The 54,326-nt window shown below is 65.3% G+C and carries 59 protein-coding genes, 1 tRNA gene and 1 pseudogene (2 of these 61 running past the window's edge); 28 read left to right on the top strand and 33 right to left on the bottom strand.

What is annotated here, in order from left to right:
- Both AC1DWU_RS17580 and AC1DWU_RS17585 read right to left on the bottom strand, forming a co-directional pair.
- On the bottom strand, positions 1 to 227 hold the 5' portion of the coding sequence (locus AC1DWU_RS17580; RefSeq protein WP_477151302.1) for a hypothetical protein. Its footprint begins 40 nt before the window's first position; only the first 227 of its 267 coding nucleotides appear in the window; it begins with the start codon at positions 225 to 227; the stop codon falls past the left edge of the window.
- Positions 228 to 356: 129 nt separating this feature from the next.
- Positions 357 to 447: transfer RNA gene (locus AC1DWU_RS17585), tRNA-Ser, on the bottom strand.
- 234 nt (positions 448 to 681) lie between these two features.
- Here AC1DWU_RS17585 and AC1DWU_RS17590 point away from each other — a divergent pair.
- A complete protein-coding gene (locus AC1DWU_RS17590; RefSeq protein ID WP_477151303.1) occupies positions 682 to 1,185 on the top strand; it encodes a DUF2147 domain-containing protein in 504 nt (167 codons plus the stop codon).
- 4 nt (positions 1,186 to 1,189) lie between these two features.
- Here AC1DWU_RS17590 and AC1DWU_RS17595 read toward each other — a convergent pair whose 3' ends face one another.
- Together AC1DWU_RS17595 and AC1DWU_RS17600 are read right to left on the bottom strand one after the other, a co-directional pair.
- On the bottom strand, positions 1,190 to 1,906 hold the full coding sequence (locus AC1DWU_RS17595; protein WP_477151304.1) for a glutathione S-transferase N-terminal domain-containing protein: 717 nt from the start codon (positions 1,904 to 1,906) through the stop codon (positions 1,190 to 1,192).
- Between the two features lie 142 nt (positions 1,907 to 2,048).
- Positions 2,049 to 2,492, bottom strand: a complete 444-nt coding sequence (locus AC1DWU_RS17600) for a glyoxalase superfamily protein (RefSeq protein ID WP_477151305.1) — start codon at positions 2,490 to 2,492, stop codon at positions 2,049 to 2,051.
- 270 nt (positions 2,493 to 2,762) lie between these two features.
- On the opposite strand from AC1DWU_RS17600, the gene AC1DWU_RS17605 reads away from it, so the two are divergent.
- The gene (locus AC1DWU_RS17605; protein ID WP_477151306.1) at positions 2,763 to 3,530 is read left to right on the top strand and encodes a sulfite exporter TauE/SafE family protein; all 768 of its coding nucleotides are present in this window, start codon (positions 2,763 to 2,765) and stop codon (positions 3,528 to 3,530) included.
- A gap of 4 nt (positions 3,531 to 3,534) precedes the next feature.
- Here the strand turns inward: AC1DWU_RS17605 and AC1DWU_RS17610 are convergent, their stop codons facing one another.
- Positions 3,535 to 5,622, bottom strand: a complete 2,088-nt coding sequence (locus AC1DWU_RS17610; RefSeq protein ID WP_477151307.1) for a molybdopterin-containing oxidoreductase family protein — start codon at positions 5,620 to 5,622, stop codon at positions 3,535 to 3,537.
- A gap of 246 nt (positions 5,623 to 5,868) precedes the next feature.
- On the opposite strand from AC1DWU_RS17610, the gene AC1DWU_RS17615 reads away from it, so the two are divergent.
- Together AC1DWU_RS17615 and AC1DWU_RS17620 are read left to right on the top strand one after the other, a co-directional pair.
- A complete protein-coding gene (locus AC1DWU_RS17615) occupies positions 5,869 to 8,004 on the top strand; it encodes a hypothetical protein (RefSeq protein WP_477151308.1) in 2,136 nt (711 codons plus the stop codon).
- An 11-nt stretch (positions 8,005 to 8,015) separates the two neighbouring features.
- Positions 8,016 to 8,810 (top strand): calcium-binding protein, encoded by a 795-nt coding sequence (locus tag AC1DWU_RS17620; protein ID WP_477151309.1) that lies wholly within the window; start codon positions 8,016 to 8,018, stop codon positions 8,808 to 8,810.
- Between the two features lie 21 nt (positions 8,811 to 8,831).
- On the opposite strand, the gene AC1DWU_RS17625 is transcribed toward AC1DWU_RS17620, so the two are convergent.
- Positions 8,832 to 8,987 (bottom strand): hypothetical protein, encoded by a 156-nt coding sequence (locus AC1DWU_RS17625; RefSeq protein ID WP_477151310.1) that lies wholly within the window; start codon positions 8,985 to 8,987, stop codon positions 8,832 to 8,834.
- Positions 8,988 to 9,201: 214 nt separating this feature from the next.
- On the bottom strand, positions 9,202 to 9,516 hold the full coding sequence (gene sugE, locus AC1DWU_RS17630; RefSeq protein ID WP_477151311.1) for a quaternary ammonium compound efflux SMR transporter SugE: 315 nt from the start codon (positions 9,514 to 9,516) through the stop codon (positions 9,202 to 9,204).
- Positions 9,517 to 9,688: 172 nt separating this feature from the next.
- Here sugE and AC1DWU_RS17635 point away from each other — a divergent pair, with 172 nt between their 5' ends.
- Both AC1DWU_RS17635 and AC1DWU_RS17640 read left to right on the top strand, forming a co-directional pair.
- Entirely contained in the window at positions 9,689 to 10,591 is a 903-nt protein-coding gene (locus AC1DWU_RS17635) for a FecR family protein (RefSeq protein ID WP_477151312.1), read from the top strand.
- Between the two features lie 71 nt (positions 10,592 to 10,662).
- Positions 10,663 to 10,755 (top strand): annotated as a pseudogene (locus AC1DWU_RS17640) (ion transporter); the annotation flags it as partial.
- Between the two features lie 3 nt (positions 10,756 to 10,758).
- Here the strand turns inward: AC1DWU_RS17640 and glsA are convergent.
- On the bottom strand, positions 10,759 to 12,594 hold the full coding sequence (gene glsA / locus AC1DWU_RS17645) for a glutaminase A (protein WP_477151313.1): 1,836 nt from the start codon (positions 12,592 to 12,594) through the stop codon (positions 10,759 to 10,761).
- A 118-nt stretch (positions 12,595 to 12,712) separates the two neighbouring features.
- Between glsA and AC1DWU_RS17650 the strand changes: the two genes are divergently transcribed.
- On the top strand, positions 12,713 to 13,531 hold the full coding sequence (locus tag AC1DWU_RS17650; protein WP_477151314.1) for a FecR family protein: 819 nt from the start codon (positions 12,713 to 12,715) through the stop codon (positions 13,529 to 13,531).
- Positions 13,532 to 13,534: 3 nt separating this feature from the next.
- On the opposite strand, the gene AC1DWU_RS17655 is transcribed toward AC1DWU_RS17650, so the two are convergent.
- From AC1DWU_RS17655 to AC1DWU_RS17675, 5 genes are all read right to left on the bottom strand, one after another.
- On the bottom strand, positions 13,535 to 13,720 hold the full coding sequence (locus AC1DWU_RS17655) for a tautomerase family protein (protein ID WP_477151315.1): 186 nt from the start codon (positions 13,718 to 13,720) through the stop codon (positions 13,535 to 13,537).
- Positions 13,721 to 13,724: 4 nt separating this feature from the next.
- Positions 13,725 to 14,009 carry a tautomerase family protein gene (locus tag AC1DWU_RS17660; RefSeq protein WP_477151316.1) on the bottom strand — a complete coding sequence of 95 codons (285 nt, stop codon included), beginning with the start codon at positions 14,007 to 14,009 and terminating at the stop codon, positions 13,725 to 13,727.
- Between the two features lie 51 nt (positions 14,010 to 14,060).
- Positions 14,061 to 16,076 (bottom strand): DEAD/DEAH box helicase, encoded by a 2,016-nt coding sequence (locus AC1DWU_RS17665; protein ID WP_477151317.1) that lies wholly within the window; start codon positions 16,074 to 16,076, stop codon positions 14,061 to 14,063.
- 91 nt (positions 16,077 to 16,167) lie between these two features.
- A complete protein-coding gene (ndk, locus tag AC1DWU_RS17670; protein WP_477151318.1) occupies positions 16,168 to 16,590 on the bottom strand; it encodes a nucleoside-diphosphate kinase in 423 nt (140 codons plus the stop codon).
- A gap of 149 nt (positions 16,591 to 16,739) precedes the next feature.
- A complete protein-coding gene (locus AC1DWU_RS17675) occupies positions 16,740 to 17,210 on the bottom strand; it encodes a hypothetical protein (RefSeq protein ID WP_477151319.1) in 471 nt (156 codons plus the stop codon).
- Positions 17,211 to 17,509: 299 nt separating this feature from the next.
- Between AC1DWU_RS17675 and AC1DWU_RS17680 the strand changes: the two genes are divergently transcribed.
- Positions 17,510 to 18,421: a hypothetical protein gene (locus AC1DWU_RS17680; protein WP_477151320.1), complete on the top strand. Its 912-nt coding sequence runs from the start codon at positions 17,510 to 17,512 to the stop codon at positions 18,419 to 18,421.
- A 36-nt stretch (positions 18,422 to 18,457) separates the two neighbouring features.
- Here AC1DWU_RS17680 and AC1DWU_RS17685 read toward each other — a convergent pair whose 3' ends face one another.
- Positions 18,458 to 18,859 (bottom strand): hypothetical protein, encoded by a 402-nt coding sequence (locus tag AC1DWU_RS17685; RefSeq protein ID WP_477151321.1) that lies wholly within the window; start codon positions 18,857 to 18,859, stop codon positions 18,458 to 18,460.
- 97 nt (positions 18,860 to 18,956) lie between these two features.
- Between AC1DWU_RS17685 and AC1DWU_RS17690 the strand changes: the two genes are divergently transcribed.
- Together AC1DWU_RS17690 and AC1DWU_RS17695 are read left to right on the top strand one after the other, a co-directional pair.
- A complete protein-coding gene (locus AC1DWU_RS17690) occupies positions 18,957 to 20,849 on the top strand; it encodes an ABC-F family ATP-binding cassette domain-containing protein (protein ID WP_477151322.1) in 1,893 nt (630 codons plus the stop codon).
- Positions 20,846 to 21,277 (top strand): cupin domain-containing protein, encoded by a 432-nt coding sequence (locus AC1DWU_RS17695; protein WP_477151323.1) that lies wholly within the window; start codon positions 20,846 to 20,848, stop codon positions 21,275 to 21,277. Before AC1DWU_RS17690 ends, AC1DWU_RS17695 begins: the two co-directional genes overlap by 4 nt.
- A gap of 72 nt (positions 21,278 to 21,349) precedes the next feature.
- Here AC1DWU_RS17695 and AC1DWU_RS17700 read toward each other — a convergent pair whose 3' ends face one another.
- Genes AC1DWU_RS17700 through AC1DWU_RS17710 form a run of 3 tightly spaced genes read right to left on the bottom strand, consistent with a single transcriptional unit; the run spans position 21,350 to position 23,857 of the window.
- Positions 21,350 to 21,796, bottom strand: a complete 447-nt coding sequence (locus AC1DWU_RS17700; RefSeq protein WP_477151324.1) for a DNA polymerase III subunit chi — start codon at positions 21,794 to 21,796, stop codon at positions 21,350 to 21,352.
- A gap of 4 nt (positions 21,797 to 21,800) precedes the next feature.
- Positions 21,801 to 22,364, bottom strand: coding sequence for a hypothetical protein (locus AC1DWU_RS17705; protein ID WP_477151325.1), 564 nt, complete (start codon positions 22,362 to 22,364; stop codon positions 21,801 to 21,803).
- A complete protein-coding gene (locus AC1DWU_RS17710) occupies positions 22,361 to 23,857 on the bottom strand; it encodes a leucyl aminopeptidase (protein ID WP_477151326.1) in 1,497 nt (498 codons plus the stop codon). The genes AC1DWU_RS17705 and AC1DWU_RS17710 overlap by 4 nt, the downstream gene beginning before the upstream one ends.
- Before the next feature lie 228 nt (positions 23,858 to 24,085).
- On the opposite strand from AC1DWU_RS17710, the gene AC1DWU_RS17715 reads away from it, so the two are divergent.
- The 5 genes from AC1DWU_RS17715 to pdxA all read left to right on the top strand — a co-directional run bounded on the left by AC1DWU_RS17715 (position 24,086) and on the right by pdxA (position 30,689).
- Positions 24,086 to 25,174 (top strand): LptF/LptG family permease, encoded by a 1,089-nt coding sequence (locus tag AC1DWU_RS17715; RefSeq protein ID WP_477151327.1) that lies wholly within the window; start codon positions 24,086 to 24,088, stop codon positions 25,172 to 25,174.
- Entirely contained in the window at positions 25,171 to 26,235 is a 1,065-nt protein-coding gene (locus AC1DWU_RS17720; RefSeq protein ID WP_477151328.1) for an LptF/LptG family permease, read from the top strand. Before AC1DWU_RS17715 ends, AC1DWU_RS17720 begins: the two co-directional genes overlap by 4 nt.
- Before the next feature lie 5 nt (positions 26,236 to 26,240).
- A complete protein-coding gene (locus AC1DWU_RS17725; RefSeq protein ID WP_477151379.1) occupies positions 26,241 to 28,556 on the top strand; it encodes an LPS-assembly protein LptD in 2,316 nt (771 codons plus the stop codon).
- Positions 28,557 to 28,639: 83 nt separating this feature from the next.
- Positions 28,640 to 29,527: a SurA N-terminal domain-containing protein gene (locus AC1DWU_RS17730; RefSeq protein WP_477151329.1), complete on the top strand. Its 888-nt coding sequence runs from the start codon at positions 28,640 to 28,642 to the stop codon at positions 29,525 to 29,527.
- A gap of 130 nt (positions 29,528 to 29,657) precedes the next feature.
- A complete protein-coding gene (pdxA, locus tag AC1DWU_RS17735) occupies positions 29,658 to 30,689 on the top strand; it encodes a 4-hydroxythreonine-4-phosphate dehydrogenase PdxA (protein WP_477151330.1) in 1,032 nt (343 codons plus the stop codon).
- A 229-nt stretch (positions 30,690 to 30,918) separates the two neighbouring features.
- Here the strand turns inward: pdxA and copM are convergent, their stop codons facing one another.
- Positions 30,919 to 31,347, bottom strand: coding sequence for a CopM family metallochaperone (gene copM / locus AC1DWU_RS17740; RefSeq protein ID WP_477151331.1), 429 nt, complete (start codon positions 31,345 to 31,347; stop codon positions 30,919 to 30,921).
- A gap of 129 nt (positions 31,348 to 31,476) precedes the next feature.
- Between copM and rsmA the strand changes: the two genes are divergently transcribed.
- Entirely contained in the window at positions 31,477 to 32,307 is an 831-nt protein-coding gene (rsmA, locus tag AC1DWU_RS17745) for a 16S rRNA (adenine(1518)-N(6)/adenine(1519)-N(6))-dimethyltransferase RsmA (RefSeq protein WP_477151332.1), read from the top strand.
- Positions 32,307 to 32,564 carry a hypothetical protein gene (locus AC1DWU_RS17750; protein ID WP_477151333.1) on the top strand — a complete coding sequence of 86 codons (258 nt, stop codon included), beginning with the start codon at positions 32,307 to 32,309 and terminating at the stop codon, positions 32,562 to 32,564. The genes rsmA and AC1DWU_RS17750 overlap by 1 nt, the downstream gene beginning before the upstream one ends.
- A gap of 58 nt (positions 32,565 to 32,622) precedes the next feature.
- Here AC1DWU_RS17750 and AC1DWU_RS17755 read toward each other — a convergent pair whose 3' ends face one another.
- From AC1DWU_RS17755 to AC1DWU_RS17795, 9 genes are all read right to left on the bottom strand, one after another.
- Positions 32,623 to 32,916: a hypothetical protein gene (locus AC1DWU_RS17755; protein WP_477151334.1), complete on the bottom strand. Its 294-nt coding sequence runs from the start codon at positions 32,914 to 32,916 to the stop codon at positions 32,623 to 32,625.
- A 182-nt stretch (positions 32,917 to 33,098) separates the two neighbouring features.
- Positions 33,099 to 33,737 carry a guanylate kinase gene (gmk, locus tag AC1DWU_RS17760; RefSeq protein WP_477151335.1) on the bottom strand — a complete coding sequence of 213 codons (639 nt, stop codon included), beginning with the start codon at positions 33,735 to 33,737 and terminating at the stop codon, positions 33,099 to 33,101.
- A gap of 59 nt (positions 33,738 to 33,796) precedes the next feature.
- The gene (locus AC1DWU_RS17765; RefSeq protein WP_477151336.1) at positions 33,797 to 34,687 is read right to left on the bottom strand and encodes a YicC/YloC family endoribonuclease; all 891 of its coding nucleotides are present in this window, start codon (positions 34,685 to 34,687) and stop codon (positions 33,797 to 33,799) included.
- Positions 34,687 to 35,829, bottom strand: a complete 1,143-nt coding sequence (mltG, locus tag AC1DWU_RS17770; RefSeq protein ID WP_477151337.1) for an endolytic transglycosylase MltG — start codon at positions 35,827 to 35,829, stop codon at positions 34,687 to 34,689. The genes AC1DWU_RS17765 and mltG overlap by 1 nt, the downstream gene beginning before the upstream one ends.
- Positions 35,830 to 35,918: 89 nt before the next feature.
- Positions 35,919 to 37,181, bottom strand: a complete 1,263-nt coding sequence (gene fabF / locus AC1DWU_RS17775) for a beta-ketoacyl-ACP synthase II (protein WP_477151380.1) — start codon at positions 37,179 to 37,181, stop codon at positions 35,919 to 35,921.
- A gap of 33 nt (positions 37,182 to 37,214) precedes the next feature.
- Positions 37,215 to 37,451, bottom strand: coding sequence for an acyl carrier protein (locus tag AC1DWU_RS17780; protein ID WP_055048542.1), 237 nt, complete (start codon positions 37,449 to 37,451; stop codon positions 37,215 to 37,217).
- Positions 37,452 to 37,683: 232 nt separating this feature from the next.
- Positions 37,684 to 38,424: a 3-oxoacyl-[acyl-carrier-protein] reductase gene (fabG, locus tag AC1DWU_RS17785; RefSeq protein WP_055879302.1), complete on the bottom strand. Its 741-nt coding sequence runs from the start codon at positions 38,422 to 38,424 to the stop codon at positions 37,684 to 37,686.
- A 26-nt stretch (positions 38,425 to 38,450) separates the two neighbouring features.
- Positions 38,451 to 39,401, bottom strand: a complete 951-nt coding sequence (gene fabD, locus AC1DWU_RS17790) for an ACP S-malonyltransferase (protein WP_477151338.1) — start codon at positions 39,399 to 39,401, stop codon at positions 38,451 to 38,453.
- A 113-nt stretch (positions 39,402 to 39,514) separates the two neighbouring features.
- Complete coding sequence (locus tag AC1DWU_RS17795) at positions 39,515 to 40,471, bottom strand: threonine/serine dehydratase (protein ID WP_477151339.1); 957 nt, start codon at positions 40,469 to 40,471, stop codon at positions 39,515 to 39,517.
- A gap of 81 nt (positions 40,472 to 40,552) precedes the next feature.
- Here AC1DWU_RS17795 and AC1DWU_RS17800 point away from each other — a divergent pair, with 81 nt between their 5' ends.
- Positions 40,553 to 40,747, top strand: coding sequence for a hypothetical protein (locus tag AC1DWU_RS17800; protein ID WP_477151340.1), 195 nt, complete (start codon positions 40,553 to 40,555; stop codon positions 40,745 to 40,747).
- Between the two features lie 4 nt (positions 40,748 to 40,751).
- Here the strand turns inward: AC1DWU_RS17800 and AC1DWU_RS17805 are convergent, their stop codons facing one another.
- Positions 40,752 to 40,940 (bottom strand): hypothetical protein, encoded by a 189-nt coding sequence (locus AC1DWU_RS17805; protein WP_477151341.1) that lies wholly within the window; start codon positions 40,938 to 40,940, stop codon positions 40,752 to 40,754.
- A 315-nt stretch (positions 40,941 to 41,255) separates the two neighbouring features.
- Here AC1DWU_RS17805 and rpsF point away from each other — a divergent pair, with 315 nt between their 5' ends.
- The 3 genes from rpsF to rplI all read left to right on the top strand — a co-directional run bounded on the left by rpsF (position 41,256) and on the right by rplI (position 42,608).
- Entirely contained in the window at positions 41,256 to 41,669 is a 414-nt protein-coding gene (gene rpsF / locus AC1DWU_RS17810) for a 30S ribosomal protein S6 (protein ID WP_477151342.1), read from the top strand.
- Between the two features lie 21 nt (positions 41,670 to 41,690).
- Positions 41,691 to 41,945: a 30S ribosomal protein S18 gene (rpsR, locus tag AC1DWU_RS17815; RefSeq protein WP_055048535.1), complete on the top strand. Its 255-nt coding sequence runs from the start codon at positions 41,691 to 41,693 to the stop codon at positions 41,943 to 41,945.
- An 84-nt stretch (positions 41,946 to 42,029) separates the two neighbouring features.
- Positions 42,030 to 42,608, top strand: coding sequence for a 50S ribosomal protein L9 (gene rplI, locus AC1DWU_RS17820; protein WP_477151343.1), 579 nt, complete (start codon positions 42,030 to 42,032; stop codon positions 42,606 to 42,608).
- Between the two features lie 66 nt (positions 42,609 to 42,674).
- On the opposite strand, the gene AC1DWU_RS17825 is transcribed toward rplI, so the two are convergent.
- Positions 42,675 to 43,241 carry a hypothetical protein gene (locus AC1DWU_RS17825; protein ID WP_477151344.1) on the bottom strand — a complete coding sequence of 189 codons (567 nt, stop codon included), beginning with the start codon at positions 43,239 to 43,241 and terminating at the stop codon, positions 42,675 to 42,677.
- 58 nt (positions 43,242 to 43,299) lie between these two features.
- Complete coding sequence (locus AC1DWU_RS17830; RefSeq protein WP_477151345.1) at positions 43,300 to 43,833, bottom strand: cytochrome b; 534 nt, start codon at positions 43,831 to 43,833, stop codon at positions 43,300 to 43,302.
- Between the two features lie 73 nt (positions 43,834 to 43,906).
- On the opposite strand from AC1DWU_RS17830, the gene AC1DWU_RS17835 reads away from it, so the two are divergent.
- The 3 genes from AC1DWU_RS17835 (at position 43,907) to alr (ending at position 47,154) form a co-directional block, all read left to right on the top strand.
- Entirely contained in the window at positions 43,907 to 44,347 is a 441-nt protein-coding gene (locus tag AC1DWU_RS17835; RefSeq protein ID WP_477151346.1) for a MarR family winged helix-turn-helix transcriptional regulator, read from the top strand.
- Between the two features lie 183 nt (positions 44,348 to 44,530).
- Positions 44,531 to 46,021, top strand: coding sequence for a replicative DNA helicase (locus AC1DWU_RS17840; protein WP_477151347.1), 1,491 nt, complete (start codon positions 44,531 to 44,533; stop codon positions 46,019 to 46,021).
- Between the two features lie 2 nt (positions 46,022 to 46,023).
- A complete protein-coding gene (gene alr / locus AC1DWU_RS17845; RefSeq protein WP_477151348.1) occupies positions 46,024 to 47,154 on the top strand; it encodes an alanine racemase in 1,131 nt (376 codons plus the stop codon).
- Between the two features lie 146 nt (positions 47,155 to 47,300).
- Here the strand turns inward: alr and AC1DWU_RS17850 are convergent, their stop codons facing one another.
- From AC1DWU_RS17850 to AC1DWU_RS17860, 3 genes are all read right to left on the bottom strand, one after another.
- Complete coding sequence (locus AC1DWU_RS17850; RefSeq protein ID WP_477151349.1) at positions 47,301 to 47,486, bottom strand: hypothetical protein; 186 nt, start codon at positions 47,484 to 47,486, stop codon at positions 47,301 to 47,303.
- A 391-nt stretch (positions 47,487 to 47,877) separates the two neighbouring features.
- Positions 47,878 to 48,438 carry a hypothetical protein gene (locus AC1DWU_RS17855; protein ID WP_477151350.1) on the bottom strand — a complete coding sequence of 187 codons (561 nt, stop codon included), beginning with the start codon at positions 48,436 to 48,438 and terminating at the stop codon, positions 47,878 to 47,880.
- 131 nt (positions 48,439 to 48,569) lie between these two features.
- On the bottom strand, positions 48,570 to 50,069 hold the full coding sequence (locus AC1DWU_RS17860) for an FAD-dependent monooxygenase (protein WP_477151351.1): 1,500 nt from the start codon (positions 50,067 to 50,069) through the stop codon (positions 48,570 to 48,572).
- Positions 50,070 to 50,397: 328 nt separating this feature from the next.
- Between AC1DWU_RS17860 and AC1DWU_RS17865 the strand changes: the two genes are divergently transcribed.
- The 4 genes from AC1DWU_RS17865 to purF form a co-directional block, all read left to right on the top strand.
- Positions 50,398 to 51,042, top strand: a complete 645-nt coding sequence (locus tag AC1DWU_RS17865) for a 2'-5' RNA ligase family protein (RefSeq protein ID WP_477151352.1) — start codon at positions 50,398 to 50,400, stop codon at positions 51,040 to 51,042.
- A 248-nt stretch (positions 51,043 to 51,290) separates the two neighbouring features.
- Positions 51,291 to 52,679: a DNA repair protein RadA gene (radA, locus tag AC1DWU_RS17870; protein ID WP_477151353.1), complete on the top strand. Its 1,389-nt coding sequence runs from the start codon at positions 51,291 to 51,293 to the stop codon at positions 52,677 to 52,679.
- A gap of 124 nt (positions 52,680 to 52,803) precedes the next feature.
- Positions 52,804 to 53,454, top strand: a complete 651-nt coding sequence (locus tag AC1DWU_RS17875; RefSeq protein WP_477151354.1) for a CvpA family protein — start codon at positions 52,804 to 52,806, stop codon at positions 53,452 to 53,454.
- A gap of 91 nt (positions 53,455 to 53,545) precedes the next feature.
- Positions 53,546 to 54,326 carry the 5' portion of an amidophosphoribosyltransferase gene (purF, locus tag AC1DWU_RS17880; RefSeq protein WP_477151355.1) on the top strand. Its footprint extends 710 nt past the window's final position, so only the first 781 of its 1,491 coding nucleotides appear in the window; it begins with the start codon at positions 53,546 to 53,548; its stop codon lies off the right edge, out of view.

The following is a 54,326-nucleotide window of genomic DNA, read 5'->3' on the forward strand; positions in this document are numbered from 1 at the left end:
GGCCGGCGGATGATCAACCCGAGCAGCAAACCGATATTAAAGGTGACGATAGCGAGCACCGTCCATCCGAGCGCGGTCAGGAGGTCCGCCTGCGCGGCGAGTGCCGCCGTGGCGGTCGTCAGCAGCAGCAGGTTTCCAACCACGATCCAGCCCATGGTGGAGTAGTAGCCGCCGGCGATTAATCCCAGTCCGCCGGCAAGCATGGCCGCCAGCACCGTCGCACCCATAGGTTCTCTCCTACACCCCGGAGAATCCAACATTGCCTGTTAAGCGAACGTTATGTCTACGTGCCGGTTTATGCCATCCACGGCAGGCCTGAGGCCCGCGAGGCGTCCAACTAACTCGCTTGGGGAAGGTGGCGGAGAGGATGGGATTCGAACCCACGAGACCCTTTAGAGGTCTGCGCCCTTAGCAGGGGCGTGCCTTCGACCACTCGGCCACCTCTCCGTCGCCGGTGGGGATAGCGGCTGGAGCCTTGCCGGGCAAGCGGTTTTTCGGGGTGCGCACATGGGCAGTAATGACCGGCCGTGCACAAATGATGCAGAACTGTCGCCCTCGGCGGCCCGCGACATTATTTGCGGAACTTTGCCATTGATTTGACGAACCTCGCGGCAACGATGCCGATGCTACTCGATTGAAGCTCGAGATCTCGATTTGACGGCGCGGCGACGGAGAGCAACCATGGCTTGGACTGGCAGATTTGCAGGCGCCACGGCTGTTTTGGCGCTGGCGGGGCTGGGGCCGGTTGCGGCGCAGGAGACGCTCCCCTCGCTGGTCGAGGGAGTGTGGCTCACCACAGCGCGGACGGAGCTGACCATCGCCCCGTGCGAGCCCGGATTCTGCGGCTATATCAGCAAGATCGTAATCCCGGAGACGATCAAGGAGAAGTATGGCGCAGAGCTCGAAGCCATTGATCCGGCTTCGTTTACCGACGCCAACAACAAGGACCCGGCGCTCCGTGGCCGCCCGATCCAGGGGATGCAGATTCTGACTCTGCGGCAGACCGGGAATCCGATGTTCTACGAGGGCGAGATCTATAATCCCGAGGATGGGAACATGTACTCGGGGTCGGTAGAGGTGCTGAATACCGACCTAATCCGGCTCAAAGGCTGTGTACTTTATGTGCTGTGCCAGGAGCAGGATTGGTCACGGGTGCTGACCGAGTCAGCACCCGAAACTGAATGATGCATTAACGCTGGTTGAACAGGATCTTCTGCGCTTCCTTGTCAGTGGCGGCGCTGATGTTCTGGCTCTGCTCGAGCGTGATGCCGAGCGCCCGCTGCACGGCGGGGCGATCGGTGACGCGTTGGCGCCAGGCCGCAAAGGCCGGGAACTCGGCGAGGTCGATGCCGTGGTTCTCGGAACCGCGCGACCAGTCGAAAATGGCCATGTCGGCGATCGAGTAGTCACCGGCCACGTAATCCTTGCCCTCGGCGGCCTGCTTCTTGAGCTGGCTGTCGAGCACGCGATAGAGGCGGTGGCTTTCGTCCTGGTAGCGCTTGATGGCGTAGGGGATCTTCTCGGGGGCGTAGCGGGAGAAGTGATTGTTCTGGCCCAGCATCGGGCCGAAGCCGCCGACCTGCCAGAACAGCCACTCGTCGATCTTGATCCGCTCGGACCAACTGGTGCCGTAGAACTTGCCGAACTTCTCGGCGAGGTATTTCAGGATCGCGCCCGACTCGAAGATGGAGACCGGCTTGCCCTCCGGGCCCTCTGGATCGACGATCGCCGGGATCTTGTTGTTGGGCGAGATCGCGAGGAAATCCGGCTTGAACTGGTCGCCGCGGCCGATGTTGATCGGATAGATCCCGTAGGGCAGCCCGAGTTCCTCGAGGATGATGGTGATCTTCCGGCCATTCGGAGTGGCGGCATAATAGAGGTCGATCGGCAGGGTCTGGGTGGTCATGGGTAGAGTCCGTGTCTGCTGCAGGAGGGTGACGGAACGCCACCGGGACGGGCCTCCATATATCGGCAGATGGCGATGGAAGACAACCCGCGGGAGGGAAAGACAACGGCGGAGCGTGCCCCGCCGTTGGAAAACGGTTCTGCTATGCGCGCTGGATGCGCATATGCGGTTCACCGTCGCTGGTGCGCGACGCCGAGATGCCGCGCAGGTCGACCGTCGCCCGCACGCGCTGGCGATAGATCGGCCCCATTAGCTCGGATTTCGACACGTTGACCGGGCGATCGAACTTCACGGTCACCTCGTAGTGGTTCATGTCGGCGAGCAGTTGCACCCCGATCACCATGCCGATGAACGGCTGGCTGAGATAGGTGCCCTTGACGCGCTGGCCAACCTGCACCGGGCTGACCGCGCGTTCCGGCATCGCCGCTGAGGCGGTGTTCCAGTCGCGGTAGCCGTGGCGGTGGGCGATTTCTTCCAGCGCGGCGCCCTGCCCCAGCGGATTGCCCGCCAAGGCTCGTTCGGCGCGCAGAGCCTTGGCCTCGGCCTTCAAGGTCGCGGCACTGGGAGTATCGAGAGAGAAAGTCATGTCGGTCCTCTTCAAGCAGAGGCGGATTTCTTCATGGGGCTCGCCTTGCCATGAACCGCCTCGAGAAGGGAGCGATCATGAATGCGTCACGGATGATCCGCGGCTGGACTTGACCATCGGGTTTCCCCGGCGAGCGGCAGGCGCCAGCAGCACGGCCGCTATGTGGTGGATCGGGCCAGCTTTGTCAACTTGCCCCCATTCGCTCGGCTGATGGCGAAGATCACGCGATTGCGTTGGAGTGCGGGCACCTGACAGGCTAGGGAGAACGGCATGACCGAGATCATGCTGTTCGTCGCCGGGCTCATCGCCGGCACCATCAATACGCTGGCGGGTGGCGGCTCGTTCGTGCTGTTCCCAGCGCTCCTGTTCGCCGGCGTGCCGCCGGTGATCGCCAATGCGTCGAACACCTATGCGAGCCTGCCGGGCTATGCCAGCGGCGCTTTCGGGTTGTGGCACGATATCGTCAAGCATCGCGACCGGCTGATCCCCTATTCGATCGTCTCGATCGTCTTCGGCTATGTCGGCGCGGAACTGCTGTTGCAGGTGTCGAACGCCACGTTCGTCCTGGTGGTGCCGTGGCTGCTGCTATTTGCGGTGGTGCTGTTCGCCTTCGGCGGCCGGATCAATAGCTTCATCCGGGCCCGAGCGGGCGACAGTGGCCGCGGCCGGCATGTCGGTGCGGCGCTGCTGTTCGCGCTGCTGGCCGGCATCTGCGTCTATGGCGGGTTCTTCAACGCCGGACTCGGCGTCTTGCTACTGGCGTTCCTGGCGCTGGCGGGGTTCACCGACATCCATGCGATGAACGGGCTGAAGCTGTGGATTTCGACGCTGGTGGCGCTGGTCAGCGTGGTGCGGTTCGCACTGTCCGGGTCCATCGACTGGTACCACGGCTCGATCGCGCTGGTCGGGGTGACGATCGGCGGCTATGTCGCGGCGCGGCTAGCAAAGCGGATACCGACAGGGCTGATCCGCGGGCTGGTGATTGTCTACGGGATCGGGCTGACCGGGTGGTTCTTCTGGCAGGCTTACGGGGCTTAATCCCCTACCCCTTCCGAACCCACACCGATGTATCGTGGAACGCGGCGCCGCCGAAGGGGCGGACCGGATCTGACCCGATCAGGGTGTTGATGCCCTGGCCGTTCCGGTGCGCGGAGTTGGGATGGATGCCTTCGGCGATAAGCACGCCGCGTTGCATGCCGACGAAGAACACCGCCCTCAGCGCGACTTCGCCGCGGCGGTTGCCGAGGGTGACGGGGTCGCCATCGGCGATTCCGAGTTCAGCTGCGTCGGCGGAATGGATGAAGACGGTAGGCTCGGGCTGGCGCTTCTGGCTGCCTGCGGTTTCAGCGAAGCTGGAGTTGAGGAAGCTGCGCGAGGGGCTGGTGGCGAGGCGGAACGGGGTTTCGGCGTCGACCCGCTCGGTGACGTCCCAGTGGTCGGCGAAGCGTGGCATCTCCGAGCGGTCGCAGACCCAGTTGTAGCCCTTGAGCTTGGCCACCGCGTCCCAATCGGGCTCGAAGCGGTAGCGCTTGTCGGGCCAGGCGAAGCCATCGGCGAAGCGGGCCTTCTCGTCGGGCCAGGCGCCGTCGATGAAGCCGGTTTTTTCGATCTCCTCGAGCTCGCCGAAGCCTGACCGGCGGAAGGTCTCGGCGACCATGTCCCGGTCGCTCAGGTGCATCGAGGCGTGGTCGGTGCCGAGGCGGCGGAGCAGCTCGTTGACGACCTCGAAATTGGAGCGGCACTCGCCTGGCGCGTCGACCAGCTTGGGGCCGAACAGCAGCCGGGTGTGGCCGCCGCGGCGGTAGTAGTCGTTATGCTCGAGGAACATGGTGGCGGGCAGGACGATATCGGCCATCTTCGCGGTATCGGTCATGAACTGCTCATGCACGACGGTGAACAGGTCCTCGCGCTCGAAACCTGCGCGGGTGAGGCCCTGCTCCGGGCTGACATTCATCGGGTTGGTGTTCTGGATGAACAGCGCCTTGACCGGGCCGCCGCCGTTGAGGGCCTTCTTGTCCCCGGTCAGCACCTTGCCGATCTCGGACATATCGAGCTCGCGGCCGCCAGGGCCCATGTCGACGCCGGTGATCATCGACTTGTCGAGCTTCCACGAGCCGGAATTGGAGTGGAAGGCGCCGCCGCCGTGGTGCTGCCAGGAGCCGGTCATCGCGGCGACGGAGAGCGCGGCATGCATCGAGGTGGAGCCGTTGCGCTGGCGGGTAAAGCCATAGCCGAGGCGGAAATAGGTCTTGGGGGTGGTGCCGACGAGCCGGGCGAAGGCCTCGATCTCGTCGACCGTCAGGCCCGTAATCCCAGCCGCCCACTCGGGCGTGCGGGTCGATAGATGGGCTTCGAATTCGGGCGAGAAGTCGGTGTACTTGGCCATGTAGGCGCGGTCGGCCAGGCCATCACGCAGGAGGATGTGCATCACTGCGACGGCCAGCGCGCCGTCGGTGCCGGGGCGCACCACCAGCGCCATGTCGGCCTGCTCCATGGTGCCGTTGCGGTAGATGTCGATGGCGACGATCTTCGCCCCGCGTTCCTTGCGGGCGCGGATGGCGTGGGTCATGACGTTGACCTGGGTGGCCACCGCGTTGGTGCCCCAGATGACGACGCAATCGCTGTCGGCCATGGACTCGGGGTTGGGGCCGGCCAGCACGCCGGTGCCGGCGATGAAGCCGGGCCAGGCGGTGCCGGTGCAGATGGTGTCGTATTGCAGCGAGTAGCCGCGGGCATGGCGCAGGCGCTCGATGCCGTCGCGGTGCACGTGGCCCATGGTGCCGGCGTAGAAATAGGGCCAGATCGCCTCGGGGCCGTCGGTGCGCTCGATCTCGAGCCAGCGGGCGACGATCTCGTCCATCGCTTCATCCCAGCTGATCCGCTGGAACTCGCCCGAGCCCTTTTTGCCAACGCGGCGAAGGGGATGGGTCAGGCGGTTCGGGTGATGAATCCGCTCGGCGTAGCGCGCGACTTTCTCGCAGATGACGCCGGCAGTGTACGGATCGTCCTTGGCGCCGCGCACCCGGCCGATGGTCGAGCCGTCGATCAGTTCAACGTCGAGCGCGCAGGTCGAAGGACAATCGTGCGGGCACACCGAACGGGCGGTGCGGGGCGTGGTGATGGCGTTCATGGGCGCGAGATTTATCACGCACGGTTGGGCGGCAACAGGGCGAACGATTGCCCAAGTGACGGGCCGGATTACCCAGGCAAGTCTCGGTTGCCGCAATATTGGGCAGCGCGGCGAGATGGTTTCGTTGTCTTGGGCGTCGATACGGCGGGTTCCATGCGCTGGTGGCACAGCTCCCATGCGGGCCCCTCCGTTCCCGGACCAGTGCCGGAGGCGGAGCCTTGAGCGATATTCGGGAGGATTTTCAGCATGGCCTATTATCCGCCTACCATCGATCCGGACTCGCTCGACGGCACCGACGGCTTCAACATCACCGGCGCGACGACCGACGACAGGTTGGGGACCAGCGTTGAGAACGCTGGCGACGTCAACGGCGACGGCTTCGACGACATCATCGTCATGGGCCGCGATCGGATGGGCGGCGCGGTCTACAACTATGTCGTCTTCGGTTCGGCCGAGCCGTTTCCAGCCGAGTTCAACATCACCGAACTCGATGGCAGCAACGGCTTCGCGATCGATACGGTGGACAAGCCCTGGCATGTCCAGGGGGCCGGCGACATCAACGGCGATGGCTATGACGATCTGATGGTCGGCACCACCAACGACAGCGACCAGTATGGCTACGAGGACGTCCACGTCATCTTCGGCAAGGCGGATGGGTTCGAGCCGTATTTCTGGCTCGAGGCGCTCGACGGCGAGAACGGCTTCACGCTCAACGGGCCGCCGCGATCGACCGCCAACTACACCATCGCCGCGGCCGGGGACACCAATGGCGACGGCTTCGACGATGTGCTGATCACCACGCAGTACGAAGCCCGGCTGCTGCTCGGCAAGGCCGACGGTTTTGCCGCGGATGGGATCGTCACCGATGCCACGACGCCGATCTTCAACTCGACCCAATGGGGACACGCACCGCCTGCCGGCATCGGCGACATCAACGGCGACGGGTTCGGCGACGTCGTCATCGGCGAAGCGGTGATCTTCGGCGGCGCCGGCGGATTTCCTGCCGGGCTCACCGTCGACATGCTCGACGGCAGCAACGGCTTCCGGCTCGATCCCAACGTCAATCGCACAGTCGCGGCGGCGGGAGACGTGAACGGCGACGGCATCGACGACTTCATCGTCGGCAATCCCTACGCCAAGCCGCATGGCCACATCGATGGTGGCGAGGCCTACGTGGTGTTCGGCAAGGCGGACGGGTTCGATGCCTCACTCGACCTCGAGGTGCTCGACGGCAGCGACGGCTTTGTCATCCGCGGACCGACGCTGTCGGGACTCGGGGCAGAGGTGACGGGCGCCGGGGACGTGAACGGCGACGGCTTCGACGATGTGCTGGTGCAGACCGGCTATAGCAGGGCGCACGTCGTGTTCGGCCGGGCGACGTTCCACACGCCGGGCTTCGACGTCGACGACCTCGACGGCCGCGACGGGTTCGAGATCGACAGCTCCGACCCCTATTCGGGGGTCGAAAACGTTGCCGGGCTCGGCGACTTCAACGGCGACGGCTTCGCCGACCTCGCCTTCGGCAACAGCAACGCCAGCCCGGGCGGCCTCTATCTCTCCGGGACCACCGCGGTGGTGTTCGGGTTGAAGCCCACCGAAGCGGTGACGCGGATCGACGCGGCGGGCGACCAGACGGTGCGTGGCGGGGTCGGCAACGACGTGCTGATCAGCTATGGCGGCGACGACCACCTGATCGGCGACGTGGGCAATGACTCGCTCCGGAGCGTCGCGGGCGCGGACACCATGGAAGGCGGGCTCGGCAACGACGAGTACTTCGTGTTCGCCGACCGCTCCGACACCATCATCGACACCGGCGGCATCGACACGATCCGCGCGACGACGCACTGGGACCTCACCGGCAATCCCGAGATCGAGAACGTGGTGCTCGCCGATGCGGGCGACTGGCACGTGAGCGGCAACAACCTCGACAACCGGCTCGTCGGCGGCTTTGGCGACAACGTGCTTTCCGGCGGCAATGGCGATGACCGGCTCGAAGGTGGTGGCGGCGACGACATCCTGATCGGCGGCTTTGGCCGCGATGTACTGATCGGCGGCGCCGGCACGGACCGGTTCGATTTCGCCAGCTACCAGAGCGAACCGACGGTGGGGCGCGACGTGATCGTCGATTTCGAAGCCGGCGAGCTGATCAACCTCGCGGGCGTCGACTCGAACGTCTGGCGCAACGGCAACCAGGCGTTCACTTTCATCGGCAACGGCGAGTTCACCGGCAAGTGGGGCCAGTTGCGCTACGACTATTTCACCTTCACCAACGGTGAGGTCGTGACGATCGTCGAAGCCGATACGGATGGAGATGGGGAGGCCGATTTCGGCCTCGAACTGCGCGGCCAGCATGTGCTGACGGCGGCTGACTTCATTCTCTAGGGAGAAATTCCATGGCCTACATCATGGGCACCGACGCGCCCGAGACGCTGACCGGCACGAACGCCAACGACGCGATCCTGGGATTTGCCGGGGATGATCACATCCTCGGGCTCGACGGCAGCGACCAGTTGTTCGGGCATGGCGGCGCCGACCTGCTCGAGGGCGGGCTCGGGGACGATATCTACCAGCTTATCGACGATCGCTCCGACACCATCATCGATATCGGCGGGTGGGACACGATCCGCGCGACGGTCGGGATCGATCTCGAGGATTATCCCGAGATCGAGAACCTCACGATGGCTATCGACTATTCGGGCCGTCACTTGCTGGGCAACGGGCTCGACAACGAGCTGATCGACTGGGGCGGCAGCAACCGGCTCGACGGGCGCGACGGTGACGACTACCTCAACGCCGGGGCCGGCAATGACCTGCTCATCGGCGGGCTCGGCACGGAGTTCATGCTCGGCGGACAGGGCCGGGATCGGTTCGATTTCCGCAGCGTCGAGGAGATCGGCACGGGCGAGACGACGCGCGACGTGATCTGGGACTTCAAGCCGACCGCGGATAAAATCAACCTCGGGGCGATCGACGCCAACGAGCAGTTCTCCGGCAACCAGGCGTTCCAGCTGCTTGGCTTCGCAGAGTTCACCGGCAAGGCGGGCGAGTTGCGCTGGGTGTACGAGCAGCGCGCCGACCTTTCCGCCGTAACGCTGGTCGAAGGCGACACGGACGGTGACGGCGTGGCGGATTTTCAGATCGAATTGAATGGCCGGCTGCCGATGTACGCAGCCGACTTCATTCTCTAGGTGGCTGGGCCCAGGCCCGGCCTACTCTTCGGCGCGGATCTTCTTCAGCTCGGCATTGTAGATGCGCAGGCTGAGATAGATCGCGAACATGAAGCAGACGATCCCTGTGACCTGCGACAGCGGCAGGCCAGCGAAAAGCGGAACGTGCTTGGCAACGATCAAAGCAACAACGAGCATGAGGACAGACACGACCTCAGCAGAGCGGAACAGCATGGCTCCCCTTTACCTTCATTTCGAGATGCGCTGACGCTCGGCGCGGAATGGCGCCTCGTGGGAGCCCCCGCAATCACGTTTACGGAAAATCGCAAAAGGTTCCATCAACTTTTGCGTTATTCGGTATTTTCGTCAAACAGGCTGGCGCGGAAGCCACAGCTCCCGCGCCGCGCCCGGATCAGCTGACGAGCTTAAGCCCGACGATCCCGGCGATAATCAGGCCGATGCTGGCGAGCCGCAAGGCCGTGGCCGGCTCCTGGAAGATCATGATGCCGAGCACTGCAGTGCCCACTGTGCCGATGCCGGTCCAGATGGCGTAGCCGGTGCCGACTGGCAGCTCACGCAGCGCGATACCGAGCAGCACGACGCTGGCGACCATCGCCGCGACGGTGATGGCGGTCGGCCCGAGTCTCGTGAACCCTTCGGTGTATTTGAGGCCGATGGCCCAGACGATTTCCAGCAAGCCGGCAGCGATGAGATAGACCCATGCCATGGGAGTTCTCCTTTGTCGCGGGCCGTCCCGCTGATGATCTGGTGAGGCGCCGGGGCCGTCCCCGGCGCCGGTTCATATAGGGTTCATCTGCGATCTTGTGTAGGAGGGTCATGGATCGCACCCGCCGGGGGGCCGGGCGATCTCCATGTCAAAAGCATAGCCGAGGACGCGTATGCAAAAGATGATGAGGCGAGCCCCCCTCGCCTGCGCAGTGGCTGCGCTTGGCCTTCTGTTACTTTCCGCCCCCACGTTCGCAGCCAGCGGCAAGGCGCTCGGCGTCATGCCGGCGGCGGTTGTCGAGACCAAGACCGACAGCAGGACGATCACCGTGGGCGCTGACATCTTCATCGGCGACCGGGTGGTCACCGGCGCCAATGGCCAGGTGCAGATCAAGTTCTCTGACCAAACCGAACTGGTGGTCGGGCCGAACTCGGCACTGCTGATCGAGGACTATCTGCTGCGCGAGGACGAATCGGCCGGCAAGTTCGCCATCAACGCGCTGTCCGGCACGTTCCGCTTCACCACCGGCCGGGCGCCGAAGGACCGCTACCTGATCGAGACCCCAACGGGGACGATCGGCGTGCGCGGCACGGCGTTCGATTTCAACGTCGATGACGCCCACACGCGGGTGCTACTGTACCATGGCGCTGTGGTGCTCTGTAACCTCGACAAGACCTGCGTGACGCTCGACGATACCTGCGAGCTGGGCGAGTACGACCTCGGAAAGTCCGAGATCCTCGGCCACACCGACGAAATCAAGGGTGCCGCGCGCGAGGACCTGAAGGGCGACTTCAAGTACGCGCAATCGCAGGCGCCGCTATTGGGCGAGTTCCGTATCGACCAGGCCAAGGAGTGCTTCCACAAGGGCTTCGTGAACACGACGCCGCAGAGCCTCGTCTATGGGCAGAGCGATTCGACGCCGAAGCCGGCGCCGGAACCGGACACGGGCGACGATGCACCTCCGCCTCCGCCTCCACCTCCACCTCCACCTCCTCCTCCTCCTCCGCCTCCGCCGCCCGACGACGGCTTTCCGCCCGAGTGCTATGGCGAGAATGGCGAGTTCTACTGCAACTGAGATTGGAGCCGCCGACTCGAACGAAGTCGGCGGCCGCTCCGTTGACTTCTGCGCCGCGGGACGCAAGCTCTTGCCTGCGATGCGGGCTGCAGCAGCACGATCCGGATGCCGTGCACTGCAAGGCATGCGGGCACCCGCTCAACATCCCGAACGACGGCAATTGAGGCTCAGCGCGACAGGGCGCGGATCTCGGCATTGGCGCGGCGCAGCCGCTCGGCGAGGCTGGCGCCAACCGCCAGCACCAGCGCGGAATGGGCGGCTGGTGCATTGGCCTGGAGATCATCGAGCGCGTCGCGGTCGAGCACCAGAGCGCTGCCGCTGCTGGAGGCGATGACGTCGGCGGTGCGCGGGGCGTGGCCGAACAGCGCCAGCTCACCAAACGCCGTGCCGGCCTCAACCGTGCTGACCCGGTGGCTCGGGGCGTTGCCGATGCGAACCGAGATATCGACGTGGCCTTCAGTGAGGAAGAACAGCTCGTCGGCGCGCGCGTTCTGGGCGATGAGCTTGTCGCCCGGTTCGAAGCGCTGCAGGCGCAGGCGCTTCGACAGTTCGGCCAGCATGGCTTCGTCGAGAGTGGCCAGCAGGTCGAATTCAGTCAACGGCACCGCGGTGTCCGCGGGGGTGCCACCGGCCTGCTCGAGCAGCCGGTCCTCGAAGTACTCGAGCGCCTGGTCAACGGTGGGGAAATGGATGTCCTGCTCGAAGGTGTGTGGGATCTCGCCCGAGACAGAGACGACGGCGAAGCCCTTGCCGGCCTCCTGCAGCGTGCGCCGGGCGGTGTTGAGCAGGGTGACGGCGACGCCGTCGATGCGCAGCACGCGCGTCACGTCGAGCACGAAGTAGTAGGCGCTCCCCATGTCCTCGACGATGCGGCGGGTGACCCGCTCGGCTTCGATGAAGCCGAGTTCGGCCTGCAGCTCATAGACGGCGATCAGGTGGCCGTAGCGATCGAGCTTCTTGGCCTGCTCGTGCCGGCGGACGCGCTTCGAATGCACCTCATCGGAGCGGTAGACACGGCGGAGCGGCGCTAGGCCGCCACCGCGATCCTCGAACAGATGCAGGCGGAAATTGGCGGAAATGTCCTCGCAGACCTTGACGCCGCGGGCGCTGTTGCCGACCGCATCGAGGCGGGGCGAGAACGTGCCGATGCCGAGCTGGCCGGGGAGCACCGCGGCGATGCCTCCCCCTACCCCGCTCTTGGCCGGCAGGCCGACGCTGAACTGCCAGCCGCCGGCGTAGTCGTACATGCCGCAGGTGTTCATCACCGAGAGCACGGAGCGCACATTGTCGGTGGAGATGGCGCGCTGCCGCGTCACCGGATTGACACCGCCGTTGGCTAGCGTAGCGCCGATCATCGCCAGGTCGCGCGCCGTGACCAGCAGCGAGCACTGGCGGAAATAGAGGTCGAGGTGTTCGTTGACGTCGCCCAAGATCATCCCGGCGTTGAGCTCGAGATAGGCGATGGCGCGGTTGCGGTTCCCGGTGATGGTCTCGGAGCGATAGACCGCTTCGTCGAGATCGAGCATCCGACCGGTAAAGCGCTGGAAGATGTCGAGGATGCGCTGATAGCGCTCGGCGTGGTCGGCGCCCCTGATCATGGCGCTGGCGGCGATGGCACCGGCGTTGACCATCGGGTTGAACGGGCGGTTGTTGCGCTCGTCGAAGGTAATGGAGTTGAACGCCTCGCCCGAAGGTTCGACCCCGATGTGCCGCAGCACTTCCTCGCGGCCGTGATCTTCCAATGCCAGGGCGTAGATCACCGCCTTGGAGACGGACTGAATGGTGAACAGTGCGCCAGTGTCGCCGACTTCGTAGACAAAGCCGTCGGTGGTGGCGAAGGCCAACGAGAACTTATCGGGATCAACTGCGGACAACTCGGGGATATAGCTTGCCAACTGCCCCGTTTGGTTGGGACGATGCCGCGCATAGAGGTCGTTGAGATATTGCCATACGGGCAGTTCTTTTGGCGAAAGCCCGGCCGCCCGCAGATCGACTTGCTGCATACAATTGACTCGCATGTGCCTAAAGCATAATCAGACTAATCACTATGCTATGTTTTGAGCAATAGCGCTTGCGGCTAAGCCGCACGGCAGCGGCAGGATGGCCGCCGACGGGGGCAAAATGAGCATTATCAGGAAGATGACAGCCGTCGGGCTGGCAGTTGTTCTGACGGGGGCGGCGCTGCCGGCGATTGCCGCGAGCGGCACGGCGCTGGGCGTCGATCCACAGGCCGAGGCCGACACGGCGGGCAAATCGCGCACGCTGACGGTGGGCGCCGATATCTTCATCGGCGACAAGGTGAACACCGGCGCCGCGGGCACGGTGCAGATCAAATTCTCCGATAACACCGAGCTGGTGGTCGGGCCGAACTCGTCGCTGCTGATCGAGGACTACCTCCTGCGCGACGACCAGTCGGCCGGCAAGTTCGCCATCAACGCGCTGTCCGGCTCTTTCCGCTTCGCGACCGGCGGCGCGCCCAAGGACCTCTACAGCATCAAGACGCCGACGGGCACGATCGGGGTGCGCGGCACGGCGTTCGATTTCAACGTCGATGCGGAAGGCACCGAGGTGCTGCTATTCCACGGCGCCGTGCGCCTGTGCAATCTCAACGGGACCTGCGTGACGCTGGACGGCACCTGCGAGATGGGCACCTACGACCTGACGCAGTCGACCATTCTTGGCTCGCCCGACGACCTCACTGGCGAGCAGCGCGAAATCCTCAAGGCGGCGTTCCAGTTTGCCGAGATCCAATCGCCGCTGCTGCGCGAGTTCTGGGTCGACAACGCGCGCCAGTGCTTCAACAGCGGGTTCGTGAACGACACCCCACCAAGTCTCGTGGAAAATCACGAAAGCAGCCCGCCGGCCGACACGTGCGACTGCGGTTGCGGCGAGGGCTTCGATTACGAAGGTGAAGGCGAGGGCGGCTGCGACGCGCGGTGACTGTCACAGCTCGTCGAAGGGCACGCCGCCCCTCGACTTGCTGTCTCTCGGGCTCTCGACGATCTGCACCACGACGCGCTCGGGTGGGACGTTGAAGTTCTTCACCACGGCGTCGGTGATGTCCTTCATCAGCGCCTTCTTGGATGCGGCGCTGCGTCCTTCGACGATGTGAACGAGAACCTCGGGCATCAGATCAGGCTTTCTTCGAGGCTGCCTTCTTGGTCGCAGCGGCCTTCTTGGACGCCTTCCCGCCGCTGTCCTGAGCCTTCCCGCGCTCTTTGGCCTCGGCTTCGCGTATCTTGGCCACGGACGTACCCATGTGGCCCCAGTTCTTGTTGTCGACCTCTTCGATGACGACGAAGGTGTATTCCGGTTTCTTGTTCAGAATCCGGACCAGCATCTCAGTGGTCTCTTTGTAGATCTGCAACTTCTGTTCGTAAGTAGCACCGTCAGTGATCTCGATACGGACGTAAGGCATGGTTTCCTCCCCCAAAGCCAAGGGGAGGATGCGGCAGCCGAGGTACGTTCGTCAACCGAGAGGATCGTAGCCGGCCTTCTGCTTCTTCTTGCGCGGCACTGCGCCGGCCTCGGCGGGCGGCTCGCGCTTCTCGCGGTTCTTGTATTTCGGCTTGCCCTTGTCCTTCGGATTGGCCTTGGGCTTCTCGGTGGGCTTGCGGTTGAACAGCACCGGTTCGCGTACTGCCGGCGCATCGTGCTGGACCGGCGGGGTGATCTCGCGGGCTGGCTTGGTGGCGAGCTTGGCGCCCTTGTCGCTGCGGACCTTGTAGCGCGGACCATCGTCGCGGGCCGGCCGATCCTCGCGCGGCTTGTAGCGCGGCGCCTCGTCGTCACGCTTGTTGAAGCGCGGGGCGCTGTCACGATTGTAGCTCTTCTTCGGCGGCGCCGACGGCGGGCCGGAAGCGGCAATGGTGGTATTGTTCTCGATCGTTCCGCCGACGCGGGCGATGGCGGCCGCGAAGGCATCGGCCTTGTCGGCCGCGATCTCGAAGCGGGTCTCGCTGTCGAGAATCTTGATCGAGCCGACATCACGTTTGGTGACGTCGCCGGCCTTGCAGATCATCGGCAGGATCCACTTGGGATCGGCGCGGCGGTTGCGGCCGATCGACAGGGTAAACCAGCGGCCGTTCTCCATCGGCGGCGCCTTTTCGCGCGGGCCTTCATCCTCGAAACGCTTGTCGCGGCGCGGTCCCTTTTCGGCGAAGGCGCCAATCGACTGCTCGGACACCTCCTCGGGCGCCGGGCGGGCGGCGAGCTCGCGACGGATGTAGGCGGCGGCGAGTTGCTCGGGGGTGAGGCGGGCCAGCAGCTCGGCGACGAAGGGGGCCTCGATGTCGTTCGGGGCGGTGACGGCGGTCGCCGTCGCGATGATCTGCTCGCGATTGCGGGCGTCGATCTCGGCGATGGTCGGGGCGCCGCGAGTGGTCGCATCGAGATTGGCGGCGCGCAGCACGCGGGCGGCGGCGCTGCGGCGGTGCACCGGCACGATCAGCGCGCAGATGCCCTTGCGGCCGGCGCGGCCGGTACGGCCCGAACGGTGCAGCAGGGTTTCGGGATTGGACGGGACGTCGGCGTGGATGACCAGATCGAGATTGGGCAGATCGATGCCGCGGGCGGCGACGTCGGTGGCGACGCAGACCCGGGCGCGGCCATCGCGCATCGCCTGCAGGGCGTTCGAGCGCTCGGCCTGGGTCAACTCGCCGGATAGGGCCACCACCGGGAAGCCGCGGTTGGCGAGGCGGGCGGTAAGGTGCTTCACCGACTCGCGGGTGTGGCAGAAGACGATGGTGTTGGAGCTGTCGTGCAGCAGCAGCATGTTGATGACCGCATGCTCGCGCTCGTCGTTGCGGACGACGACCTGCTGGTACTCGATATCGGCGTGCTGCTCGCCGGCGCTGGTGGCGACAAGGCGAAGCGCATCGCGCTGGAAGGTCTTGGCCAGATCGGCGATGGCGCGCGGCACGGTGGCCGAGAACATCAGGGTGCGGCGGGTTTCCGGCGCGGCATCGAGGATGAACTCGAGGTCTTCGCGGAAACCGAGGTCGAGCATCTCGTCGGCCTCGTCGAGCACCACGGCACGGACCTTGCCGAGGTCGAGCGCGCCTTTCGAAATATGATCGCGCAGGCGCCCCGGGGTGCCAACGACGATATGCGCGCCTCGCTCGAAGGCCCGGCGCTCGGTGCGGATGTCCATGCCGCCGACGCCGGCGGCGATCTGCGCGCCGGTATCAGCGTAGAGCCATTCGAGTTCGCGCTGCACCTGCATCGCCAGTTCGCGGGTCGGGGCGATCAGCAGCGCCAGCGGGGTGGCGGCGCGCTCGAACTTGGCGGCATCACCCAGCAGGGTTGGCGCGATCGCCATGCCGAAGGCCACGGTCTTGCCCGAGCCGGTCTGCGCCGACACCAGGAGATCGCGCTCGGCGGCCTCGGGCGCCAGGACGCTCAGCTGCACCGGCGTCAGCGTGTCATAGCCGCGGGCGGTGAGGGCGGCTGCGAGCGCGGGGTGGATGGTCTCGGGGAGGTTCACGGGGTGGCTTTCATGGGGCGGCAGGGTGCCCGCTAGCAAAACAAAAGGGCCGCCCGGAGGCGGCCCTCGGAAAATCGTGGTCTGGCCGAGATCAGCCGACGATCTCGTCGTCGGTGAAGAAGAACTTGATCTCTTCCTTGGCGGTCTCGGGAGCGTCCGAGCCGTGCACCGAGTTCTCGCCCATGCTCAGCGCGAATTCCTTGCGGATGGTGCCCTCGGCAGCGTTGGCCGGATTGGTGGCGCCCATGACTTCGCGGTTCTTGAGGATGGCGCCCTCGCCTTCGAGGACCTGGACCACGACGGGCGACGCAATCATCTGCTCGACGAGCTCACCGTAGAACGGGCGCTCCTTGTGCACGGCGTAGAAGCCCTCGGCCTGGGCGCGGGTCATGTGGATCTTCTTCATCGCGACCGGGCGGAGGCCAGCGTCCTCGAACTTGGTGAGGATCTTGCCGATCAGGTTACGGCGAACCGCGTCGGGCTTGATGATGGAGAAAGTGCGCTCGATGGCCATGTGTCTGGTCCTTGGAGTGGGTCTGAATTGGAGTGCGGCCTTCTAACGGGAAGGCGTGACGGGCGCAAGACGGGGTTTGACAGGCATATTGGCAATGCTCGCCCCGGAAGCAGAGCGAGAGCGCGAACGGCAGTTCAGGCGAACATCGATCAGATGGCCGGCGTGCTGTCGGGTGACGCTGGCGCTGGAGTGACCACATCGAAAAACACAGCGAGCCGCCCCAGGATCAGCACAACCAAAATGGTGGCTCCCGCCGCAATGGAGAGCGCCAGCCAGATATGGGTTGGAGCAACTGCCGCAAATGCGAGCGTCAGGCCCACACAGATCACAAGTGCAACCGTCACCGGATCGATAATGCTGATCGGACGCCGCCTGGCCAGCTCTAAGAGAATGCACGCGCTGAACAAGCCAGGGATACAGCCCAGAAAGAGCCCCGCCCCGATAAGAATTGGGGCGGCCGGCACCATGACCACCAGATACTGGAGGTCACTGATGGCAAACGGCCCCGGACTTGCCAGCACAAAGACCAACGCCGATGCGGGGAACGCCATGAAAGCAGGGGCAAAGACCATGCATAGGACGAATATGCCGGTCGGGCTTTTAATAACCCATCGTTGCACGCCCGAAGCTCCATAGAGTTGCCGAGACGCAACCTAACAAGCTCGGACCGGTATGAACATCCCGGCGAGTATTGCGAGCCCGGGCCCTACTCCTTCGGCACCGGTGGCACGAAGTCGGAAGAGTTCCGCCCGATGTCCACCCTCCCCTTGGCCCCTATCTCGCCACCGGGGCTGAGCAGTTGCACTTCGAGGGCGGTGACGTCCTCGGGCGCAAGACGGGGGATTCGCGCACTCGTGCCGTCTGACACCACGGTCAAACGGGAGTAGGATGGCAACAGTCGGCTCAACCGGAGGAACAAATGTCTTCTGTGGGGTCTGCACATTTGCCGCATGGCGATACCACGACCACCGGGCGTGGCAGCCGGATATGGACCGACAGGCGGGTCCTGGTCGGCTCCCTTATCGTGGTGGTCGCCCTGGCGATCGCACTGACTGACTATGCCGGGTACGGCTACGCCTGGTCACATTTCTCGAGGAGCAGCGAGAACAACCCATCGGCAACTTCGGCATCGACGAGCGAGGTGTTCGGCAGCCTCAAGTCGAAGTTCAGCGACTACAATACTTACTCACGCGACATCTTCCTGATGGAGGAGCGCAGCAAGGTCGATGCGCCCTACCTGTCGACCATCGCGAGACTGCTGGAGAATACCGCGGAAAGCGGAGGCGCTGGCCCGATGATCGGCGCTTTCCTGGATCTGCGGAAGGCGCTCGACCTCGAGCAATCCTGCACCGCCGGCTATCCGTGGTCGACGCTGGTCTGGAGCGCAAGACGCGACATCGATACGATGGCCGATGGCAGCAAGCTGGTCGCGCTGGACCTGTTTTTCTGCCTGTTCACGGTGCCAAGGGACGAAAGTGGCATCGTTCGGTACCCGATCGCCACGGTCACGCTCACTGCGGACGAGAGCCGGCAACTATCGTCGATCTACCCCCATATCGGCGCCGACGACGCGAGGAATGCGTTGCGCTGGCTACAGGCCGTTGTGAGGGGCGAAGTCGCACACCTCAAGCGTCTTCTCGAGCTGCGGAACGCGTCGACATCGTCATTGTCAGGAGAGATCGACGACCGGCTGCAACAGTATCTGCGGACCAACCAGGCTGCCTTTGAGCACGGCGTGGCGATGACGCTGACCCGGGCCCTGCTGCTGGCGGTTCTGATTGTACTGGCGGTTGCGTCGCTGAAGCTCGCGCACCGCGACCGATCGAAATGACAGGGCCCGCGAGCCGGCGTTGCCTGGCTCGGCGCCCTACTCCGTCGGCACCGGCGGCACGCAGTCAGGCGAGTTCGGGGCGATGTCGACCTTGCCAGTCGCCTGCACCTCGCCACCGGGGCTGACGAGTTGAACGCTGAGCGCTGACACGTCCTGGTCTGCGGTGATGGCGCTGGAGTGGTTCACCTTCACCACCTGCATGGTGCAGACCTCGGCGGTCGAGACGATCGGGATCGTCACCGTCGCGGTGCCGGACTCCACCAGGTCGACGCTGCCGTTGCCGGTCTGCTCGCAGGCGCCGCCCTCGTAGCTGAAGCTCAGCGAGACCAGTTCGGCGTCGAGCCGGCAGGCCTTCAGGTCGTTCAACGGGGCGAGCTCTTGTGCCAAGGCGGCGCCCGTGAACAGGCAAAGGGCAAGAGTGGCGAGGATCGGGCGCATTGGACTTCTCCGGTTTCTCGGTCTATTGGGACGGCTTCGATTTGCCCCTATCCCTTTCCTAACGCATTCCGCGCGCCGCGGATGCATCGGCCGCGCCATGTTGACCATTACCGATCTCAGTTACCGCATCCAGGGCCGCCCCCTGTTCGAGGGTGCCTCGCTTGTTCTCCCAGACGGTTCCAAGACCGGCTTCGTGGGCAAGAACGGCACGGGCAAGACAACGCTGTTCCAGCTGATCCTGGGGCAGATCGCGCCTGAAGGCGGCACCATCGAGGTCAACAAGAAGGCCCGCATCGGCGCGGTGGCGCAGGAAGCGCCGGCGAGTTCGATCAGCGTGCTCGACGTGGTGCTGTCGGCCGACAAGGAGCGCACGGCGCTCTTGGCCGAGGCCGAGACGGCGCATGATCCGCACCGCATCGGCGACATCCACACGCGGTTGGCCGAGATCGACGCGCATACGGCCGAGGCGCGTGCCTCCACCATTCTCAAGGGCCTCGGCTTCGAGAAGGATCGGCAGATGGCTCCGACTTCGGAGCTGTCGGGTGGCTGGCGCATGCGCGTGTCGCTTGCCGGCGTGCTGTTCAGCCAGCCCGACCTGCTGCTGCTTGACGAGCCGACCAACTACCTCGACCTCGAAGGCACGCTGTGGCTCGAGAAGTATCTCGCGACCTATCCCTACACCGTATTCATGATCAGCCACGACCGTGACCTACTCAACAAGGCGGTGAACTCGATCGCGCATCTCGAGCATCGGAAATTGACCTTCTACAAGGGCAATTACGACACGTTCGAAGAGACGCGCCGGATGCAGATGGAGCTCAACAACAAGAGCCGCGAGAAGACGCTCGACCAGATCGCGCACCTGCAGAAGTTCGTCGATCGCTTCAAGGCCAAGGCCACCAAGGCCAAGCAGGCGCAAGCGCGCGTCAAGATGATCGCGAAGCTGAAGCCGCCGGCGGCGATGTTCGACGAGAGCTCCTCGCCGTTCAAGTTCCCCGATCCGAAGAAGATCCCGGCGTCGCCGATGATGACCTTCGACAACGTGTCGGTGGGCTATGGCGACAAGGTGATCCTCAGGCACATCACCAACCGGATCGATCCGGACGACCGCATCGCGCTGATCGGCGTCAACGGCAACGGCAAGTCGACGTTCGCCAAGCTGCTGTCCGGCGATTTGAAGCCGATGGGCGGCGAGATGCGGAAGGGCAAGGGGCTGGAGATCGCCTATTTCGCCCAGCACCAGCTCGACAAGCTGAAGCCGGAGCAGACGCCGTTCGAGCATGTCGTAGACCTGATGCCGTACGACAGCGAGGCCAAGCGCCGCAGCCGCGTGGCGCAGATGGGGCTCACCACCTCGCGCATGGACACCAAGGTGAAGAACCTGTCCGGCGGCGAGCGGGCGCGCCTGCTGCTCGGGCTCATCACCTTCGGCGGGCCGGGGATGCTGATCCTCGACGAACCCACGAACCACCTCGATATCGACAGCCGCGACGCGCTGGTGGCGGCGCTCAACGACTATTCGGGCGCCGTACTGATCATCAGCCACGACCGCCACCTGATCGACGCGACGGTCGACAAGCTGTGGATCGCGCAGAACGGGACGATCGAGGAATTCGACGAGGATCTCGACACTTACCAGCGGTTGCTCACCTCCAATAGCAATGGCAAGGGCAAGAAGGGTGCGGCCCAGGCAGCACCGGCGATCGAGGATCGGAAGGCGTCGCGGCAGGACGCGGCGGCCAAGCGCGCCGAAGTGGCGCCGCTGCGCAAATCGATCAAGGACCTCGAGCAGAAGCTCGGCCGGCTGCGGACCGAATTGGCTCGCGTCGATGGCTTCCTCGCCGACCCCAAGACCTATGACGGCGCGCCCGAACGGGTCATCCTGCTCGGCAAGGACAAGGCGCGATTCGAGGGCGAGATCGCCAAGATCGAGGAGAGCTGGCTGACGCTCAGCGAAGAGCTGGAGCTGGCAGAGAAGGCGCAGGCATGAAGCAGATGACGGCCTCCGAGATTGTCGGCCTGCTCGGGCTCGAGCCGCATATCGAGGGCGGCTTCTACCGGCAGACCTTCGCCGACGTGCCCGGCGCTTCAGGCCGGCCCCTCTCGACGCTGATCTACTACCTGCTCACCGACCGGCAGTCCGGCGCCTGGCACCGGGTGGATTCGGCCGAGGTCTGGCACTGGTATGCCGGCGCGCCGATGACGATCGGCATCTCTCGCGATGGCAAGAGCGTGACCGAGCACAAGCTGGGCAACGATCTGATCGCCGGCGAGCGGCCGCAGGTGGTGATCCCGAGCCATGCGTGGCAACAGGCGACGTGTCTCGGCGACTGGTCGCTGGTCGGCTGCACCGTGGCGCCGGGGTTCCAGTTCTCGAAGTTCGAGCAGGCGGAGCCGGGCTGGGCGCCGGGGGTGTAGCGGGCTCGGCGTAATCTGTCGGTGCCTTCTCCCTTGTGGGAGAAGGAGCTGACTGATGGCACGGGGCCTGCCCTACCCCTTCTTCGCCCACTTCCCGTTGCCGTCCTGCTGCCAATACGTCACCTCGTTGCCGTCGCGCAGCGCTTTCCACGCCGCGCGGGCTTCGGTGACGGCGTCGGGGTCGTGGCCGGAGAACATGTAGACCAGCCGGACATAGCCCTCGCCCGATTGCGGCACGGCGCGATCGACGAAGAAGCGGACCTGCGCCTGGTTGGGATTGTGCGGGCGGGTGGTGATGAGGATGCGCTGCAGGTCGTCGGCGTCGCCGCCGGCCAGCGAATGCGGCAGGAAGCTGTCGTCGCGATAGGTCCAGAGCAGGTTGTCGAGCGCCTCGGCCCGTTCCTCGCTGCCCGTTTCGACCACCACGTTCCAGCCGCGCTCCAGCGACTTTTCCAGGAGCACCGGGATCACCCGTTCGAGGGGCTGGCTCTCCAAGTGGTAGAACAGGATCTCGGCCATCGGCTCAGGCTCCGTCCGGTTGCGGGATCGTGGCGCCATGCCTGGTCGCCAGCGCCACCAGCGTATCGGCCAACAGCCGCGCCGGCCGGTCCATAGCGCGGACCGGGATGTTGGCGAGTCCGGCCGCCGGCTGGCGGAAACCAGCGGTGCCGGCACGGTAGGGGCTGAGGCGGGTATCGAGCGGCGTGCGCAGCGCCAGCAGCACGCCGCCACCGCCCGGGGATGGCGCCACTTCGACCACATCGGCCCAGGCGATCGGCGCATCGGTAACGCGGCGATCGAAGACGCCGTTCTCGTCGATGATAAGCACCGGCCGTTGCAGCCGCAGGTCGCCGACGATCACCGCGCCGACAACGAGGAAGAACACCGCCACCGCCAGCGTCGGTAGCGCCAGCAGCGTCAACTCGACGCTCGGCGCCATGCCGAGCGCGCCGACGAGGCTGGCGAGCAGAAGCGCGGTCGGCAGCAGCGCGACGAGCCCTGCGGCGATCGCCAATGCTGCGACCGGCGACAGCCAGAGGCGCGACGGACTGGCGGTGAGCGGCAGGTCGGGCAGCGTGCCGGTCATTTGGCCTCGTAGTTGTCGCGCACCAGCCGATCGAGCAACGCCACGCCGAAGCCCGATGCCCAGGCGGCGTTGGTCTCCGATGTCGGCGAGGCCAGCGCCACGGCGGCGATATCGAGGTGCGCCCACGGCACGTCGTTGACGAAGCGGGCGAGGAACTGCGCGGCGGTGATCGAGCCGGCGGGACGGCCGCCGGAGTTCTTGATGTCGGCGAAGCGGCTCTCGATGAGCTTGTCGTAGGCGGAGCCCATCGGCATGCGCCAGAGCTTTTCGCCGGTGGCGAGGCCGGCGGCGAGAAGCTTGGCCGAGAGTTCGTCGTTGTTGGAGAACAGCCCGGCGTGATCGTTGCCGAGCGCTACGCCGATGGCGCCCGTGAGGGTCGCGAGGTTGATCATGAACTTCGGCTTGAAGCGATCCTGGGTGTACCAGAGCGCGTCGGCGAGGACGAGGCGACCCTCGGCGTCGGTGTTGACGATCTCGATGGTGGTGCCGGACATCGCGGTGAGGATATCGCCAGGGCGCATCGCGGTGCCCGACGGCATGTTCTCCACCAGCCCGATGACGCCGACGGCGTTGACCTTGGCCTTGCGGCTGGCAAGCGCATGCATCAGCCCCGTGACTGCCGCCGCGCCGCCCATGTCGCCCTTCATGTCTTCCATGCCGAGGCCGGGCTTCAGCGAGATGCCGCCGGAATCGAACACCACGCCCTTGCCGACGAAGGCGATGGGCTGGTCCTTCGACTTGCCGCCGTTCCAGCGCATGATCACGAGGCGCGGCGGGCGGGCGGAGCCCTGCGATACGCCGAGCAGCGAGTTCATGCCGAGCTTGCGCATGGCCTTCTCGTCGAGCTGCTCGATCTCCACGCCAAGTTCGGCGAGCTTGGCGGCTTCGGCGGCAAACTCGAGCGTGCCCAGCACATTGGGCGGCTGGTGGATCAACTCGCGGGCGAGCAGTGTGCCCTCGGTGGTGGCCTGCCGGTCGGCAATGGCCTTGTCGGTACCGGACTTCTCGGCGACATGGAGCGTAACCGCCAGCGAGCTATCGCCATTGTCCTCGGCCTTGACCGCCTTGTAGCTATCGAACTTGTAGTGGCGGAGGCGCAGCCCGGCGGCGAGTTCGGCGATGCCCTCAGGCGTCGCCGCCTCCTCGTCAAGCAGCACGGCGGCCTTTTTCACCTTGAGGCCCATCAGCTTGCCGGCAAGCGAGCCGCCGCGGTCGGTCCAGGCGGAGAGCCCGGCACCCTGCCCTGCCTTGCCGCTGCCCAGCACCAGCAGGCGGTCGGCGGCGACGCCGGCAGGCGCCAGCAGATCGAGCAACTGGCCCTGCTTGCCCTTGAAATTGCCCGCAGCCGAGACTTTCTGCCAGTCGAGCCCGGTGGCGGCCCAGACCTCGGCCGCGGCGCCGGCGGGTGCGGCGTCCTCGGCGGCATAGACCACCAGCGTGCCGGTTGCCTTCAACGGCAGGGCGGCGGTCTTGATCTCGATCCGGTTAGGCATGGGGCAAAATACCTTATGGCAATGGGGCGGGCGCGATTGCCCGCGACGTCGATGATCGACTGATAGCGGCTACGCCGGTCGCGTCAATCCCGCAACACCCCGGGGGGCAACGCCTCGCCCTCGCCCCGTTTTCCTTGCAAAGGGACCGGCGGGGCGGGCAAGGTCCGCTTGGTTCATCGCGCCGGGGGCAGTCCGGGGGGTGGGCGCGCGTCGGAACTCGTCTCTGATATGACTCGGCTAGGCAGTTATCTCTTCAAGCTTTTTGCCGCCGAAGCCGCAGCGCTTTTCGGGGTCGCGCTGACTATTCTCTACCTTGCGCAGACGCTCAGAATCGTCGAGGTCGGAGCGGTGCGCGATCGCGGGCTGCTGACGCTTTTGTGGCAGACGATCCTGGCGCTGCCGCCACTCTCCATTGCCTTCATGTACGTCTGCATAGCGGTGGGACTGGCCCGGGCCCTGCGCGCCCTGCAGGGGTCACGCGAGCTGCACATCATCCACGTGTCGCAGCGCTTGCCGGTGCTGATCCGCACGGTGCTGGGCTTTGCTACGGTCGGCACGCTGATCGTGCTGGTGCTGGCCCACGTCATCGAGCCGCTGGCGACCAGCGAAGGCAACCTGATCCGCGTGAAAGCCGCGGCCGACCTGGTGGGCCGCTCGCTGGTGCCGAACCGCTTCGCCGAACTGGGCGACGGGGTGACCATCACGGTGGGCGGCCGGGGCGCCGATGGGGAGATCACCTCGTTCTTTGCCGACGACCGGCGCGATGCCGAAACGCGGCGCACCTATATCGCGGACTCGGCGCTGATCACCGCCGACGAACTGGGCTACGTGCTGCAGTTGCAGCAAGGCACGATCCAGTACCGCACAGCGGACGGGAAGTTCTCGGAGATCTCGTTCGACCGCTACGACATAGCGCTGGAGCGGCTGACCGGCGACGCCGATACCGGCGACGCGCGCGGCGACCAGAGCACCTATGGCACGCTGGTGCGCGGCTTCACCACAGGCGAGTGGCCTGCCGAAAAGCTGCGCCGGTTGGCGGAACGTACCTCCGACGGTTTCCGTGTGCTGGCGCTGTGCCTGTTCGTCGCGGCCATCAGCGGCTTTCCCTCGGGCCGGCGCAAGGAACCGCTGCTGCCGGTGGAGATCACCGTGCTCGGCGCCGTGCTGTTCGAGCGCACCCTCACCTCCTACGCGCCGCTCAGTGGCTGGATGCGGGAGCCGGTCGGGGTGATCGTTCTCACCATCATTTCCATCGCCATCCTGATCTACCGGCTGCGCGTCTTCGTGCCCCTGCCCCGGGAGGCGCACAGCACATGAACCGCATCGACTGGATCGTCGTCCGGCGGCTGGCCGGCAATGTCGGGCTGACGCTGGCAGTGCTCTACGGCATCGTGGTGCTGGTCGAATCGCTCAACACCCACCGCTTCTCGGCGCTCGCGGCGGTCGGCGGGTTGCCGCTGGCGCTGACGGCGGTCGTCCTCTCCTCGGCCCGCTGGGTCATCGATACGCTGCCGCTGACCTTCCTTGTCGGCACCATTGCTGGCCTGCTCAACCTGCAGGCGACCCGCGAGATGACGGTGATCAAGGCCTCGGGCATGTCGGTCTGGCGGGTGATGGTCGCGCCGGTCGCGGTCACCCTGCTCGGCGGCGTGCTGATCACCCTGGTGGTCGACACCGGGGTGATCCAGTTCAACCGCAGCCTGGCGCCGAGCAGCGCCGCGAACGGCACCGTCAGCCGAGCCGGAACGCTATGGCTCGATGAGCGGCAGGGCGATCTCCACTACATTCTCGAGGCCGGCTATGTCAGCCCCAGCGGCGAGTCGCTGGGCAGCGTCAACGTGTTCCTGATGGATACGCCGCGCGACCGCATCGAGACGCCGACCGCCGAGCTGCGCAATGGCGAGTGGGTGATGCCGGGGGCCATCCGTTTCCGCTCCAACCAACTGCCCGAAACGATAGCGGATTTCCGCCTGCCCACCGGCCACAGCCCCGGCGACATGCGGGCCCGGATCGCCTCGGTCAAGGACATGACGGTGTGGGAGCTGGCGAGTACGCTGGCGGCGAAACTGAGCGATTCCAAGGAGCGCGCCGAGACGGAAACGCGGTTCCTCAGGCTGCTGGCGCTGCCGCTCACCTTGTGTGGCTCCCTGGTCATTGCCTTCGCGTTTACGGCCGGTTATCGAAGGACCAATAAGTATGGTGGGGCGGTGCTTTATGGTATCGTCCTTGGCGTCTTGGTTTATGTCGTGACCGAGATGGCGGGACGCGCCGGGGGCGCCGGCGTGATGCATCCGGCCATAGCAGTCGCAGGGCCGGCAGTGGTGGCGATCGTTATCGGAGTGACGGTGCTGCTGAACAGGGAAGACGGGCGGACGTGAGCAAGATGCGCCGCGACCGGGGGATGGGGACGCGCCTGCGCCAGTTTGGTGCGGTGCTTGCGCTCGCCCTCGCGGCCGGTCTTGCCGCCACTCTTCCCGCTGCAGCCCAGTTCCTCCCAGAAGGCTTTTTCGCAACGCTCCCCGAGCCGGGCGCGCCGGCCAAGGTCGAGGCCAACGTCCTCTCCTATGACAAGAGCAGCGACGTGATCAGCGCGCAGGGCCGCGTGCTGATGCAGTACGAAGGCTATGCGATCGCCTGCGACGACCTGCGCTACGAGCAGAAATCGGGGGACCTGAACTGCGTCGGCAACGTGCAGGTGCGCGATCCGGCGGGTACCGAGTATACCGCCGACAGCGTCGAGGTGACGGGCGGGATGAAACAGGCGTTCATCCAGTCGCTGACGCTCACCACCGTCGACGGCGCCATGGTGACGGCGAACGACGCGCACTATTCGGCCGAGCTGGAAACCGTACTCAACCAGGCGACCTACAGCCCCTGCGGGCTCTGCATCGACGCCAAGGGACACCGGATCGGCTGGAAGGTGAAGGCCACCAAGCTGATCCACAACAGCGAGACCAAGACCGTCTACCTGGAACAGCCGTCGCTGGAAGTCCTGGGCATCCCCGTTGCCTGGCTGCCGTGGCTGTCGCTGCCCGATCCGACTTCCAAGCAGAGCAACGGCTTCCTGTTGCCGAGCGTCAATTACAAGGCCGCTTACGGCGCGCGGATCACCGCGCCCTACTTCATCAACATCGGCGAAGATACGCAGATCCTGCTCTCCCCCTCGCTGATGTCGCGGCAGGGCTTCCTGATGGCGGCCGAGTGGCGGCAGCAGTTCGACTACGGCTCGTTCACGGTAAAGGGCTCCGGCCTGTACCAGCTCGATCCCGGCGCCTTCACCGAACTCGGCAACCGCGAGTGGCGAGGTGCGATCCAGAGCTCGGGCCGGTTCGAACCGGTAGCGGACTGGACCGTGGGCTGGTCGTACAGCGCCTTCTCCGATGCCGCCTATTTCGACGATTACGACTTCAGCACCGCGAAATGGCTCACCAACGAGGTGTATGCGACGCACCTCAGCGACAACTTCTACGCCGATGTGCGGCTGCAGCAGTTCCTGAAGCTGGGGCAGTACGGCACCAATGCTGCGGCCAACCTGGCGCAGGATCAGCAGGCGACGGCGTTGCCCAACGCACGCGGCAACGGCTATTTCGACCTCGGTGACTGGGGCCAGGTGCGCGCCAACGGCAACCTGCTTGGCGTGCAACGCGGCGAGAACTCGTCCGCAACCTACGGTACGAAGGACTATGTCTTCGGCTACGAAGGCAGCAAGACCCACGCATCCGGCGAGCTCAGCTGGCAGAACCAGATCGTCGCTCCGGGCGGCGTGGTGGTGACCCCGTATCTCGGGCTGCGGGCCGACGTCACGAATTACGACAGCGGCAGCCAGGGCGACCCGCCCGTCGGTCTGCCCGAGCCCTCGGACCAGTTCCTGTTCACGGCAACGCCGATCGCGGCCCTCGATTTCCGCTGGCCGCTATTCGCCAGCAACGGGCTCGACACGCACCTGCTCGAGCCGATCGCGCAGCTGGTCTATCGCGGCAGCGACACCACGCTGGTCGGGGTCACCAACGACAACGCGCACAGCTTCGTGCTCGATGACACCAACATCTTCTCCTACGACCGCTTCACCGGCACCGACCGGCAGGAGACAGGACTGCGCGCCAATGTCGGCGCTCGCTACCTTGCCAACTTCTCCGGCGGGCAATGGCTGGAAATCATCGCCGGGCAGAGCTTCCACCTCGCCGGCGTCAATGCCTTCGGCGTCGCTGATCCGGTCAATACCGGGGTCAGCAGCGGCCTCGAGGATGAGGCCTCCTACGTCGTGCTCGGCGCGCGTGGCTCGCCTTATGACGGGGTCACGCTCGGCGCCAAGCTGCAGATCGATCCGGACGGGCCGCGTGTCGCGCGGGCCGGTGTCGGCGGCAGTTATGCCTTCGGCCCCTACTCGGTGGGCAGCGACTATGTCTACCTGCCGGCCGACGCGGCGATCGGCGTGCCGGTCGATCAGCATGAAGTCACTGTGCGCGCCAGCGCGCCGCTGCCGATGGACTACTGGCGCGCCAATGGCAGCTTCTCGTGGGACATCGCATCCAGCGAGTGGCTGGAGGCACGCGGCGAGCTGCTTTACGATGACGGCTACTTCCTCGCCGGCGGCTTCGCCCAGGCCAACGGCCCGACCCACGAAACCCCGGACTCGTTCACCTTCGGCGTGCAGTTCAGGCTGAAGGGCCCCGGAACCGACTTCGGCATCGGATACTAGGCTCGGCCAACCGATTTTGGCCGTATTCTTCCAACATTGAGATGGCCGAGCCGGGGGCGATCCGGCGGCTTCCAGAGAACTGAATGGTGACGACAATGCTCCGCTTCATCGCTGCAATGCTGATCGGCCTTACCCTGAGCGTCATGCCGGCTTTCGCCGCGACCAAGGTGACGGTCAATGGCGTGCCGATCTCGGATATCGAGATCGCGCAGCGCACCAAGCTGCTGGCCCTCGAGGGCGGCGGCGGCAGCAAGAAGGCGATGGAGCAGCTGATCGACGAGCAGTTGCAGCTGCAGGAAGCCAAGCGCATGAACATCGTCATCTCCGACCAGCAGGTCGACGACGCGTTCACGCAGGTCGCCCGCAACATCAAGGTGTCGAGCGACAAGCTGAACCAGATCCTGCAGCAGGCTGGCGTCAGCAAGGACACCATGCGCGCCCGTCTCCGCGCCGCCATCGCCTGGCAGCAGGTGAGCCAGATGGTGGTGTCGTCGCGCGTGAAGGTCTCCGATCTCGAGCTCGACAAGGAGGCCTCAGCCAAGCTCGACCAGGCCTCGAGCTACGACTACATCCTCAAGGAAGTGCTGTTCATCAGCTCGACCGGCAATGCTTCGGCCCGCACCGGCCAAGCCAACCAGTACCGCAAGGCCTTCAAGGGCTGCGATAGCGCCGTGCAGGTGTCGCTGAACTTCACCGACGCCGCCGTGCGCGACATGGGCCGCCGTCATGCGACGCAGTTGCCTGATGCGCTGGCTGCCGAACTCGCCAAGCTGAACGTCGGCGGCATCACCAAGCCGCGGGTGACCGAGGCAGGTGTGTCGATGCTGGCCATCTGCGCCAAGAACGAGGCGCGCGACACCACCTTCGTCAAGAACAAGCTGCGCAGCGAACAGGGCGGCGAAGCGATGAAGGCCGAAGCCGAGAAGTTCAAGGCCGAGCTCAGGAGCAAGGCAAAGATCGTCTACAACTAACGGACCCTTGTCATCCCCTTGAGAAATCGAGGGAAACTACGGTCTTTGACTTAGCAAGTCTGTGCTAGAGGGCGCTAGGCTTGGCGTGCCGAACCGGCTACGCCAAGCGGCCCAAACCTGCGAGGACGCCTTGGTCGACAACCGTTTGCCGCTTGCCGTCACCATGGGAGAGCCTGCCGGGATCGGGCCCGACCTGATCCTCAGGCTCTATTCCAAGCGCGCCGAGCTGGGCCTGCCGCCCTTCATCGTCTACGGCCACATCGATTTCCTGCGCACCCGCGCCGCACGCCTGCACCTCCCGGTGTCGGTGGTTGAGAGCACGCCGCTCGAGGCCAATTTGCGCTTCCCTGACGCCCTGCCCATCGCCCATGTCGAGGGTCTGGTCCCCGACAAGCCGGGCGATCCTACCTCGCTCTCCGGCAAGGTGGTGATCGAAGCGATCAGCCGCGCCGTCGAGGCCAGCCTCACCGGCGCCTGCCGGGGCATCGTCACGGCGCCGATTCACAAGGCTGCGCTGTATTCGGCGGGCTTCAAGTATCCGGGCCATACCGAGTTCCTGGCGGCACTTTGCGCGCAGGGCGGCGTAGTGCCGACGCCGGTGATGATGCTGGCGCATGACGGGCTGCGGGTGATCCCCGCGACCATCCACGTGCCGATCAGCCAGGTCCCCTCGCTGATCACCTTCGACCTGGTGGTGAGCACCGGACGGATCGTCGCGCACAGCCTCAGAACCCGCTTCGGCATCGCCCAGCCCCGCATCGGCTTTGCCGGCCTCAACCCGCATGCCAGCGAAGGCGGCAATATCGGCACCGAGGACTTTGACACGGTGGGGCCGGCCATTGCCCAGTTGCAGCACGAGGGCATCGAGGCCGAGGGCCCCATGCCAGCCGATACCCTGTTCCACCTGCCCCACTGGCGCCGCTTCGACGCAGTGATCGCGATGTATCACGACCAGGCGCTGATCCCGATCAAGACGGTGGCCTTTGACGAGGCAGTGAACGTAACGCTGGGCCTGCCGATCGTCAGGACGTCCCCAGACCACGGCACGGCCTTCGACTTGGCCGGCAGCGGCCAGGGGTCGGATGCGAGCTTCCTCAACGCGATCAGGCTGGCGGATCAGCTGACCAACGGCATGCTGCATCAGCAGAACGCGGCGCAGTAGAGGTTCCGCACACAGATCTCTCCGTCATCTCTCCCCTCGCGGGAGAGATGACGATTTCTTGGGCTTAGCCCTTCGCTAAGTCCTAGAAATCGCTAGAGAGGGGATAGGCGTTGGCACGGTGGCTCCGCACCCTCTCTCTTGCGAAATCTAAGGCTTAGCCAAACGGCTAAACCTAAGATTTCGCTTTCTCCCCTGCCTAGGGGGGAGATGGGGCCGGTGACTCCCTCCCCTACTGCGGCTGCTTCTCCAGCCAGGCCAGCATGTCGGCGATTTCCTTTTCCTGGGCGGTGATCACGGCCTGCGCCATTTCCTTGGCCCAGGGATCATCGCCATGCGCCAGTTCGGCCTTGGCCATGTCGATGGCGCCGCGATGATGCGGGATCATCGAGCAGATGAAGGCGACGTCGATATCGGCCGCCGTGCCGCCGGCGGCCATTTCGGCGTTCATGGCATCCATGCCGTCCATCAGATCGACATGTGCCGCGTCGGCGCCGGCGGCGTGCTGCATGGCCATGGGGGCCGACGCCTGCTGCGCGTTGGCGAGGCAGATCGCCGGAAGGTCGGCCGCTGGAGCCGCGCCATGGGCGCCATGATCCTGCGCCATGGCGGGAACGGCGAACGCCAGCAGCAAAGCAGCGGCGAGGGTGAACTTGTGCATCTTCATCTCCTTCGAAGTCAGGCCAACGAGAGTGGCTATGGGCGGTTCCTGCACCTTCCCATCATGGCAAGGTCAATACCCGTTCTGTGCGCCATTTGCCTTCGCCGATAAATCCGCTATCCCCCAAGCATGCAGATCGACAATCTACCGCCGCTTCGCGAGGTTATCGCCGCGCACGACCTGAGGGCCAAGAAGGAGCTCGGGCAGAACTTCCTGCTCGATCTCAACCTCACGGCGCGCATCGCCCGGGTCGCCGGATCGCTCGAGGCGGTAACGGTGATCGAGGTCGGCCCCGGCCCCGGCGGCCTGACCCGCGCGCTGCTGGCGGAGGGCGCGAAGAAAGTCATCGCCATCGAGCGCGACGAACGCGCCCTGCCCGCGCTCGCCGAGATCGCCGCCGCCTACCCTGGCCGGCTTGAGGTGATCGCTGGTGACGCGCTGCAGATCGACTACGCCGCGCTGGCCGACGGGCCAACGCGCATCGTCTCGAACCTCCCCTACAACATAGGTACGGAACTGCTCACCCGTTGGCTGACCGTCGAGCAGTGGCCGCCGTTCTTCGAGAGCCTGACGCTGATGTTCCAGCGCGAGGTCGCCGAGCGCATCATCGCCAAGGCCGGCGACGATCACTACGGCCGGCTCGGCGTGCTGTGCGGCTGGCGCACCGAGGCGCGCATCGCCTTCAACGTCGGGCGCGAGGCCTTCACCCCGCCACCCAAGGTGACCTCCAGTGTCGTGCACCTGAAGCCCAAGGCAACCGCCGACGGCGTGGCCGTGCGCGATCTCGAGGCCGTCACCCGCGCCGCCTTCGGGCAGCGCCGCAAGATGGTGCGCCAGAGCCTCAAGTCGCTCGGAGTGCCGATGGAGCCATTGCTGGCTGCAGGCGGGCTGAAGGGCGATGAGCGGGCTGAGGTGCTGCCGGTCGAGACGTTCCTGAAGCTGGCGAAGGCGCGGCGCTGATGGGCGGTGCCATCGCGCTGATCGGGGCGTTCCTGGCGTTCTGCGTACCGGTTGCAGTGCCTCTGTTCGCGCAGCGTTGGCGGACGCTGGGGATTGTCGTGGCGCTTGGCGCGCTGTTCTTCGCCTATGTGAGCTACGACCTCACCAATCCAACCGGCATGACGCAACTGCTCGGGCCGTTCACCTTCGGCCTGATGCTATTCGGCTTCGCTGCCGGGGTAATCGCGAAGTTCGTGATGCTGTTGGGGCGCCGGTAGTTTCGGCTCCATCGCCTTCTCCCACAAGGGGACAAGGCGCAGACTGAGAGTACGGCGCTCAGCCGCTGACCGTCGGCCGCGTGACGTTGCCTTCGCCGCTCACCTCGATCTCGGCTACCGACACCGTCCGCTTGAGGATAGTTGCCGCCTTCACCAGCAGCGCAGTCTTCACCTCGGACGGGCTCATCTTGTCGTGGGTGTTGGCCCACACGCGCAGCGTCAGGTTGTGGTCGAACGTTTCGCGGGAGCGGATCTCGCGCAGCAGCACCTTGACCTTGGCCTGGGTCCGATCGGCGAAGGTCGGATGACGCTGCATTTCGTCGATGCTGCACGCTTTCACTTCGAATGGCATGCTCAAGTCCCCCGCCCGGGTAGGTTCTGCCCAATTCCGGGGTTCCGGAACCATGGCGCGCAGACCATCCACAGCTGGACGTGGTTTATCCACACCCGTCTGCAGCTAAAGTTAAGGCAATACCTTAAGCGTGCTGCCGCTTGATGACAGCGGATACAGCGCGCGACCTCTGAGCAAAGCTCCTAAAGAGAGTCGATCTGGTCCTGCAAGTCCTTGACGAACTTATCCAATTGGATGAACCGCGTACGGGCGAGGCGCGCCGCGGCGAGGATGGTGCGGACGCGCGAGGTGGAATCCTCGAGATCCTCGTTGACCAGCACGTAGTCGTACTCGTTGTAGTGCTGCATCTCGATGCGGGCGTTCTTCAGCCGCTTGTCGATGGTGCCGGCGCTGTCCTGGGCGCGACGCTCGAGGCGCTTGCGCAGTTCCTTGATCGAGGGCGGCAGGATGAAGATGGTCACCATGTCGCTACGGCACTTCTCGTAAAGCTGCAGGGTACCCTGGAAATCGATGTCGAACAGGATGTCGCGGCCGGCCGAGAGCCGCTCTTCGACGCGCGAGCGCGGCGTGCCGTAGAAGTTGCCGTGGACTTCGGCGCTCTCCAGCAGCTCGCCGTCCTCGCGCATCTTCTTGAAGGTCGGCACGTCGATGAAGTGGTAGTGCTTGCCGTCGATCTCGTCGGTGCGGCGGGCGCGCGTGGTCACCGAGACCGACAGCGCGATGTTCGGGTCATCCTCGAACAGGGCGCGGGAAATCGAGGATTTGCCTGCGCCGGATGGCGAGGCGAGAACCAGCATCACTCCGCGGCGCGTGAATTCCATTCGTGCTTCGTCCTCTTGCCCTGCGCATAGCACTCGGCCGCTTCGCGGCACTCGCCGGGTTACTCGATATTTTGGACCTGCTCGCGGAGCTGATCGATCACGGCCTTCAAATCGAGGCCAATGGCAGTCAGGGCCACGTCGTTGGATTTGGAGCAGAGCGTATTCGCTTCGCGGTTAAATTCCTGTGACAGGAAGTCGAGCTTCCTGCCCACCGAGCCACCGCCGGCGATCAGCTGGCGCGCTGCGGCGATGTGCGCCCCCAGCCGGTCGAGCTCCTCGCGGACATCGGCCTTGGTGGCGAGCAGCAAGGCTTCCTGCGCCAGCCGCTCGTCGGAGAGGGTCGGGCTGGCCTCGCTGAGATCGGCGACCTGCTGGCGCAGGCGGGCGAGGATGGCATCGCGGCTGCGGCCGGGATGGATCTCGGCGGCCTTGGTGAGCGCGGCGATCTCGTCGATGCGCTCGCTGAGGATGGCGGCGATGCGAGCCCCCTCCTCCCGCCGCGCGGCGACGAGGCCGGTCACTGCCTGTTCGACGGCCGCGAGGATAGCGGTATTCACCGCCTCCTCCTCATCGGACGAGAGCGCGGTCTCGTGCTGCTCCAGCACGCCGCGCAGCGCCAGTATCCCGTCGAGCCGCGGCATTTCGGCATCGACCCGGCCCCGCAACCACTTGAAGCCTTCGAGCACCGCTTCCAGCGCCTGGTGATTGACGACGACGCGGCCGCCCTCACCCTCGCGGTCGACGTTCAGCGACACGGTCAGCGAGCCGCGGGTAATGGACTTGCCGATCAGCCGCCGGATCTCGCTCTCGAGCGCATCGAAGCCGGCGGCAAGGCGCATCCGCAAATCGAGGCCGCGGCCGTTGACCGACTTGATCTCAACGGTGAAGCCGACGCCCGGCAGCGCGCCGGCGGCGCGGGCGTAGCCGGTCATGCTGGCGAGTGTCGCCATTATTGCGCGGGCTCGACGGTCTCGCCGGCGCCCTTGGCCTCGTCGGCCTCAAGCGCTTCCCTGGCGGCCTCGGCATCGGCTTCGGCGGCTGCCTTGCGATAGAGCGTCACGTTCTTCCTGTGCTGGGCATAGGTCTCGGCGAACAGGTGTCCATCGGCCGGGTTGGCGCTCTTGGCGACGAAGTAGAGGTCCTTGGTCGCGGCGGGGTTGGCCACGGCCTTCAGCGCCGCTTCGCCCGGATTGGCGATGGGGCCGGGCGGCAGGCCGTCGATCTGGTAGGTGTTGTAGGCGGTCTTGGCCTTCAGCTCGGCCGAGGTCGGGCCGCGGTTGAGCACGGCCTTGCCCTCGGTCACGCCGTAGAGAACGGTCGGATCGGTCTGCAGCCGCATGTTCTTCTTCAAGCGATTGATGAATACCGCCGCGACCTGCGGGCGCTCGGTCTCAAGGCCGGTTTCCTTCTCGACGATGGAGGCGAGCGTCACCAGGTCCCCGGGCGTCTTGATGACGCTGTCGATTGCCGGGTCGCGCTTGGCCCAGATCTCGTCGAGCGTCTTCTTCATCTCGGTCTGCATCTTTTCGAGCACCGAGACGCGGGTGTCGCCGGGGAAGAAGTCGTAACGGACGGCGAGAAGCGTACCTTCCGCCGGCACCGGGACCGGCTCGCCGGTGAGGTTCGGGCCTTCTGCATTCAGCCGCTCGGCCACCTGGAACGAGGTATCACCCGGAATGACGTTGACGAAGAAATCGAGCGGCTTGCCCTCGGTCAGCTCGGTAAGAATGTCGGCCATCGAGGAATTGGGCTTCAGCGCATAGACGCCGGCCTTGAGGTCGCCCTCTTTCTTCAGCGCGCGGGCGCCTCCCCAGAACAGCCATTCGGACGGCAGCAGCTGGCCCTGCGGGATCAGGCCCTGCTCTTCCAGCCGGCGCGCCGTCGTCATCACCGAGGAGCCCTTTTCGACGGTGAAGTTCGCCTCGGTCTTGACCGCGCCGGGTGCGTAGAACTGGCTCGCGCCGTAGAGGAAAATGCCGACGAGCACGAGGATGCCAATGACCACGAGCGTGAGCAGCGCGTTCAACACGCTCAGAAAGCCGCTACCACGCCGCTTCTTGCGTGCCCGCTTCTCGCTGCGCTCGTTGGCCATCGGTCGAACCTCCACAAACGCGGCACTATCGCTGGAAAAATGACATCAATACGAACCCGGCGCCGTAGCGGGCGCCCGGGTCCGGTCGCTTAGCTCGCCTTGCGGAAGATCAGCGAGGCATTGGTGCCGCCAAAGCCGAAAGAGTTCGAGAGGGCAATGTTGACCTCCTTCTTCTTGGGCTTGTGGGGCACCAGGTCGATCACCGACTCGATCGACGGATTGTCGAGGTTGATGGTCGGGGGCACGATGCTGTCGCGCATGGCGAGCAGGCAGAAGATCGCCTCGACCGAACCGGCCGCGCCGAGCAGGTGCCCGATGGCCGACTTGGTGGAGCTCATCGCCGCCTTCGGAGCCGCATCACCCAGCATGCGGGTGACCGAGCCGAGTTCGATCTCGTCGCCGAGCGGCGTCGAGGTGCCGTGGGCGTTGATGTAGTCGATCTCGGAGGGATCGATGCCGGCGCGCTTCACCGCCATCTGCATGCACCGGAAACCGCCATCGCCGTCCTCGGAGGGCGCGGTGATGTGGTAGGCGTCGCCCGAGAGGCCGTAGCCGATGACTTCGCCGTAGATCTTGGCGCCGCGGGCCTTGGCGCGCTCGTATTCCTCGAGCACGACGATACCGGCGCCCTCGCCCATGACGAAGCCGTCGCGATCCTTGTCGTAGGGACGCGAGGCCATTTCGGGGCGGTCGTTGAAGTTGGTCGAGAGCGCCCGGCAGGCGGCGAAGCCGGCGATCGAGATGCGGTTGACCGGCGATTCAGCGCCGCCGGCCACCATGACGTCGGCGTCGCCCAGCATGATCAGGCGGGCGGCGTCGCCGATGGCGTGCGCACCGGTCGAGCAAGCCGTCACCACCGAGTGGTTCGGGCCCTTGAGGCCGAAGCGGATCGAGACATTGCCCGATGCCATGTTGATGATGCGGCCCGGGATGAAGAACGGGCTGACGCGACGCGGGCCCTTCTCATGCAGGATGATCGAGGTCTCGTAGATGCCCCCGATGCCGCCGATGCCCGAGCCGATCAGCGTACCGATGCGGTGCTTTTCTTCTTCGGTCTTCGGTTCGACCCCGGCGTCTTCGATGGCCTGGGTAGCCGCCGCCATGGCGTAGATGATGAAGGGATCAACCTTGCGTTGATCCTTCACGTCCATCCACTCGTCGGGGTTGAACTTGCCGTCGGCGCGGTCGCCCAACGGGATTCGGTGGGCGATCTGGCAAGCGATATCGTCGACCTGGAAGTCGTCGATGCGCTTGGCACCGCTTTTGGATGCGAGAATGTTGGCCCAGGTCGGTTCGATCCCGCAGCCCAAAGGGCTGACGATCCCCATCCCGGTGACGACGACGCGGCGCAATTCCATCGAAGAAGAGCCGTTAGCGGTCGGCGATCAGCCGACAGCCTTGGTCAGATAGGCGACGGCGTCACCGAAGGTCTGGATCGATTCCGCGGCATCGTCCGGGATTTCGACGTTGAACTCTTCCTCGAAAGCCATGACCAGCTCGACCTGATCGAGCGAGTCAGCGCCCAGATCATCGATGAAGCTGGCCTTATCGACGACCTTCTCCGCATCCACGTTGAGGTGTTCGACCACGATTTTGCGGACGCGATCAGCGATATCGCTCATATTTGACTTCCCTTGTTACCAGTCAGGTTGTTCGTTCGTACTCGGGTCTCAGGCGCCGGAACTGTCCGGACCCACGACCTTTGCCGCCGGTAGCGGCAGACTGTAGGCGCGGCGTCGTACCCTCGCAAGTACGGGCCAAACCCGAAATCAGGGGCGGAGGTAACATACTTCCCCCGCCATTGCCATATTGTGCAAGGCCCGGTTTCCCCAGCCTTCGGCACTGGCAATAGGATTAAAGCATCACCATGCCGCCATTGACGTTCAGCGTGTGGCCGGTGATGTACCCCGCTTCGTTGCTGGCGAGGAACACCACCGCGGCGGCAACCTCGTCGGCGGCACCGAGCCGGCCGGCCGGGACCTTACCCAGAATGCTCTCGCGTTGCTTGTCGTTCAATTCGTCGGTCATGGCGGAGCCGATGAAGCCCGGCGCCACGGTGTTCACCGTGATGTTGCGCGAGGCGACTTCGTAGGCCAGCGCCTTGCTCATGCCGATGAGACCGGCCTTGGACGCAGCATAATTGCCCTGCCCCGGGTTGCCGACGACGCCGACGACCGAGGTGATGCCGATGATACGGCCGAAGCGCTGCTTCATCATTCCGCGTAGCACGGCGCGGGTGAGGTGGAACGCAGAGGTAAGGTTCACTGCCAGCACCTCGTCCCACTCTTCGTTCTTCATGCGCATGAAGAGGTTGTCGCGGGTGACGCCGGCATTGTTGACGAGGATATCGATGCCGCCCAGCGCCGCCTCGGCCGAGGGGATGAGCTTATCCACCGCGTCGAGATCGGAGAGGTTGGTCGGCAGGATCGGGTGATCACCGCCGCCCAGCAGGTCGCGGGTCTCCTCGAGCGCACCGACGCGCGTACCACTCAACGCGACGCGCGCGCCCGAAGCGGCCAGCGCCTTGGCGATTTCACGCCCGATGCCGCCCGAGGCGCCGGTAACGAGGGCGCGTTTGCCCGTGAGATCAAACATTTGCGGACTCCTCAGGAGAAACTGATTCAGGCGCCGACTTCGGCGAGGAAGGCGTCGACATCGGCCGGAGCACCGATCGACACCGCCGGGGTTTCCGGCGCGATGCGCTTGGCGAGGCCGGAGAGCACCTTGCCCGAGCCCAGCTCGACCAGCTGCGTCACTCCGCCGTCCTTGACCAGCCAGTTGACGCACTCGGTCCAGCGGACCATGCCGGTCACCTGCTCGACGAGGCGCCTTTTGATTTCTTCGGGGTCGGAGATCGGAGCGGCCAGTACGTTGGCGACAACAGGCACCACCGGCGTGTTGACCGTCACCTGGTTCAGAGCGTGCTCCATAGCATCGGCGGCGGGGCGCATCAGGGCGCAATGGAATGGCGCGCTCACCGGCAGCGGCAGGGCGCGCTTGGCGCCGGCGGCCTTCAAGAGCTCGATGGCGCGGTTCACCGCGCCGACATGACCGGAGATCACCACCTGGCCGGGGGCGTTGTCATTGGCGACGCCGCAGATTTCGCCGTCCTCGGCGTCATTGGCGGCGCGCAGCACGGTTTCGAGGTCGAGCCCGAGGATCGCCGCCATGGCGCCCTGCCCGACCGGCACCGCCTGCTGCATGGCCTGGCCGCGGATCTTCAGCAGCCGCGCTGCATCGCCGAGGCTGAACGCGCCGGCGGCCGCCAGCGCCGAGTATTCGCCCAGCGAGTGGCCGGCGACATAGGCGGCGTGATCTCTGAGGTCGAAGCCTCGGCTCGCCAGCACGCGGGTGACCGCCACTGACACCGCCATCAGCGCCGGCTGCGCATTTTCGGTCAGCCGCAGCGTCTCGTCCGGGCCTTCGAACATGATGGCCGAGAGCTTCTGGCCAAGCGCGTCGTCGACTTCGGCGAAGACGTTGCGGGCTTCCTGGTAGGTATCGGCGAGGTCCTTGCCCATGCCGACGGCCTGGCTGCCCTGGCCGGGATAGGTGAATGCGCGCTTGGTCAAGTTGGTGGCCTCCGCTGTTGTTCTTGGTGCTTGAGGCCGAGCCTATGCCCCGCCCGGACAGGCGTCCAGTTGGCGGCGGCGTGTGCCGGAGGGGTGAGGCAATGTCAAGGCGGCTAGTCGAACTTCACCGCCGCCGTGTTGGCGCCGCAGAGCAGTACACCCACCCTTTCGCCGGGCGCCGGCACGTAGCGGCCGGAGAGCACGGCGGCCATCGCTGCGGCGCCGCCGGGCTCCACGGCGACACGCAGCACATCCCAGATGGTTTTCTGCGCCGCGACGATCGCCTCGTCGGTGACCAGCACCGAGCGGTCGATGAAGCCGGAGAGGGCGAAGCTCAAGTTGCCGATACGGCGGGCGCCGAGGCTGTCGGCGGCGACGCCGCTCACCGGCACGTCGACGGGACGGCCCGCTTCGATGGCGTTGTGCAGCGTCGGCGCGTTCTCCGGCTCGACCCCGATGATACGGACGCGGCCAGCCGCCGCCGCGGCGATGCCACCGATCAAGCCGCCGCCGCCGACAGCGACGAGCAGCGTATCGAGCCCCGGGGCCTGCTCCAGCCATTCGAGCCCGACGGTGCCCTGCCCGCAGAGCGTTTCGAACATGTCGTAGGCGTGGACCTCGAGCAGGTCGTTCTCGAGGGCGAACGCATGGCTCGCCTCGTAGGCATCGATATAGCTGTCGCCGCCGATGGTGATCTCAGCGCCATACTGGAGGATGCGGTTGATCTTGGCCTGCGACGAGATGAGCGGCACGTAGATGTGGGCGGCGATGCCGAGTTTCTGCGCCGCATAGGCTACGGCCGCGCCGTGGTTGCCGCCGGAGGCCGCCACCACGCCGCGCTCGGCGCCGGGACGGATCAGCAAGTTGGCGAAGGCGCCGCGCGCCTTGAACGTGCCCGAGTGCTGCATGAATTCGAGCTTGAGGGAGAACGGCGCACCATCCAGCCCGAAATCCGCTGCTGGCGCTTCGATCACCGGGGTGCGCCGGATGTGGGGGCGGATCACCACTTCGGCCGCGCGCACGGCATGGCGATCGGGAGCGGCAGGCGCGACGGTATCGATGGTGGTCATAACGGTCCAGACAAGGTTAGCATCAGTGGAGCCGACGGCTTGCCTAGCGCAAGATGGGGCGACAATGAAAGGGGCCGCACGATGGGGAAGACCAACGCCGAATGGCATCAGGCGCACCGGATGCCGACCAACCCGACCAAGCAGCAGCGGGCTGAATGGCACTACCAGCACGCGCTCAACTGCGGTTGCCGGGCGCTGACGCCGTCGATCACGTCGCTGCTGGTGTCGCAGGGTTATGAAGTGCCGAAGGTACGCGCGGCCGGCGTCGCAGGCTGAGGACTCAATCGAGCGGCGGTGTCTCGCGCTCGGACGGCGTTGGGCCCGGGTTCAAGAGCGGATCGCGCCAGACGGGCATTCCAGGCAACTGCCCTTCCGGCAGTTCCCTGATCGGCTGGTCGGTGTCAGGGAAATCGGGGGACACCTTGTCGGGCGGCTCGGCGGGCGGAAGGGGCTTCTTCGGATCGGTCATGATGTTCTCCTCCTGGTATTAAGGAGGCATCGGCTGATTTGTTCCCGGAGCGGCCCCACGGGTCTCGGCCGGATCGCTTGCGTTCCCCGCCCTTTTCCCCTATAGCCCGCCTCACATTCGTTCGGCCGGGGGCTGAACGGAGGGTTTGTTGTTTCCTACAAGTGCGACGCTATGCGCTCGCGGGTCGCAACAGATAGGGTTCGCCCGTCCTCCCGTGTTCCCGCTCTTTAGAAGACTGCTTTGGTGCCTTTCCGGCTTCAAAGGGGCTCCGCGCCGAGTGGGATGTGTTGTGAACCAACTTGAAGGAAGGCGCTTATGGCCCTTTACGAACACATTTTCCTGGCTCGCCAGGACGTTTCCCCGACGCAGGTGGAAGAGCTGACGACGGCTTTGACCGAAGTGCTCACCAACGGCGGCGGCAAGGTTACCAAGAACGAGTACTGGGGCCTGAAGTCGCTCTCGTACCGCATCAAGAAGAACCGCAAGGCGCACTACACCCTGCTCAACATCGACGCTCCGCACGCTGCGATCGCCGAGATGGAGCGCCAGATGGGCATCAATGAAGACATCCTGCGCTTCATGACCATCCGCGTCGACGAGCTGGAAGAAGGCCCCTCGGCCATGATGCAGAAGCGCGATCGCGATGACGACCGTGGCGACCGTCCGGGTGGCCCGCGTGGCGACCGTGGTGGTTTCGACCGCGGCGACCGCCGCCCGCGCCGCTTCTAAGAACTCGGAAGGATAAGCCAAATGGCCATCAAAGACCTGACCACGACCACGGCCCGCCGTCCGTTCCAGCGCCGCCGCAAGACCTGCCCGTTCTCGGGCCCGAACGCGCCGAAGATCGACTACAAGGACGTTCGCCTGCTGCAGCGCTACGTGTCCGAGCGCGGCAAGATCGTCCCCTCCCGCATCACTGCGGTCTCCGCCCTGAAGCAGCGCGAACTGGCCAAGGCCATCAAGCGCGCCCGCTTCATCGGCATCATGCCCTACGCCGTTCAGTAAGAACGGTTCGGGATTGGTTGGGGCTGCCGATCGTCGGCGGCTCCTAACCGTTCACTCGTGAACGGGACAGCATAGGAAAGCATCATGAAAGTCATTCTCCTCGAGCGTATCGGCAAGCACGGCCACATCGGCGACGAAGTGTCGGTGAAGGACGGTTTTGCCCGTAACTTCCTGCTCCCGCAGCAGAAGGCGCTGCGCGCCACCGAAGCCAACCGCAAGCGCTTCGAGCGCGATCGCGCCGACATCGAGAAGCGCAACCAGGAGCGCCGCGAGGCCGCTGCCGGCATCGCTTCGGGCCTCAACGGCAAGTCGGTGGTGATCATCCGCCAGGCCGGCGAAACCGGCCAGCTCTACGGCTCGGTGTCGTCGCGCGACGTCGCCGACGCGCTGATCTCGGACGGCTTCACCGTTTCGCGTTCGCAGGTCGACCTTGCGAACCCGATCAAGACGGTCGGCGTTCACACCGTGCCGCTGCACCTGCACGCCGAAGTCGCCGTGACCATCACCGTCAACGTCGCTCGTTCGGAAGACGAAGCCGAGCGTCAGTCGAAGGGTGAAGACCTCACCGCGATCAACTACGACGACGAAGCCAACGAGGCCTTCGCCGCCGGCCAGGCCGAAGTCGGCTCGGCAGCCGCCGAAGCCTTCGGCGACGAAGAGTAAGAACGTCTCACAATCGAATGCGGAAGGCCGGGAGCGATCCCGGCCTTTTTGTTTGTCCGCCGGTCGCTACATCCCCGCCGGACAGGGGCGATCGGCGCGCCGTGTGTCGCAGGCGGAGGCCTTAGCGAGGTAGGCAAGCGCCGGCTGTTCCAGCTCTTTGGTGGAGGCGGCGCGGTAGGCATATTGCACCACATAGAGCGCGTCCGCCCCGGCGATCGCCTTGAGCCACATGGCCTCGGGCTTGCCCGTTCCGGGATTCAGCGGGCAGGCATAGTGCCAGAGCGCGAACGCGAAGCCGTTCGTTTCCCCGGCATCGAGCTTGCTCACCGAACTACCCTGGCAGGCGCCCTGCCAGTTCTGGCCCAGGTTGCGGGCGAAGGCGCCCGGGTCGGCGTCGTCTGCGTCGTGCAGGATTTGCACGGTCACCATCGTCGACCAATTTTCGACGGTTTCGCCCCTGGGAACGAACTCCATCATGTCCATCGTCCCCTGACGAGTCTGGAACCCGATCTCAAATCCCTCCGGCAGGTTTGTCAGCAGGTTCTCGGCGCTGAGTTGCGCCTGAACGGGTGCAGCCGCGAGTGCCAACCCCGCGGCCACTGCCAAGACTGATAGTACATGACCCAGTCGCATCGACTTCCCCTCCAACAGCCCGTTGGTAGGATGCTCGACGGCATCCGCGGCGGCAAGTCTATGCTGCCCCGACGCCCATGCGCGCCAGTAGCCGGTCCTTGCGGATGAACTGGTGGTAGAGCGCCGCGACGATGTGCAGCGCCAGCAGCCCCAGCATCAGTTTGGAGCCGATGCCGTGGACCGTCCGGGGCAGCACCGTCTCGAGATCCGGCAGCACGGCGCTGCCGAGGATCGCCGGGAGTGCGCCCGAGAGCACGATGGTGGCGATGCCGCTCGCGGCGGATTCCAGCACGATCGCGTAGAGCGCGATGTGTACCGCCTTTGCCATCCATTGCTGCCAGGCCGGCTGATCGGCCGGCAACGCCGGGCGGCGGTCGGCGGCCAGCCACCAGACGATGCGCAGGAGAGTGAGGAGCAGCGCCCCTACCCCCAGCGGAATGTGCGCGCGCAGCAGCGCGAGCTTGGCTGCGGGATCGGTCTGGCCCGCGGCCAGCAGGCCGGTCACGAACAGCATGAGGATCAGCAGCGCCGTCAGCCAGTGGATGGCGACGGCAATCGAACCGTAGCGGTTGGCAGTGCTTTTGACCGACATCGAAATCTCCTTGCGTCGGGCTCCCATCCGCAGTTACATAGCACACTATACAACTGCATAGCAAGCTATTCAAATGACCTATGTTCGCGAGACCTCTGCTGGCTATCTCACCAATTGGGCGGCGCGGCTGTTCGCCAAGGCGATCGAGCGACGACTGGAGGGCGGCAATTCCGGACCGATGCCGGTGTTCTTCGCCCTGCAGGACGGGCGCGCGATGACGCAGAAGGCCCTCGCCCAGATGGCCGCGGTGGAGCAGCCCACCATGGCCAATACCCTTGCCCGGATGGAACGGGACGGGCTGGTGAGGCGCACGCCGGACCCCAATGATCGCCGCAGCGCACAAGTGTCGCTAACCCCGCTCGGCCTCGAGCGCGCAAAAGCTGCTTTCGTCAGCGCTGTGGAAGTGAACCAGCTTGCGACAGCGGCCCTGACGCCCGAAGAGCGGCCCCTGTTCTACGACATGCTGCGCCGGATAATCGCGACGCTGGACAAGGACGGCGACTCGCCCGCCTGAGGGACGCTCCGATTTGCAATGCGCGCGGCATGGCTCCGCCTTGGTTTCCCCCGCTTTCAACACTAACCACAGGCGTCGCGGTAGTGACCCGATTCGGTCACCGCTGCGTCACATTTGATACTCGTCGCGGCGTCTGCCGCTGGTAAAGCAAACCTTAACGAGCGGGGGAGTATCCGAGTCGCTATGGCCGACAACAACGTGCATCGCCTGCGCCCGGAAGACGAAAAGGGCTTCCGCCTAGCGCCCCACAATGTGGAGGCGGAGCAGGCTTTGCTGGGTGCAATCCTCGTCAACAACGAGGCGTTCTACCGGGTCAGCGACTTCCTCGTGCCCGAACATTTCTACGAGCCGATCCACCGCACCATCTACGAAGTGCTGGCCAAGATCATTCGCGCCGGGAAGACCGCAACGCCGGTCACTGCCAAGACCTATCTGGGCGAGCAGCTGACCGCCGAGATGACCATGCCGCAGTACTTGGCGCGACTGGCGGCGGAAGCCACCACGGTCATCAACGCCGCCGATTATGGCCAGTCGATCTACGATCTCGCCATCCGCCGCAACCTGATCCAGATCGGCGAGGAGATGGTGCAGGTCGCCTACGACTCCGATGTCGACGCGACGGCCAACAAGCAGATCGAGGAAGCCGAAAAGCAGCTGTTCGATCTCGCCGAGAAGGGCCGCTACGACGGCGGCTTCCAGAGTTTTTCGCAGGCGCTAACCGAAGCCATCAAGATGGCGGGCGAAGCCTATGGCCGCGACGGCACGCTGTCGGGCACCGCTACCGGCCTCACCGATCTCGACCGGCTGATGGGCGGCCTGCAGCGCAGTGACTTGATCATCCTCGCGGCGCGTCCTGCGATGGGCAAGACCTCGCTCGCCACCAACATCGCCTTCCATGTCGCCAAGAGCTTCAAGGGCGAAGTGCTGGCCGACGGGCATACCAAGACCGTCGATGGCGGCCATGTCGGCTTCTTCAGCCTCGAAATGAGCGCCGAGCAGCTGGCCACCCGTATTCTCGCCGAGCAGGCCGAAATCTCGTCGTCCGACATTCGCCGCGGCAACATCCACGAGAGCCAGTTCAACCGGCTGGTGGATACCTCGAACCTGATGGCGCAGGTGCCACTTTACATTGACGACACCGGCGGTATCTCGGTGGCACAGCTCGCCGCCCGGGCCCGGCGCCTCAAGCGCCAGAAGGGCCTCGACCTGCTGATCGTCGACTACCTGCAGCTGCTTTCGGGCTCGTCGAAGAAATCGAGCGAGAACCGCGTGCAGGAACTCACGGAAATCACCACCACGCTCAAGGCGCTGGCCAAGGAACTCGAAGTGCCGATCATCGCGCTCAGCCAGCTGAGCCGACAGGTCGAAAATCGCGACGACAAGCATCCGCAGCTTTCGGATCTGCGCGAATCCGGCTCTATCGAGCAGGACGCCGACGTGGTGCTGTTCGTTTATCGCGAGGAGTACTACCTCAAGAACAAGGAGCCCAAGGAGGGCTCGCCGGAACATCTGGCGTGGCAGGGCGAAATGGAAAAAGTGCATGGCCGCGCCGAAGTGATCATCGGCAAGCAGCGTCACGGCCCGACGGGCACCGTGCAGGTCAGCTTCGAGGCGCAATACACGCGCTTTGGCAACCTGGCGCGCGCCGACTACCTGCCCGAGAGGATGGAATAGTGATGGCGGCACCGGCCATTGCGACCGGTTACGGCGGGCGGCTGACGGTCGACCTGGGTGCGCTGAAGCGCAACTGGCAGGCGCTCGACAAGGTGAGCCGCGGGGCACTGACCGGTGCCGTGGTGAAGGCCGATGCCTATGGCACCGGCATCGCCCAAGCCTCGCGCGCCTTCTATGAGGCCGGCGCGCGCTTCTTCTTTGCTGCCACCCCTGACGAGGGCATCGCCGTCCGCGCTGCCCTCCCCGAGGACAGCCACATCTTCATCCTCGACGGGCTGTTTCCCGGCTCGGCGCCGCTCTATGTGGGCGAGCGGCTGATGCCGTGCCTCGCTTCGATCCCCATGCTCGAGGAATGGCTGCAGGCTTGCGTCGCCTCGAACCAGGCGCTGCCGGCGGCGCTGCATTTCGACACCGGCATCAACCGGCTCGGCTTCCGGCTCAACGAAACCTCGATCGTCAAGCGGCTGGTCGACTCGATCGGCTATGCGCCGCAGATGATCATGAGCCATCTCGCCTGCGCCGATACCCCGGCGCACGAGAAGAACCGCACGCAGCTGGCCCTGTTCACCTCGGTGATGGCGCAGTTCCCCGGCATTCCGGCCTCGCTCAGCAACTCGGCCGGGCTGATGAGCAACCGCGACAACCATTTCCAGATGGTCCGCCCGGGCATCGCGCTCTATGGCGGCCGCGCCGTTGCCGGCCGGCGCAACCCGATGGCGCCGGTGGTGACACTCGAGGCGCCGATCCTGATGACCAAGGACGTGAAGACCGGTGAGACGGTCGGCTATGGCGCGCTGCAGACCATGTCGCGCGACAGCCGCCTCGCCATCGTGGCGCTGGGCTATGCCGACGGCTTCTTCCGCTCGCTCAGCTCATCGAACAATCACCGCGGCACGCATGTGGTGATCCGTGGCCAGGCCTGCCCCGTCGTCGGCCGCGTCTCGATGGATATGATCGGCGTCGATATCACCGATCTGCCGCAGCCGCCCGCGCCCGGCGAGATGGCTGAAATCATCGGCAAGCAGGTGACGGTGGACGACCACGCCGACGCCGGCAACACCATCGGCTACGAAGTGCTGACCAGCCTGAAGGGGCGCTACACCCGGCAATACATGGAGAGCGCGCCCAACTAGGCTCTGTCGGCTTGGAGTCATGCCGCACAGTTGGCGCGGCATGACAGACCGGTCGCTGGGAAGCGTAACCGAGCCAAAACGCGAGGCCGGTACGCAGGGCCCACGGGCCATAGTCCCGTCACCCAACTCAGGTGACGGGACTATGCTTATTTGCGGCCGTGCTTGGTCGGGTCGACCAACTTGTAGGTCATGCCCGGCTTGGGCGTCGGGGGAAGCGGCTCGCCACGAGTGACGGTGCGCTCTTCTCCGGTGCGCCCGCCACGCGGGCCGATCTGCTCGTACTGGCCGGAGCGCTTCGCTTCAGTGCCAGGCTTCAGGGGAGGAGTTGCCATGTGTCCATTCTCCTTTCTCAGCGCCTTGCAAAGGTTGGCCCTGCGACGCTAAGAGTGGAGTTGCTTAGACACCAACCGAGCGACTTTCGTCTCCGAAACGGCGACGCTGAACCGCTCGGTCAGAATGCAAAAGGCGGACGCCAGGAATGGCGCCCGCCTTAATTCTTAATGGAAGTTAACGAAGCTGTCTAGTGTCTAGCTTCTCTTCACAAGCGCAGCGAAGCTAACATTTCTGAATCGGTTCGTCAAGAATGATGAGACAGCGATGTTGTCGCACTGGCGGCGACCTTGTGGGTTCCGCATGAGCGTTTGTTTCGAGCGCCATCGAGGAAGCGAAGCGTCGTTCGCGGCCCGCGGCGATGAGGCTGGGCAGCGCGGCACATACCCGGCACTACGCTGGACGCGCAGCGCCCTCGACTTGGTCGGTCTCGACGACGCGAATATCGGCAGCGCGAAGCTTCTCGAGCACCTGCACCTGCCCGATCAGCGGCCAGGTGTCGAAGCCCAGCAGTTCCAGCGGTCGCCACAGGGAGACGCCGCCGGCGATGGCGAGGCTCTCGCTCACGACCAAGCGGATGTACTCGGGCAGGAACGACATATAGCCGACGGTCGTCGAGAGCAGCACGCAGACGGCCAGCAGCACGAGGCCGATGCGCAAGGCCTCAAACCCCGAGCGACGCAGCATCTTGAGCTGCCACCGGCTCTCCTCGATCTGCTCGTCGCAATATCCCCGGATGGCCAGCCCGACGCTCTCGCCATCCGCGGGGCCAGGCATGGCGAGGGTTACTCTTGGTGGCGGATCGTGCCGGCGGAGGCCGAGATCCTCGACTTCCTCGATCAGCCACTGGATGCCCGGGATTCGAGAGTATCTCCCCTCGTATGGCGCTATCGCCGGCGCCTCGAAGAGGTCGGCCTGCCGCCTGAGCCGCACGGAGATATCTGGAGAATCCATCCGCACCACCATTGATCACGGCGAAGCGTAGGTCGGCGACCTTGTGGGGAGGTTTCGGCGAACGGCGTAAATTCAAGCGAGTTTGGTCGGCGCCAACGGGGTAAGTCCAGCCCCGTCGGCGCCTGCTGCTTCTAGCCGACGGGCGGGCCGAACCAGGTCGTGAGCGCCTCGGCAAGGCCTTGCCGGCCTCCCTCGCCCACCCAGGCGACGTAGCCATCGGGCCGAACCAGCACGGCGGTGGGAGCGCTGACCGCCCCAACCACCGGCAACTCCCACGACCCCGAGTAACTGGCGTCGACCAGTTGGACCCGATCGGCCCACGGCGTGATGTCCAGGTCGCCGGGCGCGCCGAAGTTCAGGAGTACTGGCCTCGCGCCATGCAGAAGGCTGAACACCCGAAGCGGGCCGCCAAAGGTGACGATATCGAGGTCGGGCATGCGACGGCCGAGCAGCGGATGGCCCTCGCCGAGGTCGTAGTGAATCCCCAGCCCCGTCAGCATTCCGGCGAAGCGCAGCCGCGGCTCCTCCATGCCGAGCAGTTCGGCCATGGTGTCGCGCACCGCCTTCGTCCGATCGTCCTCACGGCGCAGCGCGACCGAGGCCATGGTGTGCTGCAGCACGCGTGCACCCACCGGGTGACGTTCGGCGTGATAGGTGTCGAGCAGGGTTTCAAGCGAGGTCCCCCTGATCACCTGGGCCAGCTTCCATCCGAGATTGACCGCATCCTGCACGCCGGTCTGGAGACCCTGTCCACCATCGGGCGGATGAATGTGCGCGGCATCGCCCGCGACCAATACCCGTCCCTTCCGGTAGGAAGCGGCCTGCCGGGCCGCATCGGTGAACCGGCTGATCGAGGTGGGACTGTGGATCCCGTAATCGGTGCCATAGACGGCAATGAGCGCCTCCTTGAGATCGTCCAGGGTCGGCTCACCCGCCTCCCCCAGCTGCCGCTCGGTCACCATGACGCCGACCGGCCCTTCATCCGCATAGACGATCTTTCCATCGCGGATCTGGTAGTTCACCCGGCCGATGGAGTGGAGGCCGATGGCATCGCGGCGGATGCCCCATTCCGGCGGCAGCTCGGCAAGCTCGGCCTGCGCAATCAGATTGCTGACGGTGGGATCCGATCCGGGGAATTCGATGCCCGCCGCCTTGCGCACGACACTGCGCCCGCCGTCGCAGCCCACGAGATAATCCGCCCGCAGCGACCGGCCATCGCTGAGCGCGACGTCCACGCCGGTGTCGTCCTGCGTGCAGCCGGTCACCTCGACGCCGCGATAGTTCGTCACCGCCAGCTCGCCGACCCAGCCGCCGAGGATGCGCTCGATATGCTTCTGCCAGAGCCCGAGCGTGTAAGGGTGGCGTGTCGGGAAGGCGCTGATGTCGAGCATGACCCCGGCAAACCCGGTCACTTGCACCTCCTGTCCCTCGGCGAGAAACCGCTCGACAATGCCGCGCTGATCCAGCACCTCGAGAGTCCGGGCGTGCAGCCCCCCTGCCCGCGAACCAAGCACATCCTGGTCCAGACGCCGCTCGACGATGGCGACATCGACGCCGGCCAGCGCCAGTTCACCCGCCAGCATCATCCCCGTCGGACCGCCTCCGGCGATTACCACTGCGTGCTGTGTCATCCCTCGCTCCTGTTGCTTTGGCCAAGGGCTGCGGAACTTACGCAGAAGTCGACGATTGCCAATTCTTGAACTGAACTTATTTCACCCCAGATAAGGATTACCGGGCCGGCTGTGTTCGCCCGATGAACTCGCGCATGAGCGAGGCAGCAGATCGGGCGCCACGACGTAAGCCTCCCTCACAAACGAGGGATGACGTCGCGAAAGCGCCGAGGTCGGAAGTCCGTGCAGGAGCAGCACGGCGGGCATCAAGGCCTATGTTCCTGTTTTGTTCTTGACTCGCGTTTTGCCTCAATGGTTCCTTGCTTCTCCCTAAACGGAGGACCATGAGATGACCGATCTGCCGCAGCTGTCGATGTTTGCCAGCGAAACCCGGCCGTTCAAATCCATCAAGGTGCCACCGCGGCAGGGCCGCGACCCGGTGTTTTTCGCTGTGCTGGTGGGCGGCAGGCTGCGGCCGGCGCTGCAGGCCATCGTCACCGATCAGCAGCGGCTGCACGGCATTTCGGCCGCGCTGCTGCCGGCGACGACGCTCCACATTTCACTGGTCGGCGTCGGCTTCTACCAGGAGCTGTCGGGGCCGGATCTCGCGACCGCAATGGCGACCGGCGACTCGATCGGCTTCACGCCGTTCGACATCGCCTTGACCAAATTGATGAGCTTCAAACGCCGCGTCGGCGCGCCACCGATGGTGCTGACGCCCGGATCAGATACGCCACTGGTCGACCTGTCACGCCTGCTGCGCTGGGGCATTCTTGAGCGCGGCTTCGAGGCCCGCTCGGACCCGAGCGAGGCCTTCCACCTCACCCTCCTGTACGACCGCGTCAGCGCCCCCGAAACGGTGCTCGAACACCCGCCAACCCTGCGCGTCGAGGGCTTCGCGCTGGTGCGGAGCTTCTATGGACAAGGCCGATATGAGGTAATCGGAGAGTGGCCAAGGGCCGACCGCGACACGGCAGCGGTTGCTCGCCCCTGATCACTCCCGATCCCTCGACCGGCACCACAGGTGCCGAACACTCGATGCGGCACCTCCTCCTCTGACGGGGGAGGATGGCTGGAGGTGAGCGGCGCCACGACGCCGAGATTTTTGAAGATCGCGACCCCGCTCGACCACCGCGCATCCGGAAGCCGCTGGCTGTCGGATGTCTCGGCACCATCGTTCACTCTTCGTTCTTGCCTTCGCGCCGATACTCCGCTACCTCTCATCGCCTATCGGGGCATCTCATGGCGCGTACCAAAACCTCCTATGTCTGCCAGGCCTGCGGCGCGGCAACCACACGCTGGCAGGGGCGGTGCGAAGCGTGCGGCGAGTGGAACACCATCGTCGAGGAGATCGTCGATTCCGGCGTCGGCGCCGGGCCGAAATCGGCAGTTGCCGGCGGGCGCCCGATCGCGCTGCTGCCGCTGGCCGGTGAAACCGAGACCGCGGCACGCGTCGTCACCGGCATCGGTGAGCTCGACCGGGTCACCGGCGGCGGCTTCGTGATGGGCTCCGCGGTCCTCGTCGGTGGCGACCCGGGCATCGGCAAATCCACGCTGCTGCTGCAGGCCGCCGCGGCGATGGCCGAGCGTGGCCGGCGCGTCGTCTATGTCTCGGGCGAAGAAGCAGTGGCGCAGATTCGGCTCCGCGCGCAGCGGCTGGGGCTGGGCGATCGCGAAGTGCTGCTGGCGTCCGAAACCAATGTCGAGATCATCCTCGCCACGCTGCAGAACGGCCCTGCCCCCGACCTCGTAATCATCGATTCGATCCAGACGCTGTGGACCGACCGGGTCGAGAGCGCGCCCGGCACGGTGACGCAGGTGCGCACCTCGGCGCAGGCGCTGACGCGCTTTGCCAAGAAATCCGGCGCCGCCGTCGTGCTGGTCGGCCATGTCACCAAGGACGGGCAGATCGCCGGTCCGCGCGTCGTCGAGCACCTCGTCGATGCGGTGCTGTATTTCGAAGGCGATGCCAGCCACACCTTCCGCATCCTGCGCGGCATGAAGAATCGCTACGGCGCCACCGACGAGATCGGAGTGTTCGAGATGTCGACGCTCGGCCTGCGCGAAGTCGCCAACCCGTCCGCCCTGTTCCTCGACCAGCGCGACAAGGACGCGGCAGGCTCCGCGGTGTTCGCCGGCATGGAAGGGACGCGCCCGGTGCTGTGCGAAATCCAGGCGCTGGTCTCGCCCTCGCCGCTCGGTACACCACGCCGTGCCGTCATCGGCTGGGACTCGTCGCGGCTGTCGATGGTGCTCGCCGTGCTCGAAACGCGCTGCGGTGTGCGGATCGGCGCCAACGATATCTATCTCAACGTCGCGGGTGGGCTGAAGATCAACGAAACCGCGGCTGACCTCGCGGTGGCGGCGGCGCTGATTTCCTCGCTCACCGGCTCGCCGCTGCCCTCGAGCAATGTCTATTTCGGCGAGATCTCGCTGGCCGGCGGCGTGCGGCCGGTGGCGCATGCGGCGCAGCGGCTGCGCGAGGCGCAAAAGCTCGGGTTTCAAGGCGCGGTGACCGGCCGGCTGGGCAAGGGCGACGTGCCCAGCGGCATCGCCGTGGGCGAATATGCCGAGCTTGCCGAGCTCATCGGACGCATCGCCGCTCGCGGCCAGAAGCAGGCGGCGGAGTAGCGGTTTGGCCACGCTTCGTGCTTTCCGTGAAGATCGGCTATGCGGCGCTTCCTCGACGCTTGGCTTTGCCACGATTAGCGGTTACACGGGATTTTGAAGCGGGTCGCACGGGCGGATTTTCTACATGTTGACTGCATTTGACGTCGGCATCGGCGTTCTCGTCCTGATCTCGGCGATCCTGGCTACGGCCCGTGGCTTCACGCGGGAAGTGCTGTCGCTCGCCACCTGGGCGGGCTCCGCGGCCATCGCCGCCTATGCCTATTTCAACCACAAGGAAATCGCGCGCGGCTACATCGCCGAGCCGATCGTGGCCGACATCGTGACGGTGCTCGGCACCTTCATCGTGGCGCTGATCATCCTCCATCTCATCACTATGCGGATCGCCGATTTCGTCGTCGACAGCCGCATCGGGCCGCTCGATCGCACGCTGGGCTTCATCTTCGGCGTCGCCCGCGGCGTGCTGATCGCCGTCATCGTAGTGATCTTCGGGCTGTGGCTGATGCCGTCGAACCTGCCGTCCTGGGCGGCCGAATCGCGCTCGCTCCCGATCCTCAAGAATTTCGGCGATAGCCTCATCAGCCTGTTGCCGCCCGACCTCGAAAAGCAGGTCACCGATATCCTGCAGCGTGGCGCCGGCGGCGGCACAGGCGATGACACCTCGCCCGACGATGTGCCGACGCCCGATGCCGACGTGCCCAATGAAGAGGGCACGGACCAGCTGGAAAACGACGCGCCGCTCGAGCCGCCCGCCGATGGGGCTGCGACCAACACCTGATGAATTTCGGGTGAGCGCATTGCATATCTGTGACCGGGGCCGCATTTGCGGTCCCGTCTTCTTTGGCCCGCTCTGAACCCGAGGTGCCCACTTGACCCAAAACGCCAAGCCGATCGCGGAATGGGACCATGATACGCTACGCGAGGAGTGCGGCGTGTTCGGCATCCTCGGCCATCCGGAAGCCGCCACGCTTACCGCGCTCGGGCTGCATGCCCTGCAGCATCGCGGCCAGGAAGCAGCTGGTATCGTCAGCTTCGACGGCAAGCAGTTCCACTCCGAACGCCAACTGGGCCTCGTCGGCGATCACTTCACCGATCCCGCGACCGTCGGCCGCCTCCCCGGCCACCTTGCCATGGGTCATGTGCGCTACTCGACGACCGGCGAAACGATCCTCCGCAACGTGCAGCCGCTATTCGCCGAACTGGAAGTCGGCGGCATCGCCATCGCCCACAACGGCAACTTCACCAACGGCCTGACGCTGCGCCGCCAGCTGATCGCGCAGGGCGCTATCTGCCAGTCGACCTCGGACACCGAGGTGGTGCTCCACCTCATTGCCCGCTCCAAGAAAGCTGCCTCGTCCGACCGCTTCGTCGATGCGCTGATGCACCTCGAAGGCGCCTTCTCGCTGGTCGCCATGACCCGCACCAAGCTGATCGGCGCTCGCGACGCCAACGGCATCCGCCCGCTGGTCCTCGGCGATCTCGACGGCAAGCCGATCTTTGCGTCCGAGACCTGCGCGCTCGATATCATCGGCGCCAAGTTCGTGCGCGATGTCGAGAACGGCGAGGTGGTGATCTGCGAAATCCAGCCGGATGGCCGCATCACCATCGACTCGGTGAAGCCGTTCGCGCCCAAGCCCGAGCGGATCTGCC

The sequence above is a fragment of the Devosia sp. P2_G7 genome (assembly GCF_056403495.1).

Coding starts and splice junctions, on each gene's coding strand:
- AC1DWU_RS17590 (WP_477151303.1), top strand. CDS start 682: ATGGCTTGGACTGGCAGATTTGCAGGCGCCACGGCTGTTTTGGCGCTG.
- AC1DWU_RS17595 (WP_477151304.1), bottom strand. CDS start 1,906: ATGACCACCCAGACCCTGCCGATCGACCTCTATTATGCCGCCACTCCG.
- AC1DWU_RS17600 (WP_477151305.1), bottom strand. CDS start 2,492: ATGACTTTCTCTCTCGATACTCCCAGTGCCGCGACCTTGAAGGCCGAG.
- AC1DWU_RS17605 (WP_477151306.1), top strand. CDS start 2,763: ATGACCGAGATCATGCTGTTCGTCGCCGGGCTCATCGCCGGCACCATC.
- AC1DWU_RS17610 (WP_477151307.1), bottom strand. CDS start 5,622: ATGAACGCCATCACCACGCCCCGCACCGCCCGTTCGGTGTGCCCGCAC.
- AC1DWU_RS17615 (WP_477151308.1), top strand. CDS start 5,869: ATGGCCTATTATCCGCCTACCATCGATCCGGACTCGCTCGACGGCACC.
- AC1DWU_RS17620 (WP_477151309.1), top strand. CDS start 8,016: ATGGCCTACATCATGGGCACCGACGCGCCCGAGACGCTGACCGGCACG.
- AC1DWU_RS17625 (WP_477151310.1), bottom strand. CDS start 8,987: ATGCTCGTTGTTGCTTTGATCGTTGCCAAGCACGTTCCGCTTTTCGCT.
- sugE (WP_477151311.1), bottom strand. CDS start 9,516: ATGGCATGGGTCTATCTCATCGCTGCCGGCTTGCTGGAAATCGTCTGG.
- AC1DWU_RS17635 (WP_477151312.1), top strand. CDS start 9,689: ATGCAAAAGATGATGAGGCGAGCCCCCCTCGCCTGCGCAGTGGCTGCG.
- glsA (WP_477151313.1), bottom strand. CDS start 12,594: ATGCAGCAAGTCGATCTGCGGGCGGCCGGGCTTTCGCCAAAAGAACTG.
- AC1DWU_RS17650 (WP_477151314.1), top strand. CDS start 12,713: ATGAGCATTATCAGGAAGATGACAGCCGTCGGGCTGGCAGTTGTTCTG.
- AC1DWU_RS17655 (WP_477151315.1), bottom strand. CDS start 13,720: ATGCCCGAGGTTCTCGTTCACATCGTCGAAGGACGCAGCGCCGCATCC.
- AC1DWU_RS17660 (WP_477151316.1), bottom strand. CDS start 14,009: ATGCCTTACGTCCGTATCGAGATCACTGACGGTGCTACTTACGAACAG.
- ndk (WP_477151318.1), bottom strand. CDS start 16,590: ATGGCCATCGAGCGCACTTTCTCCATCATCAAGCCCGACGCGGTTCGC.
- AC1DWU_RS17680 (WP_477151320.1), top strand. CDS start 17,510: ATGTCTTCTGTGGGGTCTGCACATTTGCCGCATGGCGATACCACGACC.
- AC1DWU_RS17685 (WP_477151321.1), bottom strand. CDS start 18,859: ATGCGCCCGATCCTCGCCACTCTTGCCCTTTGCCTGTTCACGGGCGCC.
- AC1DWU_RS17690 (WP_477151322.1), top strand. CDS start 18,957: ATGTTGACCATTACCGATCTCAGTTACCGCATCCAGGGCCGCCCCCTG.
- AC1DWU_RS17695 (WP_477151323.1), top strand. CDS start 20,846: ATGAAGCAGATGACGGCCTCCGAGATTGTCGGCCTGCTCGGGCTCGAG.
- AC1DWU_RS17700 (WP_477151324.1), bottom strand. CDS start 21,796: ATGGCCGAGATCCTGTTCTACCACTTGGAGAGCCAGCCCCTCGAACGG.
- AC1DWU_RS17705 (WP_477151325.1), bottom strand. CDS start 22,364: ATGACCGGCACGCTGCCCGACCTGCCGCTCACCGCCAGTCCGTCGCGC.
- AC1DWU_RS17710 (WP_477151326.1), bottom strand. CDS start 23,857: ATGCCTAACCGGATCGAGATCAAGACCGCCGCCCTGCCGTTGAAGGCA.
- AC1DWU_RS17715 (WP_477151327.1), top strand. CDS start 24,086: ATGACTCGGCTAGGCAGTTATCTCTTCAAGCTTTTTGCCGCCGAAGCC.
- AC1DWU_RS17720 (WP_477151328.1), top strand. CDS start 25,171: ATGAACCGCATCGACTGGATCGTCGTCCGGCGGCTGGCCGGCAATGTC.
- AC1DWU_RS17725 (WP_477151379.1), top strand. CDS start 26,241: ATGCGCCGCGACCGGGGGATGGGGACGCGCCTGCGCCAGTTTGGTGCG.
- AC1DWU_RS17730 (WP_477151329.1), top strand. CDS start 28,640: ATGGTGACGACAATGCTCCGCTTCATCGCTGCAATGCTGATCGGCCTT.
- copM (WP_477151331.1), bottom strand. CDS start 31,347: ATGCACAAGTTCACCCTCGCCGCTGCTTTGCTGCTGGCGTTCGCCGTT.
- rsmA (WP_477151332.1), top strand. CDS start 31,477: ATGCAGATCGACAATCTACCGCCGCTTCGCGAGGTTATCGCCGCGCAC.
- AC1DWU_RS17750 (WP_477151333.1), top strand. CDS start 32,307: ATGGGCGGTGCCATCGCGCTGATCGGGGCGTTCCTGGCGTTCTGCGTA.
- AC1DWU_RS17755 (WP_477151334.1), bottom strand. CDS start 32,916: ATGCCATTCGAAGTGAAAGCGTGCAGCATCGACGAAATGCAGCGTCAT.
- gmk (WP_477151335.1), bottom strand. CDS start 33,737: ATGGAATTCACGCGCCGCGGAGTGATGCTGGTTCTCGCCTCGCCATCC.
- AC1DWU_RS17765 (WP_477151336.1), bottom strand. CDS start 34,687: ATGGCGACACTCGCCAGCATGACCGGCTACGCCCGCGCCGCCGGCGCG.
- mltG (WP_477151337.1), bottom strand. CDS start 35,829: ATGGCCAACGAGCGCAGCGAGAAGCGGGCACGCAAGAAGCGGCGTGGT.
- AC1DWU_RS17780 (WP_055048542.1), bottom strand. CDS start 37,451: ATGAGCGATATCGCTGATCGCGTCCGCAAAATCGTGGTCGAACACCTC.
- fabG (WP_055879302.1), bottom strand. CDS start 38,424: ATGTTTGATCTCACGGGCAAACGCGCCCTCGTTACCGGCGCCTCGGGC.
- AC1DWU_RS17795 (WP_477151339.1), bottom strand. CDS start 40,471: ATGACCACCATCGATACCGTCGCGCCTGCCGCTCCCGATCGCCATGCC.
- AC1DWU_RS17800 (WP_477151340.1), top strand. CDS start 40,553: ATGGGGAAGACCAACGCCGAATGGCATCAGGCGCACCGGATGCCGACC.
- AC1DWU_RS17805 (WP_477151341.1), bottom strand. CDS start 40,940: ATGACCGATCCGAAGAAGCCCCTTCCGCCCGCCGAGCCGCCCGACAAG.
- rpsF (WP_477151342.1), top strand. CDS start 41,256: ATGGCCCTTTACGAACACATTTTCCTGGCTCGCCAGGACGTTTCCCCG.
- rpsR (WP_055048535.1), top strand. CDS start 41,691: ATGGCCATCAAAGACCTGACCACGACCACGGCCCGCCGTCCGTTCCAG.
- rplI (WP_477151343.1), top strand. CDS start 42,030: ATGAAAGTCATTCTCCTCGAGCGTATCGGCAAGCACGGCCACATCGGC.
- AC1DWU_RS17825 (WP_477151344.1), bottom strand. CDS start 43,241: ATGCGACTGGGTCATGTACTATCAGTCTTGGCAGTGGCCGCGGGGTTG.
- AC1DWU_RS17830 (WP_477151345.1), bottom strand. CDS start 43,833: ATGTCGGTCAAAAGCACTGCCAACCGCTACGGTTCGATTGCCGTCGCC.
- AC1DWU_RS17835 (WP_477151346.1), top strand. CDS start 43,907: ATGACCTATGTTCGCGAGACCTCTGCTGGCTATCTCACCAATTGGGCG.
- AC1DWU_RS17840 (WP_477151347.1), top strand. CDS start 44,531: ATGGCCGACAACAACGTGCATCGCCTGCGCCCGGAAGACGAAAAGGGC.
- alr (WP_477151348.1), top strand. CDS start 46,024: ATGGCGGCACCGGCCATTGCGACCGGTTACGGCGGGCGGCTGACGGTC.
- AC1DWU_RS17850 (WP_477151349.1), bottom strand. CDS start 47,486: ATGGCAACTCCTCCCCTGAAGCCTGGCACTGAAGCGAAGCGCTCCGGC.
- AC1DWU_RS17855 (WP_477151350.1), bottom strand. CDS start 48,438: ATGGATTCTCCAGATATCTCCGTGCGGCTCAGGCGGCAGGCCGACCTC.
- AC1DWU_RS17860 (WP_477151351.1), bottom strand. CDS start 50,069: ATGACACAGCACGCAGTGGTAATCGCCGGAGGCGGTCCGACGGGGATG.
- AC1DWU_RS17865 (WP_477151352.1), top strand. CDS start 50,398: ATGACCGATCTGCCGCAGCTGTCGATGTTTGCCAGCGAAACCCGGCCG.
- radA (WP_477151353.1), top strand. CDS start 51,291: ATGGCGCGTACCAAAACCTCCTATGTCTGCCAGGCCTGCGGCGCGGCA.
- AC1DWU_RS17875 (WP_477151354.1), top strand. CDS start 52,804: ATGTTGACTGCATTTGACGTCGGCATCGGCGTTCTCGTCCTGATCTCG.